This window comes from Pseudooceanicola sediminis (assembly GCF_003575965.1).
Classification (GTDB): domain Bacteria; phylum Pseudomonadota; class Alphaproteobacteria; order Rhodobacterales; family Rhodobacteraceae; genus Pseudooceanicola; species Pseudooceanicola sediminis.
On the sequence record NZ_QWJJ01000001.1, the window covers coordinates 344737 to 402407 of the forward strand.

At 63.4% G+C, this 57671-nt stretch carries 53 protein-coding genes (1 of these 53 running past the window's edge); 31 read left to right on the forward strand and 22 right to left on the reverse strand.

Annotated features, from left to right (window positions below; genetic code table 11):
* Both argS and DL237_RS01560 read right to left on the reverse strand, forming a co-directional pair.
* On the reverse strand, positions 1–457 hold the start of the coding sequence (gene argS, locus DL237_RS01555) for an arginine--tRNA ligase (RefSeq protein WP_119397244.1). It extends 1289 nt beyond the left edge of the window; only the first 457 of its 1746 coding nucleotides appear in the window; the start codon lies at positions 455–457; the stop codon falls past the left edge of the window.
* A 196-nt stretch (positions 458–653) separates the two neighbouring features.
* The gene (locus tag DL237_RS01560) at positions 654–1862 is read right to left on the reverse strand and encodes a deoxyguanosinetriphosphate triphosphohydrolase (protein ID WP_119397245.1); all 1209 of its coding nucleotides are present in this window, start codon (positions 1860–1862) and stop codon (positions 654–656) included.
* An 88-nt stretch (positions 1863–1950) separates the two neighbouring features.
* Here DL237_RS01560 and DL237_RS01565 point away from each other — a divergent pair, with 88 nt between their 5' ends.
* Positions 1951–2268 carry a HesB/IscA family protein gene (locus DL237_RS01565; protein ID WP_119397246.1) on the forward strand — a complete coding sequence of 106 codons (318 nt, stop codon included), beginning with the start codon at positions 1951–1953 and terminating at the stop codon, positions 2266–2268.
* 112 nt (positions 2269–2380) lie between these two features.
* Here the strand turns inward: DL237_RS01565 and DL237_RS01570 are convergent, their stop codons facing one another.
* The 3 genes from DL237_RS01570 to DL237_RS01580 all read right to left on the reverse strand — a co-directional run bounded on the left by DL237_RS01570 (position 2381) and on the right by DL237_RS01580 (position 4944).
* The gene (locus tag DL237_RS01570) at positions 2381–3349 is read right to left on the reverse strand and encodes a DMT family transporter (RefSeq protein WP_321185921.1); all 969 of its coding nucleotides are present in this window, start codon (positions 3347–3349) and stop codon (positions 2381–2383) included.
* A 21-nt stretch (positions 3350–3370) separates the two neighbouring features.
* Positions 3371–4462 (reverse strand): DUF6902 family protein, encoded by a 1092-nt coding sequence (locus tag DL237_RS01575; RefSeq protein WP_119397248.1) that lies wholly within the window; start codon positions 4460–4462, stop codon positions 3371–3373.
* An 83-nt stretch (positions 4463–4545) separates the two neighbouring features.
* Positions 4546–4944 (reverse strand): DUF6749 family protein, encoded by a 399-nt coding sequence (locus DL237_RS01580; protein WP_147405303.1) that lies wholly within the window; start codon positions 4942–4944, stop codon positions 4546–4548.
* A gap of 476 nt (positions 4945–5420) precedes the next feature.
* Here DL237_RS01580 and xth point away from each other — a divergent pair, with 476 nt between their 5' ends.
* Positions 5421–6230 carry an exodeoxyribonuclease III gene (gene xth / locus DL237_RS01585; protein ID WP_119397343.1) on the forward strand — a complete coding sequence of 270 codons (810 nt, stop codon included), beginning with the start codon at positions 5421–5423 and terminating at the stop codon, positions 6228–6230.
* Here xth and DL237_RS01590 read toward each other — a convergent pair.
* Positions 6207–7409 (reverse strand): FAD-dependent monooxygenase, encoded by a 1203-nt coding sequence (locus DL237_RS01590; protein WP_119397344.1) that lies wholly within the window; start codon positions 7407–7409, stop codon positions 6207–6209. The two genes, xth and DL237_RS01590, sit on opposite strands and share 24 nt — an antisense overlap.
* Before the next feature lie 290 nt (positions 7410–7699).
* Positions 7700–8122 carry an RNA polymerase-binding protein DksA gene (gene dksA, locus DL237_RS01595; protein WP_119397250.1) on the reverse strand — a complete coding sequence of 141 codons (423 nt, stop codon included), beginning with the start codon at positions 8120–8122 and terminating at the stop codon, positions 7700–7702.
* Positions 8123–8315: 193 nt separating this feature from the next.
* On the opposite strand from dksA, the gene DL237_RS01600 reads away from it, so the two are divergent.
* The 9 genes from DL237_RS01600 (at position 8316) to DL237_RS01635 (ending at position 16060) form a co-directional block, all read left to right on the forward strand.
* Entirely contained in the window at positions 8316–9158 is an 843-nt protein-coding gene (locus DL237_RS01600) for an AAA family ATPase (protein WP_119397251.1), read from the forward strand.
* 219 nt (positions 9159–9377) lie between these two features.
* Positions 9378–10904, forward strand: a complete 1527-nt coding sequence (locus tag DL237_RS01605) for a DUF2927 domain-containing protein (protein ID WP_119397252.1) — start codon at positions 9378–9380, stop codon at positions 10902–10904.
* Between the two features lie 52 nt (positions 10905–10956).
* A complete protein-coding gene (locus DL237_RS20695) occupies positions 10957–11124 on the forward strand; it encodes a hypothetical protein (RefSeq protein WP_199671898.1) in 168 nt (55 codons plus the stop codon).
* A gap of 51 nt (positions 11125–11175) precedes the next feature.
* Entirely contained in the window at positions 11176–12360 is a 1185-nt protein-coding gene (locus tag DL237_RS01610; protein WP_119397253.1) for a vWA domain-containing protein, read from the forward strand.
* On the forward strand, positions 12357–12827 hold the full coding sequence (locus DL237_RS20540) for a hypothetical protein (RefSeq protein ID WP_158585573.1): 471 nt from the start codon (positions 12357–12359) through the stop codon (positions 12825–12827). The genes DL237_RS01610 and DL237_RS20540 overlap by 4 nt, the downstream gene beginning before the upstream one ends.
* Positions 12828–13041: 214 nt before the next feature.
* Positions 13042–13776 carry a DedA family protein gene (locus DL237_RS01620; protein WP_119397255.1) on the forward strand — a complete coding sequence of 245 codons (735 nt, stop codon included), beginning with the start codon at positions 13042–13044 and terminating at the stop codon, positions 13774–13776.
* Positions 13773–14201, forward strand: coding sequence for an OsmC family protein (locus DL237_RS01625; RefSeq protein WP_119397256.1), 429 nt, complete (start codon positions 13773–13775; stop codon positions 14199–14201). The genes DL237_RS01620 and DL237_RS01625 overlap by 4 nt, the downstream gene beginning before the upstream one ends.
* Positions 14202–14360: 159 nt before the next feature.
* Positions 14361–15050 (forward strand): M48 family metalloprotease, encoded by a 690-nt coding sequence (locus DL237_RS01630; protein ID WP_119397257.1) that lies wholly within the window; start codon positions 14361–14363, stop codon positions 15048–15050.
* Between the two features lie 11 nt (positions 15051–15061).
* A complete protein-coding gene (locus tag DL237_RS01635; protein ID WP_119397258.1) occupies positions 15062–16060 on the forward strand; it encodes an LLM class flavin-dependent oxidoreductase in 999 nt (332 codons plus the stop codon).
* 34 nt (positions 16061–16094) lie between these two features.
* Here DL237_RS01635 and DL237_RS01640 read toward each other — a convergent pair whose 3' ends face one another.
* Both DL237_RS01640 and DL237_RS01645 read right to left on the reverse strand, forming a co-directional pair.
* Positions 16095–16646, reverse strand: a complete 552-nt coding sequence (locus DL237_RS01640) for an RSP_2648 family PIN domain-containing protein (RefSeq protein WP_119397259.1) — start codon at positions 16644–16646, stop codon at positions 16095–16097.
* Positions 16647–16649: 3 nt separating this feature from the next.
* Positions 16650–17873, reverse strand: coding sequence for an RSP_2647 family RNA methyltransferase (locus DL237_RS01645; RefSeq protein WP_119397260.1), 1224 nt, complete (start codon positions 17871–17873; stop codon positions 16650–16652).
* A 581-nt stretch (positions 17874–18454) separates the two neighbouring features.
* On the opposite strand from DL237_RS01645, the gene edd reads away from it, so the two are divergent.
* Positions 18455–20254: a phosphogluconate dehydratase gene (gene edd / locus DL237_RS01650; RefSeq protein ID WP_119397261.1), complete on the forward strand. Its 1800-nt coding sequence runs from the start codon at positions 18455–18457 to the stop codon at positions 20252–20254.
* A gap of 21 nt (positions 20255–20275) precedes the next feature.
* Positions 20276–20917, forward strand: coding sequence for a bifunctional 4-hydroxy-2-oxoglutarate aldolase/2-dehydro-3-deoxy-phosphogluconate aldolase (eda, locus tag DL237_RS01655; RefSeq protein ID WP_119397262.1), 642 nt, complete (start codon positions 20276–20278; stop codon positions 20915–20917).
* A 72-nt stretch (positions 20918–20989) separates the two neighbouring features.
* Here the strand turns inward: eda and DL237_RS01660 are convergent, their stop codons facing one another.
* Together DL237_RS01660 and DL237_RS01665 are read right to left on the reverse strand one after the other, a co-directional pair.
* On the reverse strand, positions 20990–21259 hold the full coding sequence (locus DL237_RS01660; protein WP_119397263.1) for a hypothetical protein: 270 nt from the start codon (positions 21257–21259) through the stop codon (positions 20990–20992).
* Positions 21260–21270: 11 nt separating this feature from the next.
* Positions 21271–24159, reverse strand: coding sequence for a bifunctional [glutamine synthetase] adenylyltransferase/[glutamine synthetase]-adenylyl-L-tyrosine phosphorylase (locus DL237_RS01665; protein WP_119397264.1), 2889 nt, complete (start codon positions 24157–24159; stop codon positions 21271–21273).
* Positions 24160–24268: 109 nt separating this feature from the next.
* Here DL237_RS01665 and DL237_RS01670 point away from each other — a divergent pair, with 109 nt between their 5' ends.
* The 5 genes from DL237_RS01670 (at position 24269) to DL237_RS01690 (ending at position 27400) form a co-directional block, all read left to right on the forward strand.
* Positions 24269–24751: a YbaK/EbsC family protein gene (locus tag DL237_RS01670; RefSeq protein WP_119397265.1), complete on the forward strand. Its 483-nt coding sequence runs from the start codon at positions 24269–24271 to the stop codon at positions 24749–24751.
* A 102-nt stretch (positions 24752–24853) separates the two neighbouring features.
* The gene (locus DL237_RS01675; protein ID WP_119397266.1) at positions 24854–25330 is read left to right on the forward strand and encodes a DUF2852 domain-containing protein; all 477 of its coding nucleotides are present in this window, start codon (positions 24854–24856) and stop codon (positions 25328–25330) included.
* Between the two features lie 201 nt (positions 25331–25531).
* A complete protein-coding gene (locus DL237_RS01680; protein WP_119397267.1) occupies positions 25532–25966 on the forward strand; it encodes an RDD family protein in 435 nt (144 codons plus the stop codon).
* A gap of 131 nt (positions 25967–26097) precedes the next feature.
* A complete protein-coding gene (locus DL237_RS01685; RefSeq protein ID WP_119397268.1) occupies positions 26098–26910 on the forward strand; it encodes an arginyltransferase in 813 nt (270 codons plus the stop codon).
* Position 26911: 1 nt separating this feature from the next.
* On the forward strand, positions 26912–27400 hold the full coding sequence (locus DL237_RS01690) for a VOC family protein (RefSeq protein ID WP_119397269.1): 489 nt from the start codon (positions 26912–26914) through the stop codon (positions 27398–27400).
* Positions 27401–27546: 146 nt separating this feature from the next.
* Here DL237_RS01690 and DL237_RS01695 read toward each other — a convergent pair whose 3' ends face one another.
* The 3 genes from DL237_RS01695 to DL237_RS01705 all read right to left on the reverse strand — a co-directional run bounded on the left by DL237_RS01695 (position 27547) and on the right by DL237_RS01705 (position 32089).
* Positions 27547–29904 (reverse strand): TRAP transporter large permease subunit, encoded by a 2358-nt coding sequence (locus tag DL237_RS01695; RefSeq protein ID WP_119397270.1) that lies wholly within the window; start codon positions 29902–29904, stop codon positions 27547–27549.
* Positions 29905–29919: 15 nt separating this feature from the next.
* Positions 29920–30813, reverse strand: a complete 894-nt coding sequence (locus DL237_RS01700) for a TRAP transporter small permease subunit (protein WP_199671899.1) — start codon at positions 30811–30813, stop codon at positions 29920–29922.
* A 193-nt stretch (positions 30814–31006) separates the two neighbouring features.
* Entirely contained in the window at positions 31007–32089 is a 1083-nt protein-coding gene (locus DL237_RS01705) for a TRAP transporter substrate-binding protein (protein ID WP_119397272.1), read from the reverse strand.
* A gap of 277 nt (positions 32090–32366) precedes the next feature.
* Between DL237_RS01705 and DL237_RS01710 the strand changes: the two genes are divergently transcribed.
* The 5 genes from DL237_RS01710 (at position 32367) to ilvN (ending at position 39154) form a co-directional block, all read left to right on the forward strand.
* Positions 32367–33818 carry a cache domain-containing protein gene (locus tag DL237_RS01710; protein WP_119397273.1) on the forward strand — a complete coding sequence of 484 codons (1452 nt, stop codon included), beginning with the start codon at positions 32367–32369 and terminating at the stop codon, positions 33816–33818.
* Between the two features lie 46 nt (positions 33819–33864).
* Complete coding sequence (locus DL237_RS01715) at positions 33865–34578, forward strand: response regulator transcription factor (RefSeq protein ID WP_119397274.1); 714 nt, start codon at positions 33865–33867, stop codon at positions 34576–34578.
* Between the two features lie 267 nt (positions 34579–34845).
* A complete protein-coding gene (locus tag DL237_RS20545; protein ID WP_158585574.1) occupies positions 34846–35817 on the forward strand; it encodes a delta-class carbonic anhydrase in 972 nt (323 codons plus the stop codon).
* A gap of 910 nt (positions 35818–36727) precedes the next feature.
* On the forward strand, positions 36728–38482 hold the full coding sequence (locus DL237_RS01725) for an acetolactate synthase 3 large subunit (RefSeq protein WP_119397275.1): 1755 nt from the start codon (positions 36728–36730) through the stop codon (positions 38480–38482).
* Positions 38483–38590: 108 nt separating this feature from the next.
* A complete protein-coding gene (gene ilvN, locus DL237_RS01730; protein ID WP_119397276.1) occupies positions 38591–39154 on the forward strand; it encodes an acetolactate synthase small subunit in 564 nt (187 codons plus the stop codon).
* A 100-nt stretch (positions 39155–39254) separates the two neighbouring features.
* On the opposite strand, the gene DL237_RS01735 is transcribed toward ilvN, so the two are convergent.
* A complete protein-coding gene (locus DL237_RS01735) occupies positions 39255–39632 on the reverse strand; it encodes a hypothetical protein (protein ID WP_119397277.1) in 378 nt (125 codons plus the stop codon).
* Positions 39633–39869: 237 nt separating this feature from the next.
* Between DL237_RS01735 and DL237_RS01740 the strand changes: the two genes are divergently transcribed.
* Complete coding sequence (locus DL237_RS01740) at positions 39870–40691, forward strand: helix-turn-helix domain-containing protein (RefSeq protein ID WP_321185920.1); 822 nt, start codon at positions 39870–39872, stop codon at positions 40689–40691.
* A gap of 54 nt (positions 40692–40745) precedes the next feature.
* On the opposite strand, the gene DL237_RS01745 is transcribed toward DL237_RS01740, so the two are convergent.
* Positions 40746–41906 (reverse strand): pyridoxal phosphate-dependent aminotransferase, encoded by a 1161-nt coding sequence (locus tag DL237_RS01745; RefSeq protein ID WP_119397279.1) that lies wholly within the window; start codon positions 41904–41906, stop codon positions 40746–40748.
* 131 nt (positions 41907–42037) lie between these two features.
* On the opposite strand from DL237_RS01745, the gene DL237_RS01750 reads away from it, so the two are divergent.
* The 3 genes from DL237_RS01750 (at position 42038) to DL237_RS01760 (ending at position 44882) form a co-directional block, all read left to right on the forward strand.
* Positions 42038–43318 (forward strand): M48 family metalloprotease, encoded by a 1281-nt coding sequence (locus DL237_RS01750; RefSeq protein WP_233544821.1) that lies wholly within the window; start codon positions 42038–42040, stop codon positions 43316–43318.
* A gap of 83 nt (positions 43319–43401) precedes the next feature.
* Positions 43402–44145 (forward strand): DsbA family protein, encoded by a 744-nt coding sequence (locus DL237_RS01755; protein WP_119397280.1) that lies wholly within the window; start codon positions 43402–43404, stop codon positions 44143–44145.
* Positions 44145–44882, forward strand: coding sequence for a thioredoxin domain-containing protein (locus DL237_RS01760; protein ID WP_119397281.1), 738 nt, complete (start codon positions 44145–44147; stop codon positions 44880–44882). Before DL237_RS01755 ends, DL237_RS01760 begins: the two co-directional genes overlap by 1 nt.
* Positions 44883–44884: 2 nt before the next feature.
* Here the strand turns inward: DL237_RS01760 and ispG are convergent, their stop codons facing one another.
* The 3 genes from ispG to hemA form a co-directional block, all read right to left on the reverse strand.
* On the reverse strand, positions 44885–46018 hold the full coding sequence (gene ispG / locus DL237_RS01765) for a flavodoxin-dependent (E)-4-hydroxy-3-methylbut-2-enyl-diphosphate synthase (RefSeq protein WP_119397282.1): 1134 nt from the start codon (positions 46016–46018) through the stop codon (positions 44885–44887).
* 185 nt (positions 46019–46203) lie between these two features.
* The gene (locus DL237_RS01770) at positions 46204–47385 is read right to left on the reverse strand and encodes a helix-turn-helix domain-containing protein (protein ID WP_325048621.1); all 1182 of its coding nucleotides are present in this window, start codon (positions 47383–47385) and stop codon (positions 46204–46206) included.
* Between the two features lie 424 nt (positions 47386–47809).
* Entirely contained in the window at positions 47810–49033 is a 1224-nt protein-coding gene (hemA, locus tag DL237_RS01775) for a 5-aminolevulinate synthase (RefSeq protein WP_119397284.1), read from the reverse strand.
* 570 nt (positions 49034–49603) lie between these two features.
* Between hemA and DL237_RS01780 the strand changes: the two genes are divergently transcribed.
* Entirely contained in the window at positions 49604–50980 is a 1377-nt protein-coding gene (locus tag DL237_RS01780; RefSeq protein WP_119397285.1) for a M20/M25/M40 family metallo-hydrolase, read from the forward strand.
* A 78-nt stretch (positions 50981–51058) separates the two neighbouring features.
* On the forward strand, positions 51059–51466 hold the full coding sequence (locus tag DL237_RS01785) for a hypothetical protein (RefSeq protein WP_119397286.1): 408 nt from the start codon (positions 51059–51061) through the stop codon (positions 51464–51466).
* Between the two features lie 409 nt (positions 51467–51875).
* On the opposite strand, the gene DL237_RS01790 is transcribed toward DL237_RS01785, so the two are convergent.
* Positions 51876–52823, reverse strand: a complete 948-nt coding sequence (locus tag DL237_RS01790; RefSeq protein WP_119397287.1) for an alpha/beta hydrolase family protein — start codon at positions 52821–52823, stop codon at positions 51876–51878.
* Positions 52824–52881: 58 nt separating this feature from the next.
* Positions 52882–53640: an SDR family NAD(P)-dependent oxidoreductase gene (locus tag DL237_RS01795; protein WP_119397288.1), complete on the reverse strand. Its 759-nt coding sequence runs from the start codon at positions 53638–53640 to the stop codon at positions 52882–52884.
* Between the two features lie 98 nt (positions 53641–53738).
* On the opposite strand from DL237_RS01795, the gene DL237_RS01800 reads away from it, so the two are divergent.
* A complete protein-coding gene (locus DL237_RS01800; protein ID WP_119397289.1) occupies positions 53739–54647 on the forward strand; it encodes an AraC family transcriptional regulator in 909 nt (302 codons plus the stop codon).
* A gap of 34 nt (positions 54648–54681) precedes the next feature.
* Here the strand turns inward: DL237_RS01800 and DL237_RS01805 are convergent, their stop codons facing one another.
* Positions 54682–55374 (reverse strand): TetR/AcrR family transcriptional regulator, encoded by a 693-nt coding sequence (locus DL237_RS01805; RefSeq protein ID WP_407691891.1) that lies wholly within the window; start codon positions 55372–55374, stop codon positions 54682–54684.
* A 98-nt stretch (positions 55375–55472) separates the two neighbouring features.
* Here DL237_RS01805 and DL237_RS01810 point away from each other — a divergent pair, with 98 nt between their 5' ends.
* Positions 55473–57506 (forward strand): NADH:flavin oxidoreductase, encoded by a 2034-nt coding sequence (locus DL237_RS01810; RefSeq protein ID WP_119397291.1) that lies wholly within the window; start codon positions 55473–55475, stop codon positions 57504–57506.
* The last annotated feature ends 165 nt before the right edge of the window (positions 57507–57671 follow it).

Genomic DNA, 57671 nt, shown 5'->3' on the forward strand with positions numbered 1-57671 from the left:
AGGCCAGGGCATCGCCGAAGACGGCGCCGCGAGTGTGGCCGACATGCAACGGGCCGGTAGGATTTGCCGAAACATATTCGACGTTTACCTTTGCGCCCTGCCCCATGTCGGAGCGCCCGTAAGCGGTGCCGTCGTTCAGCGCCGCCCTGACGACGCCCTGCCAAAGAGGATTGGCCAGCCGCAGGTTGAGAAAGCCCGGGCCCGCGACCTCGGCCAGCGCGATGCGGTCATCGGCGGCAAGCCGGGTGGCCAGCGCCTCGGCGATGTCGCGCGGCTTGAGCGCGGCGGGTTTGGCCAGCACCATCGCGGCATTGGTGGCCATGTCGCCATGGGCCGCGTCGCGCGGCGGCTCGACCGTGACGTTGTCGAAGGAAAGCCCCCCGGGCAGATCGCCTGCGGCCTGCATGGCGGCGAGGCTGTCCAGAACGAGGCTGCGGATATCGGTAAAGAGGTTCATGGCGCTTTCCTGAGATTTCGGGCGGGCCGGAGAGGTCCGGCAGGCTCGACACGTTCCGGCCGGGTTTATCATTGCGGTATCGAAGGTCAATGGAGGAGGCCGTCTTGCCCCCCCCCCTTCCGAGGCGCGGGTGTCACCCCGCCTGCCCCGATGTGGCCTGAGTGGTGCCGCGCGCACGGTGCGGCACCACTCAGGCCTACTCCTCGACCCGGTCGGCGTAGCGGATATGACCGGGGCCAGAGGCACGCAGCCCCGGCTCGGGATCGTGCCCCATCAGACGGGCGTGTTCGACAATGGCGAAACGGTCGGTCATGCCCGAGATATAGTCACCGACCAGCCGCGCCAGGGCGACCTTGTCATCGCCGATATCTTCGATATCGCGGCGCCATTGCTTTGGCAGCACCTCGGGGCGCTGCATAAACAGGGGAAACAGCTCCTGCACGATGCGGGTGACTTTCTTGCGCATCTCGACGACCTCGGGCGCGCGATACATGCGATGGAACAGGAATTCGCGGATTTGCTTGAGGTCGGCCCAGACGGCGGGCGAAAACTGCACCATCATGCGGCCCGCAAGCCGGATGTCGGTCACGCTCTGCGGGTTGAGCGCCGCGATATTCGCCCGCGACACCTCGATCACGTCCTCGACCAGGATGCCGAAGAAGCGGCGCAGCGCCTCGTGCCGGCGGCGGTAGTAGTTGAGGCCGGGATAGAGCTGATCGACGCGGGCGAAGCAATCGCGCAGGATCGGCAGCTCGGCCAGTTCATCGGTCGAGAACAGCTCGGCCCGCAAACCGTCGTGCAGGTCGTGGTTGTTGTAGGCGATGTCATCGGACAGCGCGGCAACCTGCGCCTCCGCGCTTGCGTGGGTGTGCAGTTCCAGATCGTGCCTGCGGTTGTAATCGGCCAGCGCAAAGGGAATGTCCCCCGTGACCGGTCCGTTGTGCTTGGCGATGCCTTCGAGGGTTTCCCACGTCAGGTTGAGGCCGTCCCATTCGGCATAGTGGCGTTCCAGCGCGGTGACGATGCGGATTGCCTGGGCGTTGTGATCGAAGCCGCCGTAGGGTTTCATCAACGCCGCCAGCGCATCTTCGCCCGTGTGACCGAAGGGCGGATGCCCGAGGTCATGGGCCAGGGCGACCGCCTCGGTCAGTTCATCGTTCAGGTTCAGCGCGCCTGCGATGGTGCGCGCCACTTGCGCCACCTCGATCGAATGGGTCAGGCGGGTGCGGAAATAATCGCCTTCGTGTTCGATAAAGACCTGTGTCTTGTGTTTCAGGCGGCGAAACGCCGAGGCGTGGATGATCCGATCTCGATCGCGCTGGAAACACGAGCGAAAATGGCTTTCGTCTTCGGGATAGAGCCTGCCCCGCGACTGGGCGGGGTCGGAGGCATAGATCGCGCGCATGTGTTTGGTCCCTTCGGCTTCTTGTCGCCTTTTGCCATTGTCCTTATATTGGCTGGGAACGACATGCAAAATGTCAGGAGTACATGCGATGAATTTGCCACCGAAAGTCACTGACCGCGCCTTTGCCCGCCTGGCCGAGATCGCGCCCGGCGCCCAAGCGCTGCGCGTTGCCGTCGAGGGCGGCGGGTGTTCCGGCTTTCAGTACGACATCAAGCTGGACGATATTGCCGAGGATGATCTGGTGCTGGAAGGTCAGGGCCAGAAAGTGATCGTGGACAGCGTGTCCCTGCCCTTTCTGTCCGGTGCCGTGATCGATTTCACCGAAGAGCTGATCGGCGCGCGTTTCGTGATCGAGAACCCGAACGCCACGTCGTCCTGCGGCTGCGGCACATCGTTTTCGATGTAGCCTGACCCGCGTGAGCGCGAAAGACGGGCCGCCCGAGGGGCGGCCTTTTTCATCTCTGGCGTGAGGTATCCTGCCTGGCGCACCGTGCGGCGTGGCCCCGACCGACGGCGGCCTATTCGGCGGGGGTGCCCGTGGCGGGGGCCGGTGACGCCTTGAGCGATCCGGTCATGACGCGCACCGCGTCCTGTTGGACAATCGTGCTGCGGGCGAATTGTTCATAGATCAGGTAGAGGCCCGACCCCATCACGAAGGTGACGCCCAGATAGATATGCGCCCCCGGGATTTCACCGAAGAACAGCGCCCCCAGGATCACCATCCAGACGAATTGCAGGTTCATCAGCGGCGTCACGACATAGGCCGCCATCTGGCGCAGCGCCACCACCAGCACCCAGCGGGCCAGAAACAGGAACCCGGCATAGGCGGCGGCCCAGCCGACATCGATCAGCGGCATCGGCTTGTAGACAAAGGGCAAGGCACACCCCATCACCAGCATGATCGTGACGTTCGGCCAGAAAACCTGCGCCAGCGCGTTGGTTTCGTGGCGCCCGATATAGCGGGCCATCACCATCGAGGTGGTCCCGGACAAGGAGGCGGACAGGGCAATCAGGTGGCCGGCCGAAATGGAATGGATGCCGCCGGGAAACAGGCAGATGACCCCGACGAACCCCGCCGCAAGCGAGATCCACACCGCAAGGCTGACCTTTTCCCGCAGGATCGGGCCCGACATCAGACCGGCGAAGATCGGCATCAGCCCGACGAAGACAAAGACCTCGGCAAAGGGCAGCAGCTTGAATGCGTAGAAGAAGCAGGTGGCGGCGATCACCGTGGCGATGGAACGCACCGCCATGGCCGGCACCTGGGTGGTGCGCACCGCCGCGACGAGGCCGCTGCGGTTCGACAGCGACTCGGCCAGAAGGCAGAACAGCGCAACAAGCCCCCCCGAGATGGCATAGAGCTGGGGCGCGGCATAGCCGCCTGCAATGAACTTGGTGATCGCATCGGCGGACGAAATCAGCGCCGTGTAGATCAGAACCATCGCCACCCCGAACAGGGTCGCCCGTCGCGCCATTTCTGCTGTCACACCCGTTTCCCCGCAGTCACGTCATGAGGCCCTCAGGACCATGTTGGTGCGGGCAAATCCCGCGAAAAAGTCATTGAAATCAGTGCAGGATTCTTCGGCCGACTGAAGGTGGAGGATCTGGTCGTCATCCCCCAGGGCCTGGAACATCCGGTCGCGCATGTGATGCCAGTCGCCGCTGCGCGCGCCGTCCAGCGACAGCAGGCATTGCGACATGAGACGCAGCGGCCCGGCGCGGTCCGCACGCGCATGAAACCGCGCGCTGCCCTCTGGGATCTTGTGGGGAAATGCGTCATGGCCAGCTGTGGCCAGCGCCCAATTGCTCACGAGGTATTCGTGGTAATCGTCTTGCGCCGGACCTCCCTCTCCCCTGTCGACGGCAAAGCCGTGTGTTTCGCCCACCAACCAATCCTCCCACAGTTGTGGAGGAACGAGGCCAGCGTGACGCATCGCGACACAGATTTCGGCCAAAAGGTCTGCATTACAATCAAGATATGCCAGAGTTCCGGCAAAGTTAAGGCTTTCTTTGGTGCGCTCCGGCAATTGCGGAATTTTTCGGCCATACTCGCTCAGGTAGAACAGCGTATGGGTCAATTCATAGGCGGCTTTCTTGTTCGGCATCACGAAAGTGGCGGGCCGGGATATGAAAGCATGCAGTCTTTCGGTCAGATCGTCGGAGCCGAAATAGGGGTCGCGGCCTCGGCGCAGCATCAGGCGGCGGGCCTCTGCGCGTTGCAGGTCCGACAGTTCCGCCGCCGGAAGATCCTGCATGAGTGCCCAATCAACCAGCGCCTGCCCCTTTGACCCGGGCATCCCGAGATCTTCGAGGTCGAGGCAGATCGAGAGAAAAAAGCGGTAATATTGCGGAAAGAACCCGAGACGTTTTTCGATGGAGTCATAGAGGTCCTGGTGGGCGCTGAGCGCATCGTCGGGCAGGCTCTGCCCCGTGCATTCGAAGATGTTCAGGACTTCGGCATTTTCCTTGAGCCAGTAGACGTCGCCTTCGTCGCGACGGCCCTTGGCAAAGCCCCGCAGCAGGGTCGCGCGGCGGGCGCCGCGCGTCTGGGCACGGCTGGGGAAGGACAGCTGCACAACGTTCGAAGCGGGGTTGGACATGGGATTCTCCTATCCGTCTGGGCGGATCCGGGCGGCGCGGCGGGGACATGCCCCACCGCGACCCGGGCGCATCTGGCGTGCGATCAGCTACCCGAAGAGAAGCTGTGCACCGCATCGCCCATCTGGGCGTCCGTCGCGCCAACCGGCGCAGAACCGGAGGAGAAGGCACCGGTTTCGGCACCCGCCGTCACAGGGGCGGAGCCGGAGGAAAACGCCTCGACCGCGTCGCCGGAGAGCGCGGCGGTGGTCACAGGGGCGGAGCCGGAGGAGAACGCCTCGACCGCGTCGCCGGAAAGCGTGGCGGTGGTCAGCGGAGCGGAGCCGGAGGAAAACATCGAAAGGCCGTCACCGCCCAGAAGGCTGTTGGAAAGGGTGGGAGCAGAGCCGGAGGAGAACATCTCAAGGCCCTCGCCGTCCAGCATGGTATCAGCAATGGATTTGGAAATATCGTTTTGGAACATGGATTTACGAATAGCGGTCATGGTCGTCTCCCGGTATGTGGTCAATGGTTTTCGATTTTGTTTGGCGATGACCAACGCTGTGCACGCACAGCGATTTCGTCAAAACGAAAATTCAATTTTAACGTGTCAAGAAAAAACCGACCACATGAGCTTTGACGCGCACGGGATTGCTTCCGAATTCTTAACACATTCTTGACACAATTATGATTTCCCACCTTTGCAAAATGCTACACAGCGAGAACACAAAGCGAACACTCGGCCCTGAACGAGCATGATTCGTGCAACTGCGGCGACTCCTCGGTCGAAATGAGTCGCCTTTGCGGACGAAACCCGGACGATTCGACCCCAGGGAACAGCGGTCGGGCGTGAAAATCCGGGGGCGCATCGGCGTTTGAAATGGTCTAGAACGGCCCTGACACCGGCACGGGCCGGGCCCGGCCCAGGCCGTCGGCCGGACCGCGACCGCCACGATGGACCAGGAAAAAGGGCTGCCCGGCATGAAACTCGCCACGTTCAACATCAACGGAATCAAGGCGCGGGCACAGGCCCTGTGTGACTGGCTGGACGAGGCGCAGCCCGATGTCGTGGTGTTGCAGGAGATCAAGTCCGTCGACGAGGGCTTTCCCCGCGAGCTGTTCGAGGATCGCGGCTATCAGGTCGAAACCCACGGCCAGAAAAGTTTCAATGGCGTTGCGATCCTGTCGAAACTGCCGCTGGAGGACGTCACGCGCGGCCTGCCCGGTGATGACGCCGATGAACAGGCCCGCTGGATCGAGGCAACCGTGGTCGGCGACAAGGCCGCATTGCGGATTTGCGGGCTCTACCTGCCCAACGGCAACCCGGTCGAGCTGACCCCCGACGGGCAGCCTGTGGAGGGTGGCAAGTACGCCTACAAGCTGGGCTGGATGGACCGCCTGCGCGACCGCGCCGCCGCTTTGCTGGCCGCCGAGGAACCGGCGGTGATGCTGGGGGATTACAACATCATCCCGCAGGAAGAAGATGCCGCCAACCCTGCGAAATGGCGCGACGACGCCCTGTTTCGCCCCGAAAGCCGTGCTGCGTATCGCCGGGTGCTGAACCTGGGCTTTACCGAGATCTTTCGCACCCGGAATGCGGCACCGGGCCATTATACATTCTGGGATTATCAGGCCGGCGCCTGGAACAAGAACGACGGCATCCGTATCGACCATATGCTGATGACACCGCAATGCGCCGACCTGGTGACGGAATGCGGCATCGATTCCGAGATCCGCGGCCGCGAGAAGCCATCGGATCACGTGCCGCTATGGGCGGACATCGATCTCTGACAGGGTTTCGCCGCCCGTGACGTCATGATCATACAGCCAGTCGAACTGGTGTTTCATGAAGGACGGCGCCACGCGATCCGACAGGCGCAGCACGCTGTGCGCCACGGCGCGCAGCGGGGCAAAGCGCAGGTGATATTTCCAGGCGTTGCGATTGGCGGCGGTGATCGCACGGGTCACGCGTGCCTTGCGCAGGGCCTGGTACTGGGCCAACCCGTCGGGAACGGTGTCGGCCGTGTCGAGCGCCGCGGCCAGCACCCAGGCGTCTTCCAGCGCCATGTTCGCGCCCTGCGCCAGAAACGGCAGTGTCGGATGCGCCGCATCCCCCAGCAGGACGCAATGATCGCGGTGCCATTCCGGGGCGATGGGGTGGCTGTGCAACCCCCAGAGGTTGACGGTGGTTACGCGCCCCAGCAGATCTTTCACCTCGGGGCAGAACCCCGCGAAGGCACGGCGCAGCGCCTTTGGATCATCCTGGTGTGACCAGCTGTCGGGCGCCCATTCGCGCCGTTCCTCGACCGCCACGATGTTCTGGGCCCGGCCGCCGCGCAGCGGATAGGTCACCAGGTGGCGCCCCGGCCCCATGAACAGACGCGCCTCGGACGGTGGCCCGGGACGGTTGGCGGGCACAGGCACAACCGCACGCCAGGCAACCTGACCGGAAAATCTCGCCTGCGCCTCGCCCAGAAGCGCTGCGCGCAAACGCGAATGAAGACCATCGGCCCCGACCACGAGATCGGGACGAATGCGGGTCTGGGTGCAGGTGCGGATTTCCGGGGTATCGCTGACATCGACCGTGTCGACACATTGCAGCAGCCGGATGCGCACCCCTGCCTGGCGCGCGGATTCCGCCAGCGCAGAGATAACATCGGCCCGATGACAGAAATAGTATCCCGGCGCACCGTCCCGCGGCGTCAGGTCCATGCGCAACGCGCTGCGTCCGCGATAGTCCAGCAAATTCAGCGCCCTGCCCGCCTGTCCGATCTGCGCCACGTCCAGGCCAAGCCCGCGCAACACGGCAGCGCCGTTCGGGCTGATCTGAAGCCCCGCCCCGACCTCTCGGATGGCGCCGGCCTGTTCCAGGATGGTGACGTCGGCCCCCCGCAGCGCCAGCGCCCGCGCAGCCGCGAGGCCACCGATTCCGGCGCCGATCACAGCTATCTTGAGATCTCGCAAGGCCAAGGACGTCTCCTGTCGCGCAAAGGTATCGGGATTCGCATACAGGTCGATGCAATTCGAAAGCGCCGTGATATGGCCCGTCAGACGGCCGCTTTGCAAGCGACAACGCCGAGGCTGGGCCCCGGCGTCGTCAAATCCCGTATCACATTGATGTCAGGCCCCGGCGTCGTCTCCTCCACGCCTGTCAGCCGACGCCGAACGTCGCTTACGCCCTGCGCGGCGCAGGCATGGACCGCGTTGTTCGGGGCGCGATCGCTCGGCCAAATCCCCGATCAGATCCCCGATGCAGCCGGTCAGTCGTCGCGGTGCACGCGCTCGCGCCGCTCATGACGTTCCTGTGCCTCAAGGCTCATCGTGGCGATGGGGCGCGCGTCGAGCCGTTTCAGGCTGATCGGCTCACCGGTCACTTCGCAATAGCCATATTCACCCTCTTCGATGCGGCGCAGGGCCGCGTCGATTTTCGACACCAGCTTGCGCTGGCGATCACGGGTGCGCAGTTCCAGTGCGCGGTCGGTTTCTTCGCTGGCACGGTCGGCAACATCCGGAATGTTCCGGGTATTTTCCTGCAGACCTTCAACAGTGTCGCGGCTGTCGGCCAGCAGATCTTCGCGCCAGGAAAGCAATTTGCGGCGGAAATATTCGAGCTGACGCTCGTTCATGAACGGCTCGCCCTCAGCCGGACGATAATCGTCTTCAAGGAAAGATTCAGCTTTCATCAGCGGCTCCCAAACTAGTCCTAAGCCCGGGGCGCGATACGCAATTCCGGGCAACAGGGTCCCCTGCTGCGGGGACTTAAACTGTTCGCATATGGTTGTCACTACAGAAATCCAGTTAACCACTTTGCATTGCACCAAACTGCGGAAAACTTTATCGTTCCGCGGAATTGGCGCGATCAGGGGCGATGACTCAATGCATTTCGACGGCACGGAAACTTATGTTGCGACAGAAGACCTTAAGGTCGCGGTGAACGCGGCGGTAACACTGGAGCGTCCCCTGCTGGTCAAGGGCGAACCGGGCACCGGCAAGACCGAGCTGGCCCGTCAGGTTGCCCAATCTTTGGGCCTGGAGATGATCGAGTGGAACATAAAATCCACCACGAAAGCGCAACAGGGCCTGTATGAATACGACGCTGTAAGCCGCTTGCGGGACAGTCAGCTGGGCGAGGCGCGCGTGCATGACGTGGCCAATTACATCCGCCGGGGCAAGCTGTGGCAGGCGTTCGAGGCCGACCGCAAGGTGGTTCTGCTGATCGACGAGGTCGACAAGGCCGATATCGAATTCCCCAACGACCTGTTGCAGGAACTGGACCGGATGGAATTCCATGTCTACGAGACGGGAGAGACCATTGCCGCACGTGTGCGTCCCATCGTCATCATCACGTCGAACAACGAAAAGGAACTGCCGGACGCCTTTCTGCGGCGCTGCTTTTTCCACTATATCCGCTTTCCCGACATGGAGACGATGAAGCAGATCGTCGAGGTGCACCATCCGGGTATCAAACCGCAGCTGCTGACCGCCGCGCTGACGCAGTTCTTTGAGCTGCGCGAAACCTCGGGCCTGAAGAAAAAGCCATCGACCAGCGAAGTCCTGGATTGGCTGAAGCTGCTGCTGGCCGAGGACATGAGCGCCGAGGACCTCAAGCGCGACGGGGCAAATGCGCTGCCGAAACTGCATGGTGCGCTGTTGAAAAACGAACAGGACGTGCATCTGTTCGAACGCCTGGCCTTCATGGCGCGGGGCCAGCGGCGCTGATCCCAGCCGCTGCGCCTGACCCTTGTGCCAGCGTGCTGTGCCAGTCCAGTCCGTGCGCCCCCTGCGCGTGGCTTCGCCGATCAGGGGCGGCGGGGCCTTGCCTGTTCCGCCCGTTCCGTATTTTCTGTATGCCGGGCGCCGCGCCCGTTCAGCGGCAAGAGGATGACTTCGGATGACCGGCACCGCCCCTGTTCCAACCTTTGCACGGGTGTGGCCTGAATGACCTGCGGTGCCGGAGCGTTTCGCCGGATGGCGTTGGGTGCGGGGCTGTTGCTGGCGGCCTGTGCGCCGGCGCCGACACCGCCGGCACCCGACAAGGCCCCCGGTCCGACGACCCATTCGATGCGGCCGCAACTGCCGCCGGTCCGTCATTTCGGCGTCTATGTGCCCGAGGCGCCCCATATCGCCAATGCCGATCTGGCGCGTGATTTCCTGGACCTGACGTTTCAACTTGAATCCGGCCGGGCCCTGCCCGTTCTGACGCGGTTCGAAGGGCCGGTGCGCGTGACGGTTCAGGGCGCGACACCGCCGGGCATGATGCGTGATCTGACCGCGCTGATCAGCCGTTTGCAGGACGAGGCCGGCATCGACATCGCCCTGGCCCCCACAGCGCCCCCCACCGCACCCGACAGCGCCTCCGAGGCCGGCAAAGGCACCGGCAGCGCGCCCGACGCGTCAGGCCCGCCGCCCGCCACCGGAGCCACCGGGACCGGCGGCGGCACGGCTCCGGTAAACATGATCACCATTCAACCCGTCAGCGGCGACGATATCCGCGGCGAATTGCCCGATGCGGCCTGCTTCGTGATCCCCGGTATCCGCAATCTGAGCGAATTTCACGGCGCGCGGCGGCAGGATCGGTCGGACTGGGCCAAGCTGACCACCCGCAGCCAGCTTGCGATCTTCGTGCCCAACGACGCCGCGCCGCAGGAAACCCGCGATTGCATGCACGAGGAACTGGCGCAGGCGCTTGGCCCGCTGAACGACCTGTTTCGCCTGAACGACAGCATCTTCAACGACGACAACGTCCATTCCGTGCTGACCGGTTTCGACATGCTGGTGCTGCGCATCACCTACGCCCCCGAACTGCACAGCGGCATGACCAAGGCTCAGGTCGCCGCCCAGTTGCCCGCGCTGCTGGCGCGCCTGAACCCCGAAGGCCAGCGTTTGACACCCACCCCCCTGCCGCAGACCACGCCGGAATGGCGCGCCGCCGTCCAACAGGCCTTGGGTGCGGGCGGTTCCCCCGCGGCGCGGTTGCGCGGTGCTCAGGCTGCGCTGGCGATTGCCGGGCAACAGGGCTGGCGCGATCATCGGATGGGCTTTTCCGAATATATCCTGGGCCGGTTGCTCGAGGCGCGTGATCCGAACGCGGCGCTGGCCCATATGCGCCGCGCCCATGCCGTGTATTCCGCCACCCCGGCAACACGCCTGTACGCGGCACAAACCGGCGTGGCGCTGGCCCGCGACGCGTTGCGACGCGGCGATGCACAGGCTTGCCTGGCGCTGTTGCAGGATCTGCCCGCCCTGGCAGAGGCCAACCAAAACGCATCGCTGCTGGCGCAGGTTCTGATGCTACAGGCTGAGGCCCATGCGATGCAGGGCCGGGACGATCTGGCGCGGGCTGCCCGGCTGGACAGTCTGGGCTGGGCAAGATACGGCTTTGGCCCAACTTGGGCGATCCTGGCCAAGCTTCAGGACGTGGCCGATCTGCCCCCCGACACGACATCGGAACCGGGGGCGGGCTGACCATCGGCCGGCACGACCGGGGATCGCCACGGCAAAACGCGAAGGGTGTGCGATGTTCATTTTGGCAGGTCTGGTTCTGGGCGCCATTTTCGGGGCCGTACGGGCGCGCAAGCGCGGCGGCAATGCCAAGGACATTTGGCAATACGCGGCGGTTCATGCGATGCTGTTCGCAATCATCGGATTGTTCGCGACTGTCATCCTGAATCGCATGATTGGCTGAGGCAGCACCGCGACCCTGCGAAAAGACCCCTGAGACAGGATCGTAACCAGCATGTTCATTTCGTTTTTCGAGGCCTTGCGCGCCCATGCCGTGCCCGTGTCGCTGCGCGAATACCTGACCTTTCTGGAAGCGCTGAAGGCCAATCTGGTCACCTATGACGCCGAGGGGTTCTATTACCTTGCCCGCGCCAGCATGGTGAAGGACGAACGTAACATCGACCGGTTCGACCGCGCCTTTGCCGCCAGTTTTGAAGGGTTGGAGCAGATCACTTTCGACCAGGTGCTGGACAAGGTCGAGATCCCCGGCGACTGGCTTCGCTCGATGGCGGAAAAGCATCTGAGCGAGGAAGAAAAGGCCGAGATCGAGGCGCTCGGCGGTTTCGAGGCCTTGATGGAGACGCTGAAAAAGCGGCTTGAAGAGCAGAAAGGCCGCCATCAGGGTGGCAACAAATGGGTCGGCACGGGGGGCACCTCGCCCTTTGGCGCCGATGGCTACAACCCCGAGGGTGTGCGGATCGGGCAGGAAAAGGCCCGCCACCAGCGCGCCGTGAAAGTGTGGGACAAGCGCGAATTCCGCAATTTCGACGATCAGGTCGAATTGGGCACGCGCAATATCAAGGTGGCGCTGAAACGGCTGCGCAAATGGGCCCGCGATGGCGCACACGAGGAGCTGGACCTGGACGGCACGATCCGCGCCACGGCCGAACATGGCTATCTTGACGTGGTGACCCGGCCCGAGCGGCGCAATGCGGTCAAGGTGCTGTTGTTTCTTGATGTGGGCGGCAGCATGGATCCGCATATCAAGGTGGTCGAGGAGCTGTTCAGCGCCGCGCGCAGCGAATTCAAGCACCTGGAGCATTTCTATTTCCACAACTGCCTGTACGAAGGCGTCTGGAAGGACAACCGCCGCCGCTGGGATGCGCAGATGCCGACATGGGACGTGCTGCGCACCTATGGCAGCGACTACAAGTGCATCTTTGTCGGTGACGCATCGATGAGCCCCTATGAAATCGCCCACCCCGGTGGTGCGAACGAACACTGGAACCCCGAGGCGGGCCAGACCTGGCTGGAGCGGGCGCGGGCACAATGGCCCGATCATCTGTGGATCAATCCGGTGCCGCAGAAATACTGGGGCTACACCCACTCAATCGGCATGATCTCGCAGATCTTCGAAAATCGCATGGTGCCGATGACGCTTCAGGGCCTTGAGGCCGGCATGCGCGAGCTGACACGGTGAGCGACCCCGAAGGCCGGGTATCAGACGGCCCGCCCCCCGACAGCACATTCGGCGGTTTCCTGCGGCACATGTGGCATGATCACAGGCTTGGCACGATCGCCTTTCTGGCAGCCATGGTGCTGGTGGTGCTGTTCGCGCTGCGCCTTATGCTGTTTTCGATGCACTATCGCGACGGCGACTGGCGCAATCCGGTGCCCGAAGCCTGGATGACTCCCGCCTTCGTGGCGCACGCCTGGCACGTGCCACGCCCCCAGGTTTATCGGTTTCTCAGCTATCGCGCCCGTCCCGATCACGCGCTGACCCTGTCCGAAATCGCGGAACGCCAGGGAATGAGCGAGGACGAGCTGTTGACCCGCCTCAACATCTGGCTTCTGGAATGGAAGCTGGCCAATCCGGCCACGGGCAGCACCATAAACCTGCCGTCCGAAGCGGAGCACGCGCCACAATCGACGGGCACGGCGGACTGATGCCCGTTGTGCTGTCCCCTGCCCGGCGTGCAGCCGTGCCCGATGCCCTGCGCTATGCCGCGCCCTGTCCGATGCTGCGGGATGCCGTGCCGACCCCTTGCCTGTCCCCGTCTTGCCCGTCCCAGTCTTGCCTGTCCCAGTCTTGCCCGTCGCCGTCTTGCCTGTTCCCGTCTTACGTGTCGTCCCGCCGCCCGCTGAGCAGAAGGGCCGCCGCATGAACGAAGAACTGATGGAGCTGCTGGCCAGTTACGGCGCGCCGCTGGTATTTGCCGCGACGCTGGCCAGCTGCCTTGCCCTGCCGGTGCCGGCGTCATTGATCATGCTGGGCGCCGGGGCACTGGCGGCAGCGGGCGACCTGCCGTTTGCCGTGCTGGTGGCGGCCGCCTTTGCCGGTGCAATCATCGGTGACCACATCGGGCTGATGCTGGGGCGCGGCCTTCAGGGGGCCCTGCGACGCCGCCTGAAACCGGGCAAGCGCGCCGCCGCAACGATGGACGACGCGCGCGGCTTCCTGATCCGGCGCGGCGGCCTGGCGGTGCTGTTGTCGCGGTTTCCCCTGTCGCCCCTCGGGCCTTATGTAAACTTTGCGGCAGGCGCGGCGCAGATGCCCTTGTTGAAATTCACGCCCTTCATCCTGCTGGGCGAACTGATCTGGGTCTCGCTCTATCTCGGGCTGGGCTACGTCGCCGAGGCCCACCTTGAGGCCGTCTTGCGGATCGCATCCGATCTGACGGGTCTGCTGACGGCGCTGACGGCGGCGGCGGGGCTTGGATACTGGCTGTGGCGCACTCATCGCAATCGCCAGCGCAGCAGTGGCGATGCCCTGCCAGGCCACGCCCCCGATGTCACCGATCACAATGGCGCGCGCGACGGGACGCAGGCAGGAACTTCCCCGCAGGCTGGATCGTTGGGTCGGGACAAGTCATTCAAGGAAAGGACGGACCCATGATCAAGAAAACAGGCTCGGCAAAATGGAGCGGCGGTCTGAAAGACGGCAAAGGGTATGTCTCGACCCAATCCGGCGCATTGAGCGACCAGCCTTACGGCTTCAACACCCGCTTTGAGGACGGCAAGGGGACCAACCCCGAAGAACTGATCGGCGCGGCCCACGCCGGATGCTTCTCGATGGCGCTGTCCAATATCCTTGGCGACAAGGATCTGGTGGCCGAGGATATCGCCACCACGGCGACGGTGATGATGGAACAACAGGATGGCGGTTTCGCGATCACCAAGATTCATCTGGACCTGACGGCCAAGATCCCCGGCGCGACCGAGGAAGTGTTCCAGGAGGTCGCAAAAACCGCCAAGGAAAATTGCCCGGTGTCGAAACTTCTGACCGGCGCCGAAATCACGCTGACGGCAAAATTGGCGTAAATTCCGCGCTCTAAATAGCGTTAACACCTCAAAAAGGGTCGCCTACTGCACTGTCGGCGGCCCTTTGTCTTTGCCTGCACTGCCCCGCGCCTGCTCTGCCGCGACGTTTCCCGGCTGCCATCGCTTGCACAGCCGCACAAGACGGCACATATCCGTGCTATGCTGAAGTTCACCCCCCTTTTGCTGGCGCTGATCTACGGGCTTGTCGCCTGGCGGTTTTCCACGTGGCGCCTGAAACGGGAGCTGGACGAAAAATCGAGCGAGCTGGCAGACCCCCGCCTGCATGCCCTGACCAGGCAGATGGCACAGGCGCTGGACCTGCCCCGCATTCGCGTCAATCTCTACGAAATTCCCGCAATCAACGGGCTGGCAGCGCCGGATGGGCGGATTTTCCTGACCCGCGGTTTCTACAATGCCTACCGCCAGGGCCAGGTCACGGCCGAGGAACTGGCCAGCGTCATCGCGCATGAGCTGGGGCATGTCGCCCTTGGTCATTCGCGCCGCCGCATGATCGACTTTTCCGGCCAGAACGCCCTGCGCATGGGGCTGACGATGGTGATCGGACGGTTCATTCCCTTTGTCGGACCGATGCTCGTCAATGCCGCCATGTCGCTGCTGACTGCAAAACTGTCCCGCAAGGATGAATACGAAGCCGATGCCTATGCCGCTGCCCTGCTCAGCAAGGCCGGGATCGGTGTCGGCCCGCAGATCAGCCTGTTTACCAAGCTCGAAGCACTGTCAGGCGCACGCGGCGCACAAAGCACCGCCTGGCTGCACAGCCACCCGGCCACCGCCGAACGAATTGCCGCCATCCGGGCCCTCGACAAGGGCTGGAACGCGCGCGACTGAAAGGACCCCAGATGAAATACTCCCTATTGGATCTTGCCCCCGTCCCCGAGGGCAGCACCACCGCCGAGGCGATGGCAAATTCCGTGGCGCTGGCGCAGGCCGCCGAGGCCGCAGGATACCACCGGCACTGGCTGGCGGAACACCACAACATGCCCGGCATTGCCTCCTCCGCCACGGCCGTGATGATCGGGCATATCGCGGGGGCCACCAGCCGCATCCGCGTCGGATCCGGCGGCATCATGTTGCCGAACCATTCGCCGCTGGTGATTGCCGAACAATTCGGCACGCTTGCCTCGCTCTACCCCGGCCGTATCGATCTGGGGCTGGGGCGCGCACCGGGCACGGATCAGGAAACCGCCCGCGCCCTGCGCCGCCACATGGGCCAGCAGGATACCTTTCCCCGCGATGTGGGCGAACTGATGGCCTATCTGGACGACCCCGTCGACGGCCAGCGCGTGCATGCCTATCCGGGCGAGGGCACAAAGGTGCCGGTCTGGATCCTCGGCAGTTCCCTCTATGGTGCGCAACTGGCCGCGCAGGCGGGTCTGCCCTATGCGTTTGCGTCGCATTTCGCGCCCGATGCGTTGGAACAGGCCTCCGAAATCTATCGCCGCAGCTTTCGTCCCTCAGAGGTCTGCGAGGCCCCCTATTTCATGATGGCGTTGAACGTCTACGCCGGGGATACGGACGCCGAGGGCGCCTATCTGCGCTCCTCCATGCAGCAGGCCTTCGTCCGCCTGCGCACCGGTATGCCCAGCAAGTTGCCGCGACCGGTCGACAATATCGAAGACCTGGTGCCGGCGCATATTCTGGCTGGCGTCAATCAGGCGGGGTCTGTTTCCGCCACGGGCGCGCCCGAGACGGTGCGTCGGCAACTGGCAGACCTGATCGACCGTTTCCGCCCGGACGAGGTCATCATCGCCGGTCAGATCCACGACAATGCCAAACGGATCAAGAGCTTTCAGATCGCCGCCGAGCAACTGCAGGCGCTTGGCCACGAGGCAAGCTGAGCCGCCCGCGCCGCCCGCCCATTTGCGGGCGGTGTCAGACGCCGAGCCCCTCAAGGGCCTTGCCAAGGCGCGGCAGCCGCGCCTTGCGCATCAGTGCCCGTATGCGCCAGCCCGGATCCGACATGGCGCGGGCCTGCGCCAGAACGCGGGTCGCGACGGGGATCATCGCGGCAGGGCTGGCCTCGGCAAATCCGACCAGCAGCGCGTCGGGGTCGGCGCGGCTCAGCCCCTCTTCCGCCAGGATATGGCGCGGGAAATCCTTTGCGTTGACGGTCACGATGGCATCGGCGGAACTGGCAATCGCCGCTGCCAGCACATGCAGATCACCCGGATCGGGCAGCCACAGGCGCTTTACCAGCTCCGCGGGAAACCGCACCTCGGCCTTGGGAAAGGCGACACGCGTCATCGCCACTTCGGCGCGGGCCTGCGCCTCGCCCTCGTCCCCCAGCTTGGCGGCGGCCCGCGCCCATTCCTCCAGAATGCGATCGGACCAGACAGGGGTGAACATCCCCTGCCCGGCCGCGCCCAACAGCATTTCACGCATCACCGTCGGATACAGGACGCAGGCATCGAGAAGCGCCTTCATGCCTCAGACCCGAAAGAACAGCGCCTTGAGATAGCCGCTTTCCGCCAGGTGCGGGTGCATCGGGTGATCCGCCCCGGCAAAGCCCGTGTGCAGCAAGGCCGAGTCGCGACCCGCGCGCCCGATACCCCGGATGCAGGCCGTGCGGAACTTGGCCAGGTCCGCAGCATGAGAGCAGGAGCACAACCCAAGGTATCCGCCCGGTGCCACCAGCGGCGCGGCCAGCTTTGCCAGCCGTTCATAGGCCCGCAAGCCCGCCTCGAGCGACTGACGCGCCGGGGCAAAGGCGGGCGGATCGCAGATGACCACGTCAAATTGCGCGCCCTCTTCGGCCAGCGCCTCCAACGTCTCGAAAGCATCGCCCTGACGGGTGGAAAAACGCGCCGAGGCGCCCATGGCCGCCGCGCCCTGCTCGGCCAGCTCAAGCGCCGGGGCGGATCCGTCGACCGCCAGCGCGGACGTCGCACCGTTCGCCAGGCAGGCCAGCCCGAAGCCCCCGACATGCGAAAACAGGTCCAGCACCCGCGCGCCCCTGGCCAGGCGGGCCGCAAAGGCATGGTTGGGACGCTGGTCGTAGAACAGGCCGGTCTTTTGACCGCCCATCAGGTCGGCCATGTAGGTTGCGCCGTTCATCTCGACCGGCACCGGCCCCTCGGGTGCGGTGCCCAGCAACACGCCCGACACGTCATCCAGCCCTTCCAGGCTGCGCGCGCGCCCCGAGGCGCTTTTCAGCACGCAGGTCACGCCCGTGACCTCGACCAGCGCGGCGCACAGCGGTTCGATCAGGGCCTCGGCCCAGGCGGCATTGGGCTGAACCACGGCAGTATCGCCGAAACGGTCGATGATGACACCAGGCAGGCCATCGGCCTCGGCATGGATCAGGCGGTAGAAGGGCGCGTCGAACAGGCGCTCGCGCAAGCTCAGCGCCTTGGCAAAGCGTGCCGCAAACCAGGCCTGGTCGACCGGGCCACCATCGACGGCGTCCAGCACCCGCGCCATGATCCGGCTTTCGGGGTTGACGGTGACCAGTGCCAGCGGCGTCCGGTTCTCATCCTCGAGAATGGCCAGCGCGCCGGGCGTCAGCGCCTTGGTGCGCCGATCGGTGACAAGTTCGTTGCCATAGACCCAGGGAAAGCCGTGGCGGATGCGGCGGGCATCCGTCTTTGGCTTCATGCGCACGGTTGGCAGGGTCGCAGGATCGGTGGCGGGAAGGGTGTCATGTGATTGCATTCCCCTCTCCTAGCGACTTCCCCGATCCGGGGGAAGCCGGCACGCGCAAGGCGTCGCGCAAATCCAACAAGTAGCTCCCCCGGAGCAGCGCACCCGATACCTTTCCGGCGCAGGCCCCGGCCGGACCAACGCCCCGTCCTGCGCGCCCAAAGCGACGAAATGCCGGTCATTCGGCCGCAAAACTCTCGCGGCCCCCCAACCGCAGGCCCCCCCGGCAGGCCACCGCGAGTGGTCTCCTCTGCGGATCAGGCCGCGCCATGCCAAGCACAGATTTGCAATTACTCTGCAAATACATACATCTGACTTTGCAAACCCTAGCCCGACCCCGCCCCCCGCGACCAGCCTTGCCCCGCGATCCGGCGTGACCAGCTTTCATCGCAAGACGGATGGGCATTCGCAGACAAATCAGGCAGGTTGCGGCAGGTGAAGAGTTGTTTCGCGGTGACGGTCCGTTTTATGGGCTGGCATCTGCGACTGTTAGCGCTAAACTGGCCCCGACCCGAGGAGGCGCCCGCGCCGCGCCCTCCGCGAACGGCATAACCCAACGATCAGCGACGCAGCCAGATTGGAGGCTTCGACCCATGGCCCTGAACCAGACAATTGCAGATGTAACCGACCGGATCCGCGAAAGATCCCAAGGCAGCCGCGACCAATACCTGGAGCGTATCGGACGCGCCGCGGATGCCGGGCCGGTTCGCGCCCACCTGACCTGCGGCAACCAGGCCCATGCCTATGCCGGTATGCCCACCGACCAGGAGGCGCTGTCAAAGGGACGCGCCGCCAACCTGGGCATCGTCACCGCCTACAACGACATGCTGTCGGCCCACCAACCCTATGAACATTTCCCCGAACTGATCCGCAAGGCTGCCCGCGCGCAGGGCGCAACGGCGCAGGTCGCCGGCGGTGTACCCGCCATGTGCGACGGCGTGACCCAGGGCCAGCCCGGCATGGAACTGTCGCTGTTTTCGCGCGACGTGATTGCCATGGCGGCGGGCATTGCCCTGTCGCACAACTGCTTCGACGCCGCGCTTTACCTCGGCGTCTGCGACAAGATCGTGCCGGGCCTCGTCATGGCCGCCGCGACCTTTGGCCATATCCCTGCCGTCTTCCTGCCTGCCGGGCCAATGCCCTCGGGGCTGCCGAACGACGAAAAGGCCCGCGTGCGCCAGCAATACGCCAACGGCGAGGTCGGCCGCGACAAGCTGATGGAGGCCGAGCTTGCCTCCTACCACTCGCCCGGCACCTGCACCTTTTACGGCACCGCCAATACCAACCAGATGCTGATGGAATTCATGGGGTTGCACCTGCCGGGTGCCAGCTTTGTCAACCCCAATACCCCGATGCGCGAGGCGCTGACCGTCGCGGGCACCGAACGCGCGCTGGCGATCACGGCCCTCGGAAACGAATTCCGTCCGGCAGGCGAGATCCTCGATGAAAAGGCCTTCGTCAACGGCATCGTCGGCCTGATGGCGACCGGTGGGTCCACCAACCTGGTGCTGCACATGCCCGCCATGGCGCGGGCCGCCGGCATCATCCTGGACCCCGAGGATTTCGATACGATCTCTTCGATCACGCCGCTGATGGCCAAGGTCTATCCCAACGGTCTGGCCGACGTGAACCATTTCCACGCTGCGGGTGGCCTCGGCTACATGATCGGCCAGCTGCTGAACGACGGGTTGCTCCACCCCGATACCAAGACCGTCGCCGGCGACGGCCTGGAACTCTATACCCAGGAACCCAAGCTGCGCGAGGGCCGCATCGTCTATGAACCCGGCGCCAGGGAGTCGCTGAACGACAAGATCCTGCGCCCGGCCTCTGATCCCTTCCAGAAATCCGGTGGGTTGAAGCACCTGTCCGGCACGCTGGGCCGCGCCATCATGAAGGTGTCGGCCGTCAAGCCGGAAAACCACGTGATCGAGGCGCCCGTGCGCATCTTTCACGATCAGGCCGACGTCAAGACCGCGTTCAAGGCCGGTGAGTTCACCGAAGACACCATCGTCGTCGTGCGCTTTCAGGGGCCGAAGGCGAACGGCATGCCGGAACTGCATTCGCTGACGCCGACGCTGGCCGTGCTGCTGGATCGCGGGCTCAAGGTGGCGCTGCTGACCGACGGTCGCATGTCGGGCGCATCGGGCAAGGTGCCCGCCGCCATTCACCTCGCCCCCGAGGCGGCAGACGGCGGGCCGATTGCCCTGCTGCGCGATGGCGACGTGGTCAAGCTGGATGCCGTCAACGGCACCATCACCTGCCCGGATCTGACCGGCCGCGCCCCCGCCACACCGGACCTGTCGGCCAACAAGCACGGCATTGGCCGCGAGTTGTTCGAGACCTTCCGCCAGAATGCCTCGGCCTCCAGCGCCGGCGCCTCCAATATCGTCTGATCCCCTGAAACGGAGCCCGTCATGACCCCCGAAACCGCCACCGCCGAAGCCTCCAGGATCTGCCGCCTTGCGCCCGTCGTTCCCGTGCTTGTCGTCCATGACGCCTCGATTGCGCGCCCCTTGGCCGAAGCCCTTGTTGCCGGAGGGCTGCCCGCCCTCGAGGTGACATTGCGCACCCCCGCCGCGCTGGACGTGATCCGCGAAATGGCCCAGGTCGAGGGGGGCGTTGTCGGTGCAGGGTCGATCCTGACCCCCGCCGCCGTTACCCAGGTTGTCGCGGCAGGCGCCAGGTTCGGCGTTTCCCCCGGGGCCACCGACACGGTGCTGACCGCCGCTGAACAGGCCGACCTGCCGATGCTGCCGGGGGCTGCCACTGCCTCCGAGGTGATGGCCCTGCTGGAACGCGGTTACCGCGTGCAGAAATTCTTTCCCGCATCGATCAACGGCGGCGCGCCCGCCATCAAGGCCATCGGCGCGCCCATCCCCGACGTGATGTTCTGCCCGACCGGCGGCGTCACCCCGGAAAACGCACCCGAATACCTGTCGATGAAGAACATCATCTGCGTCGGCGGGTCCTGGGTGGCACCGCAATCCCTGATCGATGCAAAAGACTGGGCCGCGATCGAGGAGCTGGCGCGCGAGGCCGCAGCCCTGCGCGGCTGATACCCACAGGAACAAAAAGAAAAGGCGCGCCAGTATCTTGGCGCGCCTTCTTCATGTCTTGCATCAAGATCCTTAGTGCGGCGTTCGCCCGCGCGAACCGCCGCGCCGTCCCATCGGTGTCAGGCTGCGCAGACCGTCCTTCAACAGCGCCGTCATCGGATGATCCGGCGCGTGCCTGCCGTATTGCTCCATCAGCGCCTCAAGCGCGGCTTTCTGATCCTGGCCGTCGTCCAGGCTCAGCGCCCAGTCCATCAGCACGGAACGGCACTCGGGGTCGTCGATCCCCTCGATTCGATAGGCCTCGCGGATCAGGGCCTTCGGGTCCGTTGCATCACCTTTCATGACCACTCCAATCATGTGTCCGCCTCTCGTTCCAAAATCGCGTCAATGGCCGCTGCCGCCGCCTCGGTTGACGCCGCGACCTGCGCCTGAAGCGCCTCGATCGTCTCGGCGCCGGTATCGCGCAGCAACAGGGCGCGACCGCCCTCGCCGATCTCGTCGGGGTCCAGCGCCTTGCCGCTCAGCAGCTTTCCGACCTGTCCGATATTCCACAGCAACCGGTAAGTCGAGAGCAGGGCATCGCTTTCCGCCGTACGCATCCAGCCGCTTTTGACCGCCAGGTTCAGGCCCTCTCCGATCCAGCCGTCGGGATCCCCGGCAATCAGGCCGCCGGCCTGCGCCATCAGCTCGATTTCCTGGTTGCGACCGGGGCCTGTCTTGACGTCCCAGATCGTGCGGGTGCCCTTGGCGGCAGCTATGCGCGACCGCATCTCGGCCACGTCCCTCAACACCGGCCCAGAGGCGCGCCCGCGCGCGATAAGATCGCGCCGGAATGTCATGATATCGTTCGACAATGCCTCTGGCCCGGCGATCACCCTTGCCCGCGTCAGCGCAAGATGTTCCCAGGTCCAGGCCTGGGTCTCCTGGTAGTCGCGAAAGCTTTGCCAGCTGGTCGCAACCGGTCCCTGGCTGCCCGACGGGCGCAACCGCATGTCGACCTCATACAGCCGTCCCTCGGCCATGGGCGCCGACAGCGCCGTGACCAGCGCCTGCGTCAGACGGGCATAATAGGTGCGGGACGCCAGCGGGCGACGGCCTTGCGACGTCTCCTGGCCCGCCGCGTCGTAGATCACGATCAGGTCCAGGTCCGAACGTGCGTTCAGCCGCCCTGCGCCCATCGACCCCATCCCCATCACCGCCGCGCCGCGCCCCGGCGGCGGCCCATGCCGCGTGGCGAATTCGGTCTGCACGACCGGCCACAGAACCCGCAGCACCACGCTGGCCAGTTCCGCATATTCGTGCCCCGCCTCCTTCGGGGCGACCAGCCCGCGCAGGTGATGCACGCCGATGCGGAAATGCCATTCCTTGACCCAGCGACGCGCCGCATCCAGCTTGCGCTCATAGTCTTCTTCGATTTGCAAAACACGGCTCAGCTCTTTGCAAAGCGCATCCTCACCGGGCCACTCGGTGAAAAAGCCGCCCCCGATCACCGCGTCGAACACCGCCGAATTGCGGCTGAGGTACAGCGCCAGATCCGGCGCCGTCCCCGTGATGTCGCCCAGCAGGTCAATCAGTTGCGGATTGGCCTGGAACATCGAGAACAGCTGCACGCCCGCCGGCAATCCCCGCAGAAATCCGTCAAAGGCCACCAGGGCTTCGTCCGGGCGGGCGGCGCGGGACAGGCTGTGCAACAGCTGCGGACGCAGCCGGTCGAAAATCTGTCTCGCGCGTTCCGAACTCAGCGCGGGATAGGCGCGCCAGCGGGCCACCAGCGCCTCGTCGATGGCTATTTCAACCTCGGCCTGCCCCGCGGCGGCCCCTGCCGGATCCTGTCCCACCGTGCGGGTCCCGTCCTTGCGGTGTCCATCCGCGCCCGCGGCGGGTATCGCGCCCGGGGTTCCGGGGGCCTTTTCGCCGGGCGTGTCGGGGGCAAAGAACGCCTCCGTGACGCCATGGACCTCCTCCAGGCGGTCCTTGATCTCGCGCCCCAGCTCCTCGGCGTCCCGTCCCATGAATGCCGCCAGCCGCGACAACCCCTCGGCACCGCCAGGCAGCTGATGGGTCTGTGCGTCATTGATCATCTGGACCCGATGCTCGACCTCCCTGTGCGACCGATAGTGGCGCGCCAGCACGTTCGCCGTGTCCTGCGGAATCCAGCCCCGTTCTGCCAGTTGCCCAAGCGCGGGCACCGTGCCCGGCAGCCGCAGCGACGGATCACGCCCCCCGGCGACGATCTGGTGGAACTGGGCAAAGAACTCGATCTCCCGGATGCCGCCGCGCCCCAGCTTCATGTCGTGCCCGGCCAGCTGGATCGGGCCAAAGAACCCCTTGTTGCGCCGGATCGCCAGGCGCACGTCATGGGCATCCTGAATGGCCGCGAAATCCAGATGCCGCCGCCAGACAAAGGGCCGCAGATCCTCGAGAAAGCGCGCGCCTGCGGCAATGTCGCCGGCAGCGGGGCGCGCCTTGATATAAGCGGCGCGTTCCCAGGTGCGCCCGAGGCGTTCGTAGTATCGCTCGGCCGCCGCCATCCCCATGCAGACCGGCGTCACGCCGGGGTCGGGACGCAGCCGCAGGTCGGTGCGAAAGACGTATCCCTCGTCTGTGATGTCGTTCAGCGTCGCGGTCATCCTGCGCGTGGCCCGGATCAGGGCCGGGCGTGCCTCCAGCACCGCGTCGCCGCCATAGCGGCCCTCGTCATACAGCACGATCAGGTCGATATCCGAGGAATAGTTCAACTCTCCCGCGCCCATCTTGCCCATGGCCAGCGCCACCAGGCCGCACCCCGTTTCAAGGTCGTCCTCCTGCATGCCCGGCAGCTTGGCGCGCCTGATCTCGGCTGTCAGCGCCGCCCGCATCGCCAGCGCCACGCAATGATCCGCGAATGCGCTCAGGCTTTCGGTGACGGTCTCAAGCGGCCAGGCCCCCGCCAGGTCGGCCAGTGCCACCAGCAGCGCCATGCGCCGCTTGCCCCGCCGCAGCTCGGGCGCGATCTGGTCCGGGGCGATGCCGGACAGGCGGTCCCGTTCCGCGGCAAGTGCCGCAAGCGGCGCGCTCAACGCGCCGGGCAACCAGTCGGCCTCGCGCGCCATCAGCCCCGCCAGGTAGGGGCTGCATCCCGCCGTGCCCTCGATCAACGCGGCCAGGTCGCCGTCCAGATCGGGAAACAGCGCGCGCGCCTCGCGGCCACGGTCAGGGTCAAAGGGGCGTGGCAGGCGGGTCGGGATCAATGTATCGCTCATGCGCGGAAAGTGCGGCGCAGGGCCGCCCCGGTCAATCCCTCATGCGTGCCGCCTCTGGTCAATCCCGGCGCAGCTTGGCAGATTGCCCTGACCGCAAGGGAGAGTGCGAATGAGCAAGAGCATGAAGCGCGTCGCCCGCGCGTTGCAGGACGCCGGCGTCGACACCCAAATCCAGGAACTGGGAGAGTGCCGCACCGCGCAACAGGCCGCCGATACCGTCGGCTGCGCACTTGATCAGATCGCCAAGTCGATCATCTTTCGCGGCGAACACAGCGGCGAGGCGATCCTGTTCCTGACCGCAGGCGGCAACCAGGTCGATGCCCTTCGCGCCAGCGAGGTCGCAGGCGAGCCGTTGGGCAAGGCCGATGCCGCCCTGATCCGCGCCCAGACCGGATTTGCCATCGGGGGCGTGTCGCCCGTCGGCCACCTGAACCCGATCCGCGCCTTTCTGGACCCGCGCCTCCTCGACTTTGACCGGATCTGGGCCGCCGCCGGCACCCCGCGCCATCTTTTCGGCCTGCCACCACAGCTTTTGCAGCCCATGACAGGGGCCCAAGTCGCTGAATTCACACGCGAAGACAAACTAATGTAAAAAACATTCACATGACCCCCTTGCGGTTGAGGGGCGGACTTCCGATCTAGGTAATGTGAAAGACATTCACATAGCAACAAGAACCAAGTTACGGAGACAGACATGACACCCGCCACCGCTCAAATGTACGACCACCAGGGCCCGGCCACGCGCCCCGCCTCCTGGCTGCGTCGCGCTGAGGCCTGGATGGACAGCAAGGGCAAACCCGCATGGATCACCGCGATGGTGCTGGGTTTCGTGTTCTTCTGGCCGGTCGGCCTTGCCATTCTCTTCTACATGATCTGGGGTAAGAAAATGTTCGGAAAATCCTGCCGTCACTCACGTTACAACGACATGCGCCGCACCGGTTACGCCGCGATGAAATCCAGCGGCAACACCGCCTTCGATGCCTACAAGACCGAGACGCTGCAACGCCTCGAAGAGGAGCAGAACAGCTTCGAGGGTTTCCTGGAACGCCTGCGCGCCGCCAAGGACAAGGCCGAGTTCGATCAGTTCATGGAAGACCGCTCCAAAAAGGCGCGTGCCGACCGTGAGGCCGATCATCAGTCCGCCGACACCGGCGACCACGACCGGGCCTGATCGCCCCTGCCTGCCGCCCGGCGCGCCCCGACCCGGCGCGCCCACGGCGCATATGTCCCGGTGCACATGTCCCGGCGCCAACCGCGCATATGTCCCGTCCCGCGGGCCTGCTCAGCGCCGGGCCGCCACCATTGCACCGCACGGCCCCACCGGGGCCGTTGCCACGCCGCCCAATTCCGCTTTCACAGGATACCGGACCAGATGAGCCTGCCCCTCCCCGATCCCGATCACAGCCCCGAATTCTACGACAGTGTCGCGATGAAGCGCGGCTTTGCCTGGATTGTCGATGCCATCGTGATCACCCTGATCGCGCTGGTGATCGTCCCGCTGACGGCCTTTATCGGTGCGTTCTTCTTTCCCGTCCTGCTGCTTACGGTCAGCTTTTTCTATCGCTGGATGACCATCGCGGGACGCTCCGCCACCTGGGGCATGCGCCTGATGTCGATCGAGTTGCGCAGCACCGAGGGGCACCGCCTTACCCCGCTGGAATCGCTGCTGCACACGTTGGGCTTTACCGTCAGCTTTGCGCTGCCGATCCTTCAGGTGATCTCGGTCGTGCTGATGCTGACCTCGCGGTACGGCCAGGGTCTGACCGACCATGTTCTGGGAACCACCGCCGTCAATCGCCGGGCCTGAACGCGCAAAAACGCAGCCTGCGGTGATCGAACGCGCCCACGGGGCTTGGCGCTCGGGAACTTCGTTGTTATCGTTCCCGAACCTCCGGCCTGCGGGCCGCGCCATTCACCCGATGCTCCAAGCTGGTTTTCATGCGCCATTCCCTGCCTCTTGCACCGCAATTCTACGTGACAGCGCCACAGCCCTGCCCCTATCTGCCGGGCCGGATGGAGCGCAAGCTGTTCACCTCGTTGCAAGGGGAATCCGCCGAGCAGCTGAACAACGCATTGTCGAAACAGGGGTTTCGGCGGTCCCAGAACGTGTTGTACCGGCCGTCCTGTGCCGATTGCGCGGCCTGCCTTTCGGCGCGCATCAACGTTGCCGACTTTACCCCGTCGCGCAGCCAGCGCCGCACCCTGCGGCGCAATGCCCACCTGGAACGGCGCGCCACCTCTCCCTGGGCCACCGAAGATCAATACGCGCTGTTCCGGCGCTACCTCGACAGCCGCCACGCCGACGGCGGCATGGCCGACATGGATGTCTTCGAATTCGCCGCGATGATCGAGGAAACGCCGATCCGGTCCCGCGTGGTCGAATATCTCGACCCCGACAGCGGCCTCAAGGCCGCGTCGCTGACCGATGTGCTGGATGATGGCGTTTCGATGGTCTACAGCTTCTATGACCCTGCGCTGGAAAAGAATTCGCTCGGCACCTACCTGATCCTCGATCATATCGAGATCGCGCGGAATGCCGGTCTGCCCTATGTCTACCTCGGGTACTGGGTGCCCGGCTCTCCCAAGATGGGCTACAAGTGCAAGTTCACGGGGCTTGAGCTCTACCATGGCGGAAAATGGGACCGGATGCGCGACCCACACGATTACGATGCCACCACCCATCCGCTCAAAAGCGATCCGATCGCAGAACAGGTTGCCAATATTTCCCTGCCAGACACGCGCGCGCCCTGAAATGACACAAAACCTTTTTGCCGCGACGCTGGTGGTGCCCGACTATGATGCCGGGATCGCCTTTTACGTCGACACGCTTGGCTTCGACCTGGTCGAGGATACTGCACTGTCAGACACCAAACGCTGGGTGCTGATTGCGCCGAAGGGCGCGCAGACCTGTCTTTTGCTGGCCCTTGCCGCGACCCCCGAACAACGTGCCGCCATCGGCAGGCAGGCGGGGGGCCGCGTGGCCTTTTTCCTGCAAACCGATGATTTCGCCGGGGACCATGCCCGCATGGTCGCCGCCGGTGTGCATTTCGAGGAACAGCCCCGCACCGAACCCTATGGCATTGTCGCCGTCTGGTGCGACCCGTTCGGCAACCGCTGGGATCTGGTGCAGTTCACGAAAACCCCGACGCGCGGCGTTCCCCCCGCCAAATCCCGCAGCAACCGCGAAACCGGCACGCCGGTGATCTGGCCGCCGCATGACAAGGCCCGTTCCGACAGCTGACCCTGCGGCCCGGCACGTCTGCCCGCAGCGGGCAGGCACGTCACCGGACCGATAGATGACAAAAGGCCGCGGCCCCCTCGGGGATCGCGGCCTTTGCCTTTTTGGCCCGCCCCCACCCTCCGGGGGCAGGCCATTTTCACATCGGATCAGCCGCCCATCAGCGCCGGAACGATCGTCACGATCTGCGGCACGAACCACAGCAGCGCCAGCCCCAGCACCTGAATGCCGACAAAGGGGATGATACCGCGATAGATATGGCCGGTCGTCACGCTGGCCGGGGCCACCCCGCGCAGATAGAACAGGGCAAACCCGAACGGCGGCGTCAGGAACGACGTTTGCAGGTTCACCGCGATCATGATCGTCACCCACTTCGGATCGAACGTCCCGCCATAGATGACGGGGCCGACGATCGGGATGACGATGTAGATGATCTCCAGGAAATCCAGCACGAAGCCCAGCACGAACAACACCAGCATCACGATCAGAAAGACCGTGAACTCGTTGTCGAAACTGCGCAGGAAGTCCTGGATGTAATGCTCCCCCCCGAACGAGATCACGACAAGGTTCAGCAGCTGGCTGCCGACCAGAATGGTGAACACCATCGAGGTCACCTTGGCCGTTTCGCGCACGATGGGTGTCAGAACCCGTGTGCGAAACAGCACCCATCCCGAATAGATCATCCCGAACCCGGCGATCATGTAGGCCGCCGCCGCCGCAAGATAGGCAATCCAGTTCTCGGCCGTGACGACATCCTGGTTGATGCGCAGATCGAAATTCGCGCCCAGCAGGATCATCGCGCCCAGGGCAATGGTTGCCCAGATGATCACCTTGGGGTCGCGCCCCTCTTCGCGCAGCTTGCGATAGGCGGCCAGCATCATCGCGCCACCGGCCCCGAGCGCCGCCGCAGGCGTCGGGTTGGTGATCCCGCCCAGGATCGAGCCGAGCACGGCCACGATCAGCATCAGCGGCGGAAATACCACCCGCACCAGCTCGTTCTGGGCCAGCCGCGCGGCGGCATGGCGCAGCGACCAGAAGGTGATCGCCAACGGGATCGCCAGCAACAGCACCGTTGCGCCCGGCGTCGTGCGCGGCCCGATGAACAGCACGTCGACCAGCACCACCAGCGCCAGGCCAAATCCCCCCACCGCCAGCGGCGCCGCACTGTCGCCCGGTTTCACCCCGCGCGCCAGCATCAGCACCAGCGCCAGAAGCACCACGATGGTGGCGACGCCGGTGCCGATGGGCGCAGCCCGATCCGCCTTGGCATCGACCGCCGCCGCGATTTCTGCGTCGTTCAGCCTGTGCCCGGTATCCAGCCCGCCCGAGGCCGCAATCGCCTGCGTTTCGGCAACGGCCGCATCCCAGCGGGCCTGACCATGCAGATCGATCATCGCAGCCTTGCAACTGTCGCTGACATTGGTGCGCAGGCTGGCGCCCTCGCCCATTTCGGAAAAGTTCGACACGCGCAGGTTCTGCGACCCGACCATCCCGACCTCGGCCATCAGCAGCACCCCGGCGATGATCGCAACCGGCGCGAACACGAACCAGGTCAGCCCCTCGCGGCGGGTGATCACCTCCCCCCTGCCGTCGTGCTCGACCGCGACCGCGGGCGCCTTGGACGGGTTCAGCACGGCATAGCCAAAGGCATAGAGCGCATAGAGAACCGCCAGCAGGATCCCCGGCAGCAGCGCCGCCTGGAACAACGTGCCCACCGACACCACGGCAGGCTTGCCCAGATAGGTCAGCGCGTCCGAACAGCCCAGCGACTGCGCCCGCGCCTCCTGAGCGGCGGAATACAGATCGCCCGCCAGCGTGCCTAGCAGCACGATCACGATCGAGGGCGGAATGATCTGCCCCAGCGTGCCCGACGCCGCGATCACCCCCGTCGACAGTTCCGGCGAATAGCCGTTGCGCAGCATCGTCGGCAGGCTCAGCAACCCCATGGTCACCACCGTCGCACCGACGATCCCGGTCGAGGCCGCCAGAAACGCCCCCACCACGACCACCGACACCGCCAGCCCCCCCGGCAGCGGGCCGAACACCCGCGCCATGGTCGTCAGCAGGTCGTTGGCGATCTTCGACCGCTCCAGCGTGATGCCCATCATCACGAACATCAGCACCGCCAGCAGCGTCTCGATCGACTGGCCCGCGAACACGCGTTCGTTCATCCGGTTCACGATGAACGACAGGTTGCGATCCATCGCCGTTTCCCAGCCGCGATCAAACACCGGCTGCGCCATCGTCGGCAGGTCCGGATAGCGAAAGATCGAAATCGTGTCCGGGTTCACCCCGGACCCGATCAGCGCGCGATAGCCCTCGCTGCTGGCGTCGATCGCGTTGTGGATCAGCAGACCGCCCGCATCCAGCCAGGCGATGATGGCAAAGGCGAACAGCCCCGCCCCCGGAATGGCGAATGCCACCGGAAAGCCCGAAAGGATACCCGCGAACAGGCTGAGAAAGACGATGATCAGGCCGATCTCGACCCCATCCAATCCGAAAAACATTATCCCCATGCCCCCTTAATGCGTGCCTTCATAGGCTTCTTCCCCGGCGCCCAGCGTATCGCGGTCCAGGTATTTCTCCGCGCTCTCCTCGCCTTCGCTGAACTCCAGGAACGACCGGTAGAAAAACGCGACCGCCTGCAGGAAAACCAGCCCGACGAAACACAGGATGAGGATCTTGAACAGGAAATAGCCGTTGAATCCGTCGGGACTGAACCCGATGGTCTCGACGTTCCATTTCACGATACGCGCCTTGCGCATCAGCAGGTCCAGCTTGTCACTGGCCGAAACCTTGGGCGTGATCAGATGCCGCCACAGGAAGAACCACGAATACATCCAGACCAGCACGACGACGGGCATCATGAAGAACAGCGCCCCGAACATGTCCACCACACGTTTCGCGCGATAGCTGATCGGCGCATAGATCAGATCGACCCGCACGTGGCTGCCCTGAACAAAGGCGTAGGACACGCACAGCGCGACCACGGCCGCGTTCCACAGCTTCAACCCCTCGGCATACCAGCCGACGGATTGCGTGAACCCGACCCCCAGCGGCGAAAGGCTGATCTCGCCCAGGCGAAAGATGCTTTGCAGGAACACCACGATGATCTGTTGCGCCACCATGATCAGACCCGCCCAAGCGGCGGTGCGCCCGACCACGTTGGCAAACCCCTCCAGCACGCGCACGCAGCGCCACATGAACGGACGCCAGATCAGCCCGGCAATCGTCACCACGATAAAGATGTCGAGCACCGCGAAAAAGAACTGCACCGACCCGCCATAATACAGGAACCGGATCAGTGCCTCCTTGTCCGACCAGTCGAGCCACAGGCCCGGATGGCTCAGCGCGTATCCGATGTGATAAAACCCGCGCGCGATTTCAGTGACCAGCCAGATCAGACCGTTCAGCATCGCTTCCCCCCCTTTTCGCAAGGGGCTGCGCACCGGGTCAGGTGCGCAGCCCGCCATATCTCAGTCAACGCCATGCCTCAGCCTTGCCATGCCTCAGCCTTGCCACGCCTAAGCCTTGCCATGTCTCGGCCATGCCATCGCGGGCCACGGCGCGTCCTGATCCGCGCCGTGGCCGACGCCACGTGGCGCTCGATCACCCGTCGACGCGGTTCCGCTGGGCGGTGTAAAAGCTGTCAGAGACCGACATCCAACCAGAGGCCGATTTCATCGACGCCTCCGCGGACTCGCGGATCTTGGCAAAGATCTCGTCGTCCATGAAGCCGTCCAGCACCTCTTTCGACGCCGAGCCGAAGGCATCCCAGACGTCGTCGGGGAATTCCTGCACCTGCACACCGGAAGATTTCAGACGCGCCAGCGCCGGGCCGTTGTTGGCAATGAACAGCGCATAGTTGTGCTGGTGCGCATCGCCTGCCGCGATCTCGATGATCTTTTGCTGCGACGGGGTCAGCCCCTCGAAAACCTCAAGGTTGCAGGCCACGGACAGCGCCGCGCCCGGCTCGTGGAACCCGGCGGGATAGTAGTTCTTGCAGACCTCCTGCAGGCCCAGCTTTTCGTCCGACCACGGGCCGATCCACTCGGTGCCATCCAGCGCGCCGGTCGACAGCGCCTGATAGATCTCGCCACCCGGCAGAACCTGCACCGAGGCCCCCAGTTTCGCCAGCGCCTGCCCGCCAAGGCCCGGCATACGGAATTTCAGACCCTTGAAATCATCCGCCGAATTGATCGGGTTGCGGAACCAGCCACCGCCCTGTGCCGCCGTCTGACCGGCGATAAAGCTCTTCAGGCCAAAGATTTCGCCCAGCTCGTGATGCAGGGCCATGCCGCCGTTGGCATAATACCACGTCATCATCTCAGGTGCGGTCATGCCGAAGGGCACGGTGGTGAAATACGCCCATGCGGGGTGCTGGCCGACGAAATAGTAATCGGCCCCGTGGTACATGTCGGCCTGACCGCTGGTCACGGCATCAAAGACCTCCAGCGCGCCGACCAGTTCACCAGCCGCCTTCGGTTCGATGATCAACTGGCCATCGGACATTTCGTTGACGCTGTTGGCAAAACGTTCGACGGAATCCCAGACCCCGGCCAGCCCGCGTGGCCAGGTCGTGACCATGGTCAGCTTGACCTGCCCCTGCGCCCGCGCTGGTGCCGCCAGCGACGTGGCCGCAGCCGCGGACCCGCCCAGTGCGGATGTTTTCAAAAAGGAACGACGATCCATTTATTTCTCCTCCCGGTAAGTGAACGCGCCTGACCTCCCTTTGCCCGGCGCGGATCGTTGCAGTGAGGAAGGACCCTAGCCGCGGCGGCGGGGCCGCGAAATACCAAGGATTACGTAGATTGACCGAATACTTTGCGGAAATTGCGCGCCGAACCGAAATTTCTTGGCGAAAATTATAGGCGCACGTATCATATTTCCGAATTCCGGCGCGCTTTTGCGCCGCGCTGCATTGCAAGCGGCTGGAAATCGCACCGCCGACTCCCTAAAGCTAACTGTCATGAAACGCCTCGTGCTGCCCCGGATCGCGCCCAGTTACGGACAGAAGCTGTTCCTTCTGGCCACGCTTCCGCTCATCCTGGCAGTTACGGCGATCTCTGCCCTGGTGGCCGATCAGTCGCGCGCGCTGGCCGAACGCGAAATCGCCGCCCTCGAACGCCAGATGATCGAGGCGAAAAAGGCCGAGCTGCGCAACTACGTCACCCAGGCGCGCAACGGGCTGAACTACATCTACGGCATGGCCGGTCCCGACAACCTCGAGGCGCGCCGCCGGGTCAAGCAGATCCTGTCCGCCATGACCTACGGCGAGGATGGTTTCTTCTTCGTCTACGACTACGACGGCACCAACCTCGTCTCGCCGCGCCAGACCGACATGATCAACCGCAACTGGTGGGACCTGACCGATGGCGACGGCCGCCACGTCGTGCGCGATTTCATCGACACCGCGCGCGAAGGCACCGGCTGGGTCACCCACCTGTGGCCCAAACCGGCAACGGGCGAAGAGGCGCTGATGGTGTCCTACGTCACCGCCCTGCATTCGTGGAAATGGGCCATGGGCACCGGAGTCTTCATCGACGATGTGCTGGCCACGACGGCCGCCGCCCGCGCCGATGTCGAGGCCCGCGTGCGCCGAACCTTCTTCTACATCGGCGCGATCACCGCCGCCGCGCTGATCGCCGTCTTTGCCTCGGGCATGTTCCTCAACATCCGCGAACGCCGCCTTGCCGATGCCAAGCTCAAGGAGCTGACGCAGCGCGTCTTCGATGCCCAGGAGGAAGAGCGCGGACGCGTCGCACGCGAACTGCATGACGGCATTTCCCAACTGCTCGTCGGGGTCCGCTACGCGCTGGACAGCGCGCGGCGCCGGTTCGATGCCGGCGACGCGCGCGCCTCCGAAACGCTCGACCGGGGCATGACCAGCCTGTCCGACGCCATCCAGGAGGTCCGCCGCATCTCCCGCGACCTGCGCCCCGGCGTGCTGGACGACCTCGGCCTCGGGCCCGCGCTCAAGGCCCTTGTGGTCGATTTCGGGGCACGCACCGGGATCGAGACCGCGTTTGATACCGTGGTCTTTCGCAACCGGCTGGACAACGACACCAAGATATCGCTCTACCGTATCGCACAAGAGGCCCTGACCAACGTCGAACGCCACTCGGGGGCGACCCGCCTGTCCGTCGATCTGCGCGGCCACCGCAACGGGGCCACCTTGCGCATATCCGACAACGGCCGGGGCATCGCACCGCCCGGTGCGGCCTCCCTGGGTGCGTCGGGCAAGGTCGCGCGCCAGGGCATCGGCCTGCGCAACATGCAGGAACGGGTCGACCAGATGGATGGCAGCCTGCGCATCCAGTCGACCCGCTCCGGCACGGTGATCGAGGTGCAGGTGCCCCTGTCGCATATCGTCGACCCGACGGCGCGCACGCCTGCCCCCGGTCTTTCGGGGGCCAAATGATTTCCCCGGCACCCGACGGTGGCCGGACCAGACGAAAGGACAGCGGATGACCGACCAGCCCGCCAGCACCAGCGACCTGCATGACCCGACGACGCCCCCCGCCCCGGCCAAGGCCCCCGCCAAGGCCCCCGCCACCCGCGTGGCGATCGTCGACGATCACCCCCTCGTCGCCGAAGGGATCGAGGCCATCCTCGACAGCTTCCCCGATCTCGAGGTCGTCGGCACCTTTTCCAATGGCCGCGCCATCATCGAGGCGGTGCCCACCCTGAACCCCGATGTCATCCTGCTTGATCTCAACATGCCCGAGATGGGCGGCCTGACCGCCTGCGAGATCCTGCTCGAAAATCACCCCGACCTGCGCATCCTGATCCTGTCGATGCACGACAGCCCCGAATATATCTCGACCGCGCTGGATCACGGCGCGCTCGGCTATGTCCTCAAGGACGTACCGACGGACGAGATCAAGCGCGCCATCGACGCCGTGATGCGCGGCGAACAATACCTTTGCACCGGGGCGCAGGGCTCGCTCACGCCACAGCCGGGTGCCGGGCATCTGACCAACCGAGAACAGACCATCCTGTTGCAACTGGCACAGGGCCAATCCAACAAGGAGGTCGCGCTGACCCTCGACATCTCGGTCCGCACGGTCGAAACGCATCGCAAGAATATCAAGAAAAAGCTTGGCATTTCCTCGACGGCCGGCCTGACCCGCTACGCTCTGGAACACGGCGTCCTGCAAGGCACGGGCCAGACATTCTGACCTACAATCAAACTTCTACGGGCCGATGCTCATGCGTTAACCACACTGGCACCGCGCAACTGAATGGAAAGCTCTGACGCCTAGACAGACGAGGCCCTGACCCGGATCGGATTCGTCATGCCTCAGCCGTCTTTTCCCGCACCGCCCTCGCGCCGACCTGCCCGACGCCCATCTGGGCAACCTGCTGGCCCTGTTCCCGCTCCGGTTATCGCGGGCTGCCACGGCCCCGGGTCCGGCGGCCCCCCCTGCTCTCGCGTCTTGGCGCAGATGTCGCAGCGGCACCGGGCGCTGCTGCTCGGCACCCTGACGGTGCTGTCCAGTGCAGTGCTGGCGCTTGCGCCCGCGCGGGCCTCCGCGCCCGCACATGACCCCGCGCCCGCCGCCGGGACCCACACCGGAACGGCCCATGCCAGTGCCCCTGCGCCAGTTCCGGCCCAAGGCCAGGGCCATACCCCCGCCCCGCAAACCGCGTCGGCGCAATCGGGTGCCCATGCCCTCGCCCCGCCCCCCGAAGGCGGCCTTTGCACCGGGTTCGGCCCTCAGACCCCGCGCGACATCGCATCGCCTGTCGGACTGAACCGGCAGGTCTTTCCGCTCGCCCCGCCTGCCGACCAGATGAACCTGTGCAACATCCACACCCACACCAATGCCGAACACAAGGGGCCGGGGTTTTCGATCGTCTCGCGCGATCCGGATGCCGGCGGCTACCAATGCGACAGGGGCGATCTGTTGACGCAGGAGGAATTGCGCGACCCCGCCTTCGGGCACGGTCCGTTTCACGGCGTCAAACCCGGCGACACGATCGAGGTGCACTGGGTCTACTCCTCCTGTGACGTGACACCGGGCAAGGGGTTGGGGGCCTGCCTGTCAGACGCCTGCGCGAACCCGACGTTGCGCGTCGAATCCCAGGTCTTTCTGCTGGTCAACGATCCCTTCGCCCTCGACTTTGCCAATTACGATCACAAGGGGCATGTCGCGGCGGGGCATCCGCAGCCGATGTCCCTGCCCGCCAACACCGGCGCCCCGGTCGTCTTTCGCGGTTCGACCACCGGCCCCAGTTACACGCAGGCCATCTGCTCACCGCTTCAGGTCACCTGGTCCGTCCGCCCCAATTGCGCACGCCTCGATATCTCGTCGCTCTACCGCTGGGGCATGGACGGCAATGTCTTTCAGGAGGATCATTCCCACGGTGTCCGCCCCCTCGTCACCGCACCCGAGCTTCTGGCCCCCATCCCATAGCGCGCGTCCGGCGCGACGCTCGCAAAAGGTCGGCCCCGACCCGGATACCAGCAGGGCTCGTCAGGCCTCGGGCTGACTGACCTTCTGCGCCGATCCGAGACCATCGGGGTCTCTCCCGGCATCCGCCTCAGCGCCGCACCCCGCCATCTGCGAACCCGCTCGGCCATATCCCGGCCCGTCGTCAAATCAGACATGTCCGCACATCAGGCGCGTCACGCCCCGCAAACACCGCCCGGATACCGACATTGGTACCGACAGGATACCGACGTGCCAAATTGCGTCCTCTCTGGCCGCCGTCGGGAAAACCGTTCCCAAACACCGCCCGGATACCGACATTGGTACCGACAGGATACCGACGTGCCAATCTGCGTCCTCTCTGGCCGCCGTCGGGAAAACCGTTCCCAAACACCGCCCGGATACCGACACTGGTACCGACAGGATACCGACGTGCCAAATTGCGCCGTTCCCGCCCTGCGATGCCCCCTGCGATGCCAAACGATATTGCCACGGCTGGCCATCGCGACTCTGCCTCGCCAGGGCGTCATCATCTGGAATCGCGGCACACGCCACGGCATCGCAAGTGATTTCGGAAACTTTTTCGCCTTCACGCGCAACTTTCGAAAAGAAAAAATGCGCTGCACGACATTTTAGGGCGATAAATACGGTTGACCTTACGGGTATCACCCCATATCAACCCAAATGAGTGAACAGGAGCCCTCGGGAATGACAACTCTAATCGTCATCGTAGGAGTAAGGCGCATGGGCCGGTAACACCGGACACCCTGACAGGATCCCATGCGCCCCCGGAAAATCACCGGGGGCTTTTTTGTTTGCCGACAACGACTTGCCGCAACCCCGCGGCGCGACTCGGAGCCCGCCGCGCTCTTGCGGCTCGATACGGAGAATACAGATGGCACGTCAGATGACAGGTGCGAAAATGGTGGTTCAGGCACTGAGGGATCAGGGCGTGGACACGGTATTCGGCTATCCGGGCGGCGCGGTCCTGCCAATTTACGACGAAATCTTCCAGCAGAACGATATTCAGCACATCCTCGTGCGCCACGAACAGGCCGCGATCCATGCCGCCGAAGGCTACGCCCGCTCGACTGGCAAGCCCGGCGTCGCGCTCGTCACGTCCGGCCCCGGCGCCACGAATGCGGTCACCGGCCTCACCGATGCGCTGCTCGATTCCATCCCGATCATCGTGCTGTCGGGCCAGGTTCCGACCTTCATGATCGGCACTGACGCCTTCCAAGAGGCTGATACTGTTGGCATTACCCGCCCCTGCACCAAGCACAACTGGCTGGTCAAGGAAACCTCCGATCTGCCGCAGATCCTGCATCGCGCCTTTCATGTCGCCACCACGGGCCGCCCTGGACCGGTGCTGATCGACATCCCCAAGGACGTACAATTCGCCACGGCCAACTACTCGGACGCCCCGAAGAAATCGTCCTATCGCTACAACCCGCCCGTCAAGGGCGACCAGGACGCCATCACGGCTCTGGTCACCGCGCTGGAGACCGCTAAAAAGCCGATCTTCTACACCGGGGGCGGCGTCATCAACTCCGGTCCGGCGGCAAGCCAGTTGCTCAGAGAGCTGGTCGAGGCCACGGGCGCGCCGATCACGTCGACGCTGATGGGCCTCGGCGCCTATCCGGCCTCGGGTGACAAATGGCTCGGGATGCTGGGGATGCACGGCCTGTACGAAGCCAACATGGCCATGCACGACTGCGACCTGATGATCTGCGTCGGCGCCCGTTTCGACGACCGCATCACCGGTCGCATCGATGCGTTCAGCCCGCATTCGCTGAAGGCCCATATCGATATCGACCCCAGCTCGATCAACAAGATCATCCATATCGACATCCCCATCGTCGGTGATGTGGCGCATGTCCTCGAGGATATGTTGCGCATCTGGAAGGCGCGCGGGCGCAAGATGAACCGCGAAGCCGTGGCAAAATGGTGGGCGCAGATCAATGAATGGCAGGCGGTCAACTGCTTGAATTACAAAGATGATTCCAAGGTCATCAAACCTCAGTACGCGCTCCAGCGGCTTGAGGCCCTGACAAAGGGCATGGACCGCTATGTCACGACCGAGGTTGGCCAGCACCAGATGTGGGCCGCGCAGTATCTGAATTTCGAAGACCCGCATCGCTGGATGACCTCCGGCGGCCTCGGGACGATGGGCTACGGGTTTCCGGCCTCGATCGGTGTGCAGATGGCGCATCGCGATGCCTTGGTCATCAACGTCGCCGGCGAGGCATCGTGGCTGATGAACATGCAGGAAATGGGCACGGCCATGCAGTTCAACCTGCCGGTCAAGCAGTTCATCCTGAACAACGAACGTCTTGGGATGGTGCGTCAGTGGCAGGAATTGCTGCACGGCGAACGCTACAGCCAATCCTGGTCGCAGGCCCTGCCCGACTTCGTCAAACTGGCCGAGGCGTTCGGTGCGAAGGGGATCATCTGTTCTGATCCGGCCGATCTCGACGACGCGATCATGGACATGATCAAGCACGACGGTCCGGTGATCTTTGATTGCCTTGTCGAGAAACATGAGAATTGCTTTCCCATGATTCCGTCGGGTGCGGCACATAACAAGATGCTCATGGGCGACGTGTCCACGAAAGATGCGATCAAGGAGGGGGGCGCGGTTCTGGTCTGAGGGTGCGGCGGAGAGAGTTCCGACACCATCCTGGGGCATTGCCGGTTCTGCGATTTGCACCGAGCGCGACGCCCACATCCAGAGTCAGCCGATCAAAAGGATAGGCAAATGAACGCACTACAGATCAAGAAGGGCGCGAACAAACATTCCGCCTACAACCTGCGCCCGACGTTTTCCGACGCGGTCGAGCAGCATACCCTGGCCGTTCTGGTCGATAACGAAGCCGGGGTTCTGGCCCGTGTCATCGGTCTGTTTTCGGGGCGGGGCTACAACATCGACAGCCTGACCGTGGCCGAGGTCGATCGATCCGGGCACCTCAGCCGCATCACCATCGTCACACGCGGCACGCCTCAGGTCATTGAACAGATCAAGGCACAGCTGGGCCGCATCGTGCCCGTGCACACCGTGAACGACCTGACGGTCGAGGGCCCCTCGGTCGAGCGTGAGCTGGCGCTGATCAAGGTCACTTCCGAAGGCGAAAAGCGTGTCGAGGCGCTGCGCCTTGCAGACATCTTTCGCGCCAAGGTCGTGGACAGCACCTTGAGCAGCTTCGTTTTCGAGCTGACAGGCACACCTGACAAGATTGATGCCTTTGCCGACCTGATGCGCCCGATCGGCCTGTCCGAGGTGGCGCGCACCGGTGTCGCCGCCCTGCGTCGCGGCGAAGACTGACCCTCAACCAAATCGCGAAACGCACGAAGGCCGAGCAGCACCCCTGCCCGGCCTTTCGTGTTTCAGGACTGTCTGATCCGTTTGGGCACCTGGCCGCAGGTCAGGAAAACTGGCGAAATCGCTGCACGGAGCGCGGTGCGGGCGGTCCGGGAAAGGGCACGACGATGGCACGCTCGGCCGCACGCGGGGTTCCGCTGTGTGGTTTTTCGGACGCAGCTTTGGAAATAGCGTCGCTTTCCTTCAGCCGGTTGGCCAACGACGGACAGTGGTTTTCCGCCACCAGCCGAGCATTTTGGACGAGGCGCATGTCGCCCTGCTCTGCCACATCGAATTGCAACAGGTCGCCCTGTTCCAAACCAATCAGGCTATTCGCCTTACTATCTGATTTTGCGTGCAAAAACGCAAGATCGCCATGATCTTCGCACCATACGACCGCTTTGCTGTCGTCGGCCGCACTCCAAAGCACAATGCCAAACATCCGCGTCTCCCGATCACTGTCGGCAACAATCTTCCTGAAAAGGATGGGTCAGTTTTGGCGCCTTTCACATGCCTTTTTCCGTGTCGCCATTTCAGATTTTGTGTCGCGCAAATCCAAAAATGACGTTATACAGATACAGATGTGACGTGGTTCAGCGTCAAATGCAGCATACTCAATACCTCAAGGGGTGGTAAGACATGAAAATCCTTTATGTTTTTGCGTCCGGGACGTTCATCGGTGGGTGATTCAAGCCAGGCTTCTGATCAATCTGCACTTAAACCTGTCGAGATCCGGAACATATTTGGCGCCAATTTGCGCCAACTTAGCGCCAGATACCCCTCAATCGCCGGTCTGTGCAGGGACCTGGGAATAAACCGGACCCAATTCAATCGGTATCTGTCCGGCGAAAGCTTTCCCCGTCCCGATGTGCTGCACCGTATTTGCCAGTTTTTCGGCACCGATGCCCGGATCCTGCTGGAACCTGTCGATAGCGTAAAACCTGTCAGCCGCGACCTGCTGAACCACCCCGAAATTTCCAGCTTCATGGGCCAGTCGGCGACAAATTTCGATGAATCCCTGCTGCCCTCCGGCTTTTACCGGTTCACGCGGCAAAGCTTCATCGACAATACCAAGGCCATTCTGGGGCTTGTTCTGGTTTATCGGACAGATGGTTTTGCCTTTGTGCGCGGCTTTGAGGCACGCGAGGCGATGCGCCAGCAAGGCCTGCCCGAGGACGGCACCAACCGCGAGTTTCGCGGGATTTTCCTGGCCCAGGAAGATGGCGTTGCCGCTCTTATCGCGCGGCGCGGGGCTGTCACCTGTTCCTTCAACTTCCTGTCGAAAGTTGCCACGTTCGACAACAATTTCTGGGAAGGCTACGTCACCCGCACGATCCGCGAGGCGATCTCTGGCCCGCGCGCCTCGCGGATGGTCTATGAACATCTGGGCACGAACACGAATGCGATCCTGAAAACGGCGCGTCAGGCCGGGTTGATCGAAAATGACCAGATCCCGCCCTTTCACCGCCGCCTGCTGCGGATGGATCATCCCTTTCGCTAGGAAAGTTTTCCTGCAGACGTACCGCGTTTTCAGACGCCTGCGGCCAGGTACACCTTACGCGCCCGCACTGACATGCCGTTCGGCCATGAACGCTTTCAGCCGCCGCATGCCCTCTTGCAGATCCTCGGTGGCGCCGGCGTAGGAAAAGCGCAAGGTGCCGCCACCGCGCGCCCGGTCGAAATCAAGCCCCGGCGTCACCGCCACCCCCGCCTGTTCCAGGATCTCGCCAGCGAAAACGCGGGAATCGGATGTCAGATCACTCACATCGGCATAAAGGTAGAAGCCCCCGTCAGGCGGCGCGATCCGGGTAAAGCCCGCCTGCGGCAGATGTTCCAGCAGCAGGCGCCGATTCCTCGCATAGACTGCAAGGTTCGCTTCCAGTTCCTCAGCGCAATCAAGCGCGCCAAGCGCGGCGACCTGGCTGGCCGTGGGCGCGCAGATGAACATGTGCTGGGCAAGGCGTTCGACACGGCGCACATGCGCTTCGGGCACGACCATCCAGCCAACCCGCCAGCCGGTCATGCTGAAATACTTTGAAAAGGAATTGATCACATAGGTTTCGTCCGAGATTTCCAGCGCAGACACCGCGCGCTCTTCGTAGTGCAGCCCGTGATAGATTTCGTCGGAGATCAGGCTGATCCCCTCGTCGGCCGCGGCCTCCATCAAATCGCTGAGAGCTCGACGCGTCAGCATGGTGCCCGATGGGTTCCCCGGCGAAGCAATCATCAACCCGTTCAAACCCTGCCCGCGAATATCCTCGGGACGCGGCTGATATCGCGCCTGTGGCGTCGTTTGCAGGATCACCGGATCAAGGTCCATCGCCTTGAGCAGTTGCAGATAGGAGGGATAGCCCGGCGCACCGATCCCCACCCGCGCCCCCGCGTCGAACAACGATGCAAAGGTCAGCAGAAAGCCCGCAGAAGACCCGGTTGTCACCACCACTCGATCAGGGTTCAGATCGACATTGTACCAATCGCCATACAGCCTGGCGATGCGCGTGCGCAAAGCCGGAAGTCCCAGCGTCAGCGAATACCCCAGAGCGTCCTCGTCCAGCGCGGTTTTGAGGGCCACACGTGCCCCCGCAGGGGCTGGCGTGCCGGGTTGACCGACTTCCATGTGAATGATCCGCCGCCCCTCGGCTTCCAGTTCGGCCGCCCGCGTCATCACGTCCATCACAATAAAGGGATCAACTTTTCCGCGACTTGAAACTCTCATGGGCATCTCCGATTGTGGCTGCGCATTACCTGTGGTTTCAACAGCCTGCCAAGACAAGGTCAATGGAGGGGGGCAGCAGAATGGCATGCTATCTGGTGCGCTTGCGCACAGTTTTGGCACTATTCCTCGTTATGCTTGCTGTTCCCGCACAAGCTGTGTCGCTTTTGCGCGATCCCGACATCGAAAACGCCCTGAACCAGATGGCGCGTCCGGTGCTGACGGCCGCGGGTTTGTCCGGCGCAACGCCTGTCCTCGTGGTGAATGATCAGTCCCTGAATGCCTTCGTCGTCGACACGAACGCGATCTACATCAACGCCGGGCTGATCCTGCGCACCACCTCGGCAGCCGAATTGCAATTCGTCATCGCGCATGAGGCCGCCCATATCGTCAATGGCCATGTCACCAGCCGCGCGCTGACGGCGCAACACGTGTCGCGCATCGCGGGCCTGGGGATGGCGCTTGCCGTTGCCACGGCCGCCGGAACGGGCAACGGCAAACTTGGCCTTGCCGCGCTTGGCGTGGCGAACTCGGCGCAGCGGTCCTATTTTTCGCATACCCAGGCCGAGGAAAGTTCGGCAGATCAAAGTGGCATCCGTTTCATGGCGCTGGCAGGCGTCGGGACGCAAGGTGCGTTGGATGTCACGCAGATCTTTGCAGGACAGGAACTGATCAGTGAGGGCCGTCAGGATCCATATGTGCAGTCTCATCCCCTGTCGCGCGACAGGTTGCGCCGCCTGACGGCACTGGCGGGCACCTACGGGCTGGCGCCCACCGGCAACCGGGATCAGGACACCTATTGGTTCGACCGCGCCCGTGGCAAGCTTTCAGCCTTTCTGCGTGCGCCAAAATGGACCCGGGCCCGGGCGGACGAAAGTGTCGCAAAGGATATCGCATGGATGCGCTTGGCCATTGCCCAACACCGCGATGCCGATTGGCGCGGCGCCGTGGACCTGCTTGCGCGTGCCCAGGCCATACGACCGAACGATCCGTGGTACTTTGAACTGAAAGGCCAGATCCTGCTGGAGGGGCGCCAGTTCGCGGCGTCCCAGGCCGCCTATCGCCGCGCCGCTGACCTTGCCCCCGGCAATCCCCTGATCCTCGCCTCACTGGGGCATTCCATGGTTGTCCAGGGCGGCTCGCAGCGCCTGCAACAGGCCCTGCCCGTGCTGGAGCGTGCCCGGGCCGGTGACTATCGAAATGGTTCGGTCTTGCGCGATCTTGGGTCGGCCTACGCCCAATTGAATCAGCCGGGCAATGCCGCGCTGACGGTCGCGGAATATCACGCGCTCGCCGGTCGGATGAAGGATGCACGCATTCAGGCGCAGCGGGCCGTCGACATGCTGCCAAACGGGTCGCCCGGTTGGCAAAGGGCGCAGGATGTGCTCAATGCCGCCAGAAACGCTCAGCAATGAGGACGCGCTTGCAGGTCCGTGGCACAGGCCGCACAGTACCCCTGACGCGCCGCAATGAATTACCCAGTTAGGAGCCTCCTCCGATGACCCTTCGTTCGATGATGATTGCCGGGGCAGCTGCCCTGACCCTGTCGCCCCTTGCAGCCCAAGCCGAGATGAGCGATGCCGAGCGCGCCGATTTTCGCGAGGAAGTGCGCGCCTACCTTATGGACCACCCGGAGGTGATCCTCGAGGCCGTGCAATCGCTGGAATCCAGACAGGCGGATCAGAAGGCGCAGGCCGACGTCGACCTGGTCAAGGCCAACACGGCAGAGATCTTCAACGATGATCATTCCTGGGTGGGCGGGAATCCCGACGGTGATATCACCCTGGTCGAATTCATGGATTATCGCTGCGGCTACTGCCGCAAGGCATTTCAAGAGGTGGAAGACCTTGTCGCGGGTGACGGGAATATCCGCTTTGTCCTGAAAGAATTTCCGATTCTGGGCGAAGACTCCGTGATGGCTTCTCGCTTGGCGATCTCGACGCAGCTGGAAGCGGGAGATGACGCCTACAAGAGCCTGCATGACGCCCTGATGAGCTATAACGGCGGCTTCGACGAAACAGCGATGACCCGTATCCTGTCTGGTCTGGACCTGGACCCGGAACCGATCCTGGATCGCATGGACAGCGACGAGGTGACAAGCATCATCGCCGAAAACCACGCGCTTGCACAGCAATTGCAGATCAACGGGACACCGACGTTCATCCTGCCGGAGACGATGCTGCGTGGCTACGTGCCTCTGGCCGGGATGCAGCAACTGGTGGCCGAAGCGCGCGACAAGTAATGCGCTGGCCTCTCTTCGTGCTGCTGGGCGCTGTTGGTCTGCCGGGATCAACAAACGCTGAACCGTTTCGCGATGCGCTTGCGGACAATCCCTATCTCTTGAACGAAGAGCTGCGGATGCTGCTGCATGACGAACCCGATATTCTGGCAAGCGCACTGGCCCATGGCGCAGATCTGCGCAACCAGGCGGTCTGGTCGCCCCTTCAAAACGAGATCGAGACGGACCTGTCTCGGATCGCCGAATTGTCTGATGACCTGTTTTCCCAAACCCACCAAGGGTTTGGAGCACAGGAATCGGCCCGTATCACCCTGTTCACGCAGCTCGCCTGCGCAAAATGCGCCCGTGCCGAGGCAGAGTTGCGCGAACTTGCCGACCAGCATCCTGACCTCAGGGTAGAACTTCGCAGCCGGTCCACCGCGCTGCCCGATCGCCTGTCCTACGTCATTGCCCGCGACCTAGGCGCCCAAGCCTGCGCGCGGTTTCGCGATGCCGTCAACAGCAGCGCCAACACCGACGAGGCGCACCTGATGGCGCTGATCGATCAGCAGGGTCTCGATGCGCAAACCTTGCGCCGTAGCGCAGAGTCACCAGAAACGATGGACGCGCTGAAAGCACAGGTGCGCATGTTCAACACGCTGGGGCTGGACACCGCCCCCAGCTACGTGATGCCGCGGATGTTGATCCGCGGCCACATGCCGTCCGTCGTGTTGGCCAGGTACCTCGCCCGGCGGCCCTAGTTTTATTCCGCTGCCGCCATGTCCTGAACCACGCCCGCCTCGATGGCAGCGGCGCGCTTTTCGACCTCTTCGACGATGTGGTTGATCATCTGGTCATTGGACATCTTGTGACTCTGCTTGCCCGCCAGATAGACCATGCCCGACCCCGCACCGCCGCCGGTAAAGCCGACGTCGGTCATCAACGCTTCGCCGGGGCCATTGACGACACAGCCGATGATGGACAGGCTCATCGGTGTCTTGATGTGCTCTAGCCGCTTTTCCAGGGTCTCGACTGTCTTGATCACATCGAAGCCCTGCCGCGCACAAGACGGGCATGAAATGATGTTGACCCCACGGTGCCGCAATCCCAGGCCCTTCAGGATTTCATAGCCAACCTTGACCTCTTCAACCGGATCGGCGCTGAGGCTGACGCGCAGCGTATCGCCGATGCCCATCCAAAGCAGGTTGCCCATTCCGATCGCGCTCTTGATCGTTCCCGTCATCAGCCCGCCGGCCTCGGTGATCCCGAGGTGGATCGGTGCATCTGTGGCATCGGCCAACTGTTGATAGGCTGCGGCGGCCATGAACACATCCGACGCCTTGACCGAAATCTTGAATTCATGAAAATCATGGTCTTGCAGGATGCGAATGTGATCCATCCCGCTCTCGACCATCGCAGCGGGACAAGGTTCGCCGTATTTCTCCAACAGATGTTTTTCCAGCGAGCCGGCATTCACGCCGATGCGGATGGAACACCCGTGGTCGCGCGCTGCATTGACCACTTCGCGCACCCGGCTGGCGTCACCGATATTTCCGGGATTTATGCGCAGACAGGCCGCGCCCGCCTCGGCAGCCTCGATAGCGCGCTTGTAGTGAAAGTGGATGTCCGCCACGATGGGGACCGGGCTCTCACGCGTGATCTCTTTCAAGGCGCGGCTGGCAGCCTGATCCGGGATCGAAATACGCACGATATCCGCGCCGGCCTCGGCCGCGCGGATCACCTGATCCAGGGTTGCCTTGACATCACCGGAATCGGTGTTGGTCATGGTCTGCACGCTTATCGGGGCATCGCCGCCGACGGGTACGTTGCCGACCATGATCTGGCGGCTCTTGCGCCGCTCGATGCTACGCCAGGGGCGAATGGGATTGTGCGACATCGGAGGGTCCTCTCAATCGGCGCTCGGCCCCTACATAACCCGCACCGCAGCCGAGAACAATGCGTCGGCACACCCTCAGCCGCGCTGTTTCAATCTGGGCCGCAAAAAAAGCGGATGCCACAAGACGAAAACGCCCGGCTGCCCCATTGGACCGCCGGGCGACCGGGTAAATTTGCAATGATTGATCAGTCAGCCTGCGGAACCTGCCCCAGATCGGCCTGGGCCACGGAAATGACCCGCTCGGCTTCTGGGTCGAGCGTCAGATCGGCCAGCGCAAAGGAGGTTTTCAGATCATCCGCAGCCAGGCCGACATTGCGGACTGCGTTCGTCCCCTTGCCTGCCGGGCCGTAGAAATTGCCATCGACCTGGAAATAGAGCGATCCCGACATGCCCGCGCGCAGCACGGGGGCATCTTCCGTCTTGGGCAGATCGTAGCTCTCACCCGCGTCGAGGATCTTTTCGAACAGGATCGTCCCGTCCTGACTTTGCACACGCACCCATGCGGGGCGCACGGCAACCAGCGATACCCCAGGTTTCGCCGCGGCGACAACCTGCGGCATGTTGGATGATCCACCGGCCACCTCGACACCCAGAGCTTCGGCGACGGCGCGATCTTCTGCCGTCGTGTCACTGACGCTGGCGGGAATGGTAGACGAAGTCGTATCGGCCTCGGCCATGAAGGTGCCGACACGCGATGGGTTCAGTGTCGAGATCGGCGCATCCCGCGAGACGACGACAGGCACATCCAGCGCCTTGGGCCGATACAGACGATCCATGCTATTGCGTGGCGGGGTAAAGACACCCGAAGCAGAGGCATCGTTCTGCGGCACGGGGTCTTCGACAACACGGGTCGCGCCTGCCAGCGGATCGAGGTCGGCAAGGACATCCGGCGTATTTTCCACCGGCGCGAATTGCACCCGCTGCACTTCGTTCAGAACAGCATATCCACCGTAGGCCAGCCCGCCAATCAACGCCAGCAGCACCAGACCGGACCCCACGGCCGCAGGTTCGATGCGCGCAAGGAAACTTTCCCCCGCAGGAATGAAGGGCGTGTTGGGCGTGATGAAGGGATCTTTCGGCGCGGCTTTCTTTTGCTGCACCAGCGCCTCTTGCCGGCGCGACGACGCATCGGCCGACATGCCGTGGGCGGTGATGAAACCGCTCTCGGCACAGAACTTCGCGTAGGTGCTGTCCGGGTCCATCCCGAGGTAACGGGAATAGGACCGCACGTATCCGGCAATGAACCCAGGTGTGTCGAAGGCTTCGGGGTCGCAATTCTCGATCGCGGCAATGTAATTTGCCTTGATGCGCAATTCACGCTGAACATCCAACAGGGATTTGCCCAGAGTCGCCCGCTCACCACGCATCATGTCTCCAAGTTTGACCTCGAAGTCATCATACCCTTTAGGTTGATCTGTGGCTTGGCCCTGCTCAGGCTTTCCCTTACGCCGCATCATATCGCTGCCCCATCTGCGATCCGCCGACCCGTTATCATCCCCGATTCGAGTCACACTCTTTCTTTACAAGAGGCTAACACGTTTCAAGGAGAATTGACTGGAAAGACCCACCTCTAACTACATTTAGGCGTTTTGCCGCGCAACCTGCATAGAAAGAGGGGAATGCCGCGCCAACTCTCCCCTTAGTTGTAGCACGTATTTACGGGCATGGCGAACAGATAGCTGCCGCCTGCCCTGTCATACCTTTCCCAAGCGCCTACCGGCACAAAGAAAAAGCCCGGCTGAGTTGCCGGGCTTTCAAAATCTGGTCAGATAGCGCCGCTGCAAAGTGCGCTCAGCCGGCCATATCCTGACGGTTCAGGGCACAATGCGACCACAGCGCATCCATTGCGCGGATCAGCTTTTCGATTTCCATCGGCCCATGCACCGGCGACGGCGTGAAACGCAACCGCTCCGTACCGCGCGGCACGGTCGGATAGTTGATCGGCTGCACATAGATACCGTTGTCCTGCAACAGCATGTCCGACAGCAGCTTGGTGTGCACCGGATTGCCCACGATGACCGGCACGATATGGCTGCCGTGATCGATCAGCGGCATTCCCATCCCCTTAAGCCTGGTCTTTAGGATGCGGGCGTTTTCCTGGTGCTTGTCCCGCAGGGCCTGGTCCGTCTTGAGGTGCGCCACCGATGCCGCCGCCCCTGCCGCCACCGCCGGCGGAAGCGACGTGGTAAAGATGAATCCGGGTGCGTAAGACCGAATGGCGTCGCACATCTTGGCCGACGCGGCGATATAGCCGCCCATCACGCCGTATGCCTTGGCCAGCGTGCCGTTGATGATATCGATGCGATGCGCCAGATTGTCCCGCTCGGTCACACCGCCGCCGCGCGGCCCGTACATGCCGACGGCGTGCACTTCGTCGAGGTAGGTCAGCGCGCCAAATTCATCTGCCAGATCACAGATGTCCTTGATGGGGCCGAAATCACCGTCCATCGAATAGATCGACTCGAAGGCGATCAGCTTGGGCGCCTTTGCGTCGTCCGCTTCAAGCAGTTCGCGAAGGTGGGCGACATCGTTGTGGCGAAAGATCCGCTTGGCCCCACCGTTGCGGCGCACACCCTCGATCATCGAGGCATGGTTCAACGCGTCCGAATAGATGATCAAACCCGGAAAAAGCTTTGGCAGTGTGCTCAGCGTCGCGTCGTTGGCGATGTAGGCACTGGTGAACAGCAGCGAGGCTTCCTTGCGGTGCAGATCCGCCAGCTCGGCCTCAAGCTGCTTGTGGTAGATGGTTGTGCCAGAGATATTGCGCGTGCCGCCAGACCCCGCGCCGGTCGCATCAAGGGCTTCGTGCATCGCATTCAGAACGACGGGATGCTGTCCCATGCCGAGATAGTCGTTGCCGCACCACACTGTGACCGATTGTTCGCTGCCATCGGGACGACGCCATGTTGCATGGGGGAATTGCCCCTTGTGCCGCACGATATCAATGAACGTGCGATAACGGCCTTCGTCGTGCAATTTGCCGATGGCCTGATCCAACTGGGCTTCGTAAGTCACGGGCGACCCTCTTTCTTAGTCTGATCTTCGGGGTGCGGGCCGAAGTGGTCTAGCATCCCAATCTGCATATTGGAATGGTAATAAATCACCACGCCATTGGCAGACAGGTTACAAATTGCCGCCCCCCTGCCGCCTTGATCTCGGTCAACTTGTGCACAGGGCTTGGACTTGCGTGATGTTTTGCCGCCAAAAATGTCGCCATATTGAAAACTCGCGCCGATACGAGGCAAAGCTTACTTTACGGCACCTCCAGCCACCAATCATAAGTTAGGTGCTTTTCAAGTTGTATTTTAAAAAACATCTCTCATGTCAGCGTTGACCGAAAGACATTTTCCGGCCCCGCCGCTTGCCCCCGAAAGGGATCGCGCGGCGGGGCTTTTCATTGACCACGGCGGGGAAGACGTGGCCACCCACCTGATTTAGGGTCTTTGATGCGGCGATGCCGCCCCGGCCTGGTCAACTTGGCGTGAAGCAGAGCCCCACCATGGCAATCGCGGCGACAAACCGGCCCGGCTGGACAAGCCGCTTCGGCCTGTTACCTTCGCGCCAAACCTGAACACCGGAGGCACCATGTCCCTAGATCCCGTCCTGTCGCGCATTGATTCCGACCTGCCCCATGCAACCGAGCGTCTGCTGGAGCTGCTCCGCATCCCGTCAATCTCGACCGACCCCGCCTACAAGGGCGACTGCGAAACAGCGGCAGACTGGTTGGTGGCCGATCTGCAATCCCTCGGCGTCGATGCAACCAAGCGTCCGACACCCGGGCACCCGATGGTCGTGGGCCACGTCGATGGTGATGGCCCGCACCTGCTGTTTTACGGCCACTACGACGTACAGCCTGTCGACCCCCTCAACCTCTGGGACCGCGACCCGTTTGACCCCGAAGTCCAGGACACCCCGAAAGGCCGCGTCATCCGCGGCCGGGGCGCAGCCGATGACAAGGGGCAGCTTATGACCTTTGTCGAAGCATGCCGCGCCTGGAAGGCCGTCAATGGCACCCTGCCCTGCAAGATCACCTTCTTCTTCGAGGGCGAAGAAGAATCCGGCTCTCCCTCCCTCGTTCCCTTCATGAAGGAGAATGCGCAGGAATTGACATCGGATATTGCGCTGATCTGCGACACCGGCATGTTCGGCGAACAGACCCCCGCGATCGTGACGATGCTGCGCGGCCTGTTGGGCGAAGAGCTGACGATCAAGGGCGCGTCCAAGGATCTGCATTCCGGCATGTATGGCGGCATCTCGATGAACCCTGCGCGGGTCCTTGCACGCATCATTGCCGGGCTGCATGATGAGTCCGGCCATATCACCGTGCCCAATTTCTACGAAGGTGTGCCGGAACTCGCCCCCGAAATCAAAGAGCAGTGGGACGGTCTGAATTTCGACGAGACCGCCTTTCTTGGCGAAGTCGGCCTGGGCAAGCCGGCCGGCGAACAGGAACGCACCGGGCTTGAGATGATCTGGTCGCGCCCCACCTGCGAGGTGAACGGCATCTGGTCCGGCTATACGGGCGACGGCTTCAAGACCGTGCTGCCTGCCGAGGCACATGCGAAGATTTCCTTCCGCCTGGTCGGCACCCAAGATCCCCACGCCATTCGCGAAAACTTTCGTGCCTATGTCCAGTCGATGCTTCCGGAAGATTGCACCGTAGAGTTCAAGGCCCACGGCGCAAGCAGTGCCAGCCAGATGGAAATCACCGATCCTGCGTTCGAAAAGGCCCGCGTCGCCCTGTCCGACGAATGGCCCGAGGCAGCCGCCTACGTGGGATGCGGCGGGTCGATCCCGATTGCCGGCCACTTCAAGAAGATACTCGGCACCGACGCGATGCTTATCGGCTTTGGCAAGGACGACGACCAGATCCATTCTCCAAACGAGAAATACGACCTTAACTCTTTTCATAAAGGAATAAGAAGCTGGGCTCGCGTGCTGGATGCGCTGACCAAGGGGTAACAGGCCCCGGGGTCTGCATGGGGTGCGTGGTTTGTCCTGGCAACCTACGCATCTTACCGTCCAAGGAGGGCAGACCCCATGGCCCTGAACATAGAAGAAGAGATCGACCAGCGGATCACGGCGATGGAGGCTGAACCTCAGGCCTCGTCGGGTGTGGATCAGGTGCGCCGTGAGATCCTGTTCATCAATGACGTGATCCACACCACCGGCGCGGAATCCCGCGGCTCCGTGCGGTCACTGGCACAGATCGAGGTTTACGGCCTGGCGACACCGTCCAGCACCGTGTGCCGTGGGATCATCCGGTTTCGTCCCCCATCCGAATTGAGGCCACCCTACTTCAAGGAAGCGGATCAGACGATCCGCCTCTGGCTGGATATCGGGCACCTGGGACATGTCACCACGCAGCTGCTGCACCGAAAACGCTTCCTGTGGATCGGCATATGGCCCGACGGCTATACCTACGCAGACCTGCATTCACGCCCGTGACGCCTCGCAGGCTGCGCCCCCTTCCACCGTGCCCTGTATCGTCAACGCTTGCCCAAGGCACCTGGCGATGCCTGCCGCCATGTAACCGCCGAAAATATCGACCCTGCACGAATGCGCCGCGATTTAGGTTTGGAGCCTCCCACGGTGGATCGCTGGAGGGTCATACCCGTCGATTCCTCCGGCTCAGGAAACGACTCAACCAGCGCGCTGCGGATATCTTTCGAGAAATCGCCGTCCGCATCCAGGACGGTATCGCCCACGCCCGGAAAACGTAACCAATTGATTTAAAAGTACAAGCAGGCAACACATAAGAAGACGGGCAAAGTCATTGCCCGTCTCCAAGCTCGCGTTCCTGATCGTGCAAGGCCTGCACGTGGAACGAAGGCTGTTGAGACGCACTGACGCGATCCTATTGCGCCTTTGCGGCCACTTTTGCGCCGGCGTCTTGACCAAGACTTTCCAGCACGCCCCGCGATTTCTCCCAATCATCCGGCCCGATGACGAACTTGCTGCGCAACCATGCCAGCGTCAGTCGCCGCGTGATTTCAAGCGCATCGGGATCTTCGCTCTCCGTTTCCTTGGCGTCCAATCCCGCGATTCCACCCAGCCCGTGCCCGACATTTTGAAGTGTCAGCAATGCCTCGGCGCCCGGCGCATCGTAAAAGGCGTCGGCGTGCCATTCGGGGCCACGTGGGGTGAAATGGGGGTCGTCCTCTGCCCCGCAGACCACCAGCGTCGGCGTTTCGATATGCCCGAAGTCCAGATCGAAGAACGGAAACCGTTCCGCATTCTCGGGAGTCAGATCCGCGCCCCCACGCCCAGGCGCCGTCAGCAACACCCCGGCGCCGATGCGCGGGTCGGAAAAATCCTCTCCGTCAAGGCGCGCCCCGAGCAGAAGGCTACACGTATGCCCACCAAAGGAATGTCCCGCCACGGCGACCCGAGTGTGATCGAGGCGACCGGCAACCGCCGGTGCCTGCCGCTCGACCTGATCAAGCTGATCGAGGATCGCGCGCATCTCGGCCACCCTTTCGCGCCAGAAGAACGGTGCCTCTGCCAGATCCGGGTCAAGACCCGCAACGCGTGAACTCGCATGGGTCGGTTGAATGACGGCCACCCCACGCTCGGCCCAGAATTGCGCAAGCGGCGCGTAGCCGTCCTTGGAGGGGAGGTAATTCGACGGCCCGAACCCATGTGACAACAGCACGATGGGCAGATCGGAGCCGACCGCCGGTGCCGTCAGGCGCAACTCAAGCGGCGGCCGCCCGGGCATGGCCAGTTGGATCGGCGTATAGGCGACCGTCAAGGCGGGCGCCGGTGTCGGCAGATGGCGGGATTTATCAATCAGTCTGTTCATGTGTCACGTCTCTCTCTTCGGCCGCAGCGGATGGCACTGGCCAGCAGGCTCCGATTGCTCATACCGTTGCGCGCTCCGCGTCGCGGAACCATGCTTCGGCATCCGCACCGGCTGGCTGCATGATCGGTGCATCGGCGTCGGTCACCGCGCGCCACACAGCATTGGCGACATCACTGGCCTGCGTCGTTTCGGTGGCGGCTTGCAGCGTCTCGAAATAGGCTTGGACAAACGGCGCGTAGGCATCGGGCACCGTCATGCCCATCCGGGCGACCGCATTGCGCCCGAATGCGGTTTCGGGTGCGCTGCCGGGCAGCACCAGGCAGGCCCGCACGCCAAACTCCGCCGCCTCAAGCGCGAAACTTTTCGTAAACGCGTTCAGCGCCGCCTTGCTGGCGCTATAGATCGACAACGCGGGCAAGGGCCGCAGCGTGACACTGGAACTGACGTTGACGATCACGCCGCTGCGCTGCATGCGCATCGCGGGCATGACGGCCTGCGTCATTGCCATCGCTCCCAGGAAGTTGGTTTCAAACAGCTCTCGGGCGTTCTCCATCGCGGAACCTTCCAACGCGTTGAGCATGCCGACACCTGCGTTGTTCACCAGGGCATCAAGCGGCCCGGCTGCCGCCACAGCCGCTGCGATGCTCTCCGGTTGCGTCACGTCGAGGGGCAGCAGGTGCAGACGATCGGACGCGGGCAACCCGTCTGCGGACGGGGTGCGCATTGTTGCGACCACCTCCCATCCCTCGTTCAGGAAACGGGCCGCGATGGCCTGGCCAAAACCCGAGGAACAGCCAGTAATGAGAATGCGGGGCATTTCGATATCTCCTTTTGTGTCTCGCAAGAAGATAGACGTCGCAAACGATACAAACTATATATGGAAGTCCAAGATCATCCATCAAAAGTCCAAAAAAAATGCCAAACCTTGCCTCGGATCCTCTGTCCAGTGTGGTCGACCTGTTAAGGCCGCAGCCCTCAATCTCGAAAATGGTCACTGCCGGCGGGCAATGGCAGGTCGAACGACATGACATGGCAAGCCCATTTTATTGCGCCATCGTCGAAGGGCGTTGCCGTCTTACGATCAGGGGCCGTGAGCCCGTGATCCTGTCCGCCGGGGATTTCGTCCTGATCCCCGATCTCGACAGTTTCACCATGTCGAGCGAGGTTCCGCCGCCGCGACATGCAACATACCTGCCCCTGGAAACAGGGCCCGGGACGTTCCGCCTCGGCCCCGCGACGTCGCCGATCGAGGTACGTGCATTGGTGGGCCATTGCGCGTTCAATGCCCCCGAAAAAGAGCTTTTGCTGTCCCTGTTGCCCGAGATGATCCATGTTTCCGGCCAGCAACGCCTCATGGCGCTCGTGCCGATGATCCACGAGGAAACCCGTTCAGACCGGCCGGCGCGGACCATGATCCTTGAGCGGCTTCTTGAGGTTCTGTTGCTCGAGGCGCTGAGAACGGCACCTGTCCGGCCACTGCCGCCGGGCTTGTTGCGCGGCATGTGCGACCCGCAACTTTCTGGCGCGTTGCAGCGCATTCACTCCGACTCCGCCGGCGCCCTTTCGGTCAGCGACCTCGCACGCGGCGCCGGCATGTCGAGATCCGGGTTTTTCGAACGATTTAAAAGAGAGGTCGGCAAGGCACCCATGGAATATGCGACGGCCTGGCGCATGGCCCTGGCCCGCGACCTGCTGCTGCGCGGTGACCTGACCAACAGCGAGATCGCGCAAAAGGTCGGGTATGGTTCCGCCAGCGCCTTCGGCATGGCCTTTCTGCGCCACCAGGGGGTCTCGCCCGGGGCCTTCGCCGCGGCGGCACGTTGAGCGGACCTGCACACCAGGAACGTGCTGGGAAACCTCAGGCGTCGCCCTCAAACGTCATTGCCATTTTCGGGTCGAAACCAAGGCGCGCATGAAAGCGTGCGATCTCGTTCGGTGCAGGAATCTGCCCACTGAATGTTTTCACGTAGGCGGAAATCCGGCTCATGCGGACGGCACGATCCTCGCGCACCTGCATCGAGATATAGCCGATCTGCACAAGATAGACGGTGCGCGCCCGCACGTCGGCATCTTCGGGCGGGAAACCGTAGCGTTCGAACATTCCCCGGATCGCCGCCAGCCTGCGCTCGTCCGCGATGTTGACCCGTTCCATGACCGCTTGGGATTGGTGCGCCCATCCCCGAATGGCAAAGTCCAGCTGAGGCTCGAACAGCGTCTCGTCGTGAAAAACCACGATGAGATTCAGGACAGCCTCGGCAATCGACTCGGAATAAGCGCTGCATGCCGCCTCAAAGGCGCCGGTATTCTTGGCGTCCCATTCTTCCAGCAGCGCGTCCAGCAACGCGTTCCGATCCTTGAAAAACCAGTAAAAGCTGGTGCGGGAAATGCTTAGTTGCGCCGCGAGGGGCTGAATTTTAACCGCGTCCAGACCGTTTTCCAGAAACGCCCGCTTTGCCGCATCCAGCCACAGCTCGCGCGAACCGCGCCAGCCTGACGCCTTTTCCGGGTCGATGTCCGATGTGTTTTCCATCGGTTCAGCATACGCAGGCACCCCCCTCTCCGCAAGAAAATATACATGACTGAATTTTATCTTGACACATATGAACATTTTAACGAACGCTGGTCAGAAGCCGCAAAAGAGGTGCCCCCATGTCCGATCCCCTGCTCCAGCCCTATGACCTCAAGCATCTGCGGCTGAAGAACCGCCTGATGATCACCAGCCATGAACCCGCCTACCCCGAGGACGGGATGCCGAAGGATCGTTATCGCGCCTATCATGTGGAGCGCGCCCGCGCCGGCGTTGCCCTGACGATGACCGCCGGGTCCGCCTCCGTCTCGCGCGACAGCCCGCCTGTCTTCAACAATATCCTGGCATGGAAAGACGAGGTCGTCGGCTGGATGCGCAAGATCGCGGACGACTGCCACGACCACGATTGCGCGGTGATGATCCAGTTGACCCACCTCGGCCGGCGCACGCGGTGGGACAAGGCCGACTGGCTGCCCGTCGTATCCTCCAGCCATGACCGGGAGGCATCGCACAAGGCCTTTCCAAAGAAGGCGGAAGATTGGGACATCCGCCGGATCGTGACAGATTACGCCGACGCGGCGGAGCGGATGAAGGCCGCGGGTCTCGACGGGATCGAACTTCAGGCCTATGGCCACCTGCTCGACCAGTTCTGGTCGCCGGCCACCAATGATCTTGACGACGCCTATGGCGGCACCCTGGAAAACCGCATGCGCCTGTCGATGGATGTCCTTGGCGCGATCCGCGAACGGGTGGGCGACGACTTTCTTGTCGGCATCCGCTATGTGGCGGACGAAGACATGGCGGGCGGCATCACGAAAGAAGAAGGGATCGACATTTCCCGCCGCCTCAAGGCCAGCGGCCTCGTCGATTTCCTGAACGTGATCCGCGGCCATATCGACACGGATGCAGGGCTGACCGACGTCATACCGGTGCAGGGCATGCGCGCGAACCCCCACCTCGATTTTGCCGGCGAAATCCGCGCGGCAACGCAATTTCCAACGTTTCATGCCGCCAAGATCCAGGACGTGGCGACCGCGCGCCATGCCATCGCCAGCGGCAAGCTCGACATGGTGGGCATGACACGCGCCCACATGGCGGATCCGCATATCGTGGCCAAGATCCTGCGCGGAGAAGAGGAACGCATCCGCCCCTGCGTCGGTGCAAACTACTGCCTCGACAGGATTTATCAGGGTGGCATGGCGCTCTGCCTGCACAATCCCGCGACCGGGCGCGAACTGGAACAGCCCCACATCGTGCCAAAGGCCGGCGCCCCCCGGCGCATCGTTATCGTCGGCGCCGGCCCGGCCGGTCTGGAAGCCGCCCGCGTCGCGGCTGAGCGGGGCCACGAGGTGATCGTGCACGAGGCCGCGAACGATCCCGGTGGTCAGGTCCGCCTGACGGCACAGACCCCACGCCGGGCAGAGATGATCCAGCTGATCCAGTGGCGGTTCCAGGAATGCAACCGCATGGGGGTCACCTTTCACTTCAACAGCTTCGCGGATCTCGACACTGTGCGCGCGGACTCGCCCGCCGTCGTGATCATCGCCACCGGGGGGCTGCCGCATACCGAGGTTCTGCAGGCGGGCAATCCGCTGGTGGTGTCCGCCTGGGACATCCTGTCAGGCGATGCCACGCCGGGTGAAAATGTCCTCATCTACGACGACGCCGGTGATTATGCCGGCCTTCAAGCCGCCGAAAAGATCGCAGCGACAGGTGCCGGGGTCGAAATCGTGACCCGTGACCGCACGCTGGCACCCGAGGTCATGGCGATGTCGTTGACACCCTCGATGCGGGCGCTTCAACAGCATGACGTTACCTTCACCCTCACCTGGAAACTCGACGCGGTTCGCCAGGATGGCAATACGCTTCTGGCGACGTTGGGCAGCGATTACGGGGGCGTCACCCGAGAGCGGCGCGTCGATCAGGTTGTGGTCAACCACGGCACAAGGCCCCTCGACGACCTCTATTTCGATCTCAGGGACGACTCGACCAATCTCGGAGAGGTGGACTACGAAGCCCTTGTTGCAGGCGACCCGCAACAGGCCCTGCACAACCCCGGTGGCGCCTACCAGCTTTTCCGCATCGGGGACGCGGTCGCGGCGCGAAACACCCATGCGGCAATCTACGACGCGCTGAGGCTCTGCAAGGTCCTGTAACCGGAAAGGTGAAATCGCTCGCACCATCTCGGGCCTGTCTCGGGGCGGTCTTGGGCCTGTCTTGGGGTGCGGTCTTTGGGCCGTCTTGGGGCGGGGCGATCAACGCCCCGTCCGTGATCGATGGCGCAACGCTCAGCCATGTCGGCAAGACAGCCGCAGCCTTTT

Coding starts and splice junctions, on each gene's coding strand:
- DL237_RS01560 (WP_119397245.1), bottom strand. CDS start 1,862: ATGCGCGCGATCTATGCCTCCGACCCCGCCCAGTCGCGGGGCAGGCTC.
- DL237_RS01565 (WP_119397246.1), top strand. CDS start 1,951: ATGAATTTGCCACCGAAAGTCACTGACCGCGCCTTTGCCCGCCTGGCC.
- DL237_RS01575 (WP_119397248.1), bottom strand. CDS start 4,462: ATGTCCAACCCCGCTTCGAACGTTGTGCAGCTGTCCTTCCCCAGCCGT.
- DL237_RS01580 (WP_147405303.1), bottom strand. CDS start 4,944: ATGACCGCTATTCGTAAATCCATGTTCCAAAACGATATTTCCAAATCC.
- xth (WP_119397343.1), top strand. CDS start 5,421: ATGAAACTCGCCACGTTCAACATCAACGGAATCAAGGCGCGGGCACAG.
- dksA (WP_119397250.1), bottom strand. CDS start 8,122: ATGAAAGCTGAATCTTTCCTTGAAGACGATTATCGTCCGGCTGAGGGC.
- DL237_RS01600 (WP_119397251.1), top strand. CDS start 8,316: ATGCATTTCGACGGCACGGAAACTTATGTTGCGACAGAAGACCTTAAG.
- DL237_RS01605 (WP_119397252.1), top strand. CDS start 9,378: ATGACCTGCGGTGCCGGAGCGTTTCGCCGGATGGCGTTGGGTGCGGGG.
- DL237_RS20695 (WP_199671898.1), top strand. CDS start 10,957: ATGTTCATTTTGGCAGGTCTGGTTCTGGGCGCCATTTTCGGGGCCGTA.
- DL237_RS01610 (WP_119397253.1), top strand. CDS start 11,176: ATGTTCATTTCGTTTTTCGAGGCCTTGCGCGCCCATGCCGTGCCCGTG.
- DL237_RS01620 (WP_119397255.1), top strand. CDS start 13,042: ATGAACGAAGAACTGATGGAGCTGCTGGCCAGTTACGGCGCGCCGCTG.
- DL237_RS01625 (WP_119397256.1), top strand. CDS start 13,773: ATGATCAAGAAAACAGGCTCGGCAAAATGGAGCGGCGGTCTGAAAGAC.
- DL237_RS01630 (WP_119397257.1), top strand. CDS start 14,361: ATGCTGAAGTTCACCCCCCTTTTGCTGGCGCTGATCTACGGGCTTGTC.
- DL237_RS01635 (WP_119397258.1), top strand. CDS start 15,062: ATGAAATACTCCCTATTGGATCTTGCCCCCGTCCCCGAGGGCAGCACC.
- DL237_RS01640 (WP_119397259.1), bottom strand. CDS start 16,646: ATGAAGGCGCTTCTCGATGCCTGCGTCCTGTATCCGACGGTGATGCGT.
- DL237_RS01645 (WP_119397260.1), bottom strand. CDS start 17,873: ATGCAATCACATGACACCCTTCCCGCCACCGATCCTGCGACCCTGCCA.
- edd (WP_119397261.1), top strand. CDS start 18,455: ATGGCCCTGAACCAGACAATTGCAGATGTAACCGACCGGATCCGCGAA.
- eda (WP_119397262.1), top strand. CDS start 20,276: ATGACCCCCGAAACCGCCACCGCCGAAGCCTCCAGGATCTGCCGCCTT.
- DL237_RS01660 (WP_119397263.1), bottom strand. CDS start 21,259: ATGAAAGGTGATGCAACGGACCCGAAGGCCCTGATCCGCGAGGCCTAT.
- DL237_RS01665 (WP_119397264.1), bottom strand. CDS start 24,159: ATGAGCGATACATTGATCCCGACCCGCCTGCCACGCCCCTTTGACCCT.
- DL237_RS01670 (WP_119397265.1), top strand. CDS start 24,269: ATGAGCAAGAGCATGAAGCGCGTCGCCCGCGCGTTGCAGGACGCCGGC.
- DL237_RS01675 (WP_119397266.1), top strand. CDS start 24,854: ATGACACCCGCCACCGCTCAAATGTACGACCACCAGGGCCCGGCCACG.
- DL237_RS01680 (WP_119397267.1), top strand. CDS start 25,532: ATGAGCCTGCCCCTCCCCGATCCCGATCACAGCCCCGAATTCTACGAC.
- DL237_RS01685 (WP_119397268.1), top strand. CDS start 26,098: ATGCGCCATTCCCTGCCTCTTGCACCGCAATTCTACGTGACAGCGCCA.
- DL237_RS01690 (WP_119397269.1), top strand. CDS start 26,912: ATGACACAAAACCTTTTTGCCGCGACGCTGGTGGTGCCCGACTATGAT.
- DL237_RS01695 (WP_119397270.1), bottom strand. CDS start 29,904: ATGTTTTTCGGATTGGATGGGGTCGAGATCGGCCTGATCATCGTCTTT.
- DL237_RS01700 (WP_199671899.1), bottom strand. CDS start 30,813: ATGCTGAACGGTCTGATCTGGCTGGTCACTGAAATCGCGCGCGGGTTT.
- DL237_RS01705 (WP_119397272.1), bottom strand. CDS start 32,089: ATGGATCGTCGTTCCTTTTTGAAAACATCCGCACTGGGCGGGTCCGCG.
- DL237_RS01710 (WP_119397273.1), top strand. CDS start 32,367: ATGAAACGCCTCGTGCTGCCCCGGATCGCGCCCAGTTACGGACAGAAG.
- DL237_RS01715 (WP_119397274.1), top strand. CDS start 33,865: ATGACCGACCAGCCCGCCAGCACCAGCGACCTGCATGACCCGACGACG.
- DL237_RS20545 (WP_158585574.1), top strand. CDS start 34,846: ATGTCGCAGCGGCACCGGGCGCTGCTGCTCGGCACCCTGACGGTGCTG.
- DL237_RS01725 (WP_119397275.1), top strand. CDS start 36,728: ATGGCACGTCAGATGACAGGTGCGAAAATGGTGGTTCAGGCACTGAGG.
- ilvN (WP_119397276.1), top strand. CDS start 38,591: ATGAACGCACTACAGATCAAGAAGGGCGCGAACAAACATTCCGCCTAC.
- DL237_RS01735 (WP_119397277.1), bottom strand. CDS start 39,632: ATGTTTGGCATTGTGCTTTGGAGTGCGGCCGACGACAGCAAAGCGGTC.
- DL237_RS01745 (WP_119397279.1), bottom strand. CDS start 41,906: ATGAGAGTTTCAAGTCGCGGAAAAGTTGATCCCTTTATTGTGATGGAC.
- DL237_RS01750 (WP_233544821.1), top strand. CDS start 42,038: ATGCTTGCTGTTCCCGCACAAGCTGTGTCGCTTTTGCGCGATCCCGAC.
- DL237_RS01755 (WP_119397280.1), top strand. CDS start 43,402: ATGACCCTTCGTTCGATGATGATTGCCGGGGCAGCTGCCCTGACCCTG.
- DL237_RS01760 (WP_119397281.1), top strand. CDS start 44,145: ATGCGCTGGCCTCTCTTCGTGCTGCTGGGCGCTGTTGGTCTGCCGGGA.
- ispG (WP_119397282.1), bottom strand. CDS start 46,018: ATGTCGCACAATCCCATTCGCCCCTGGCGTAGCATCGAGCGGCGCAAG.
- DL237_RS01770 (WP_325048621.1), bottom strand. CDS start 47,385: ATGCGTGGTGAGCGGGCGACTCTGGGCAAATCCCTGTTGGATGTTCAG.
- DL237_RS01780 (WP_119397285.1), top strand. CDS start 49,604: ATGTCCCTAGATCCCGTCCTGTCGCGCATTGATTCCGACCTGCCCCAT.
- DL237_RS01785 (WP_119397286.1), top strand. CDS start 51,059: ATGGCCCTGAACATAGAAGAAGAGATCGACCAGCGGATCACGGCGATG.
- DL237_RS01790 (WP_119397287.1), bottom strand. CDS start 52,823: ATGAACAGACTGATTGATAAATCCCGCCATCTGCCGACACCGGCGCCC.
- DL237_RS01795 (WP_119397288.1), bottom strand. CDS start 53,640: ATGCCCCGCATTCTCATTACTGGCTGTTCCTCGGGTTTTGGCCAGGCC.
- DL237_RS01800 (WP_119397289.1), top strand. CDS start 53,739: ATGCCAAACCTTGCCTCGGATCCTCTGTCCAGTGTGGTCGACCTGTTA.
- DL237_RS01810 (WP_119397291.1), top strand. CDS start 55,473: ATGTCCGATCCCCTGCTCCAGCCCTATGACCTCAAGCATCTGCGGCTG.